The organism is Vreelandella sp. 21, from assembly GCF_050995515.1.
Lineage (GTDB): Bacteria > Pseudomonadota > Gammaproteobacteria > Pseudomonadales > Halomonadaceae > Vreelandella > Vreelandella alkaliphila.
This window is the reverse complement of record NZ_CP194673.1, coordinates 2,588,545-2,646,215: the sequence shown is the minus strand read 5'-3', so window position 1 is coordinate 2,646,215 and position 57,671 is coordinate 2,588,545. Positions and strand designations below refer to the sequence as shown.

Genomic DNA, 57,671 nt, shown 5'->3' with positions numbered 1-57,671 from the left:
AGAGGTCAGCAGTAGCGCCATTGGCTTGTTCGATATGCAGGGCGTCAGTGCCGATTTTAATGACTTGGAAAGTGGGATTAGTTCGGTTCTTTCGCTCGCTAATTTGCGCATTGAGCAGCTAACCGGAATTGATACGCCTGGGGAAGAGAGCGTGGAACATGCCGCGTTGAATGGCATGGATCTGTCCGGGGATGGTTGGCGCGTAGCGTTGGATAGCGCCTGGGTAGAAGGCAATTCCTATGTGGGTGATGCAGGCTTCGAAGGCGCATTTTTTGATATTGGAGGGCTGCTGCCTTTATTGCCACTTGAGCAACGACAAGAGTTCGAAACCTTTAACAAAATACTCACAGGGGGAAGTGGTCAGTTACAGGCTGACGGGCGCAGTCACTCCCGCTGGGCGGAAGAGGGGGAAACCGACCGCTTGATCGCTGATGGCTATGTGCGCTTGAGTAGTGCTGCGGGAATTGAATACAGCCTTGATTTGCCGATCAGTTTGCCAAAAAGCGTTTCCATTGAGCAGGCAATGCAAAACCCTGCGTTGTTTGAATCCGCCACGTTGCATGGTGGTGAGGTCGTTGTGGCTTATACCGATGAAGGGTTGCTGCCGCGATTAACTACCGAGATCGCCGCGCACGAGAATATTACCGAAGCGCAAGCAGTCTCTATGGCGCTGAGGCAGGCTCGTCAGCTTGAGCCCTTGTTAGGCTCGCAAATAACCAAATTAATGACCGGGATGGTCGACATTATGGCTGGCCATTCCCAAGCCTTAACGGTCAATGTCGCATTGCCCAATCCGTTTACTTTTAATCAATTCATGATGAACCCGATGGCGAGTACTGAGCGGTTTACGCTCACCTTTGAGCTAAAGTAGCGCGGTTGACCAGTTAGTCAGTTTTCGGATGACGACTGCAACATGAAATACGCTCATGCACGACCTGACGCGGATGCGATGAAAGTCGCGTCAGGCTGCGTTATGATAGCGCCCTAGTTTCCCCATGATGATCCTTTTGTAACGAGGTTCCCGCCGATGTTCAGCCGCGATATGACGATTGCCGGATTCGATGATGTGCTTTTTGACGCGATGCAAAAAGAAGTTGCACGCCAGGAAGCTCACATTGAATTGATTGCTTCTGAAAACTACGCCAGCCCCCGCGTACTGGAAGCGCAAGGCAGCCAGCTGACCAATAAATACGCCGAAGGCTATCCAGGTAAGCGCTACTATGGTGGCTGTGAATTTGTTGATATCGCTGAAAATCTTGCGATCGACTATGCCAAGCAGCTGTTCGGCGCGACCTACGTGAATGTTCAGCCTCACTCTGGTTCTCAGGCCAATAGCGCGGTTTTCCAAGCGCTGGTAAAGCCGGGTGACACCATCTTGGGGATGAGCCTGGATGCCGGTGGTCACTTAACCCATGGTGCCAAGCCTAACTTCTCTGGCAAGCACTATAATGCTATTCAGTATGGGCTGAACGAGCAGGGCTTGATTGATTATGATCAGGTGGCTGAGCTTGCTCGTGAGCACAAGCCCAAAATGATCATTGCTGGCTTCTCTGCTTACTCGCAAATTGTCGATTGGGCTAAGTTCCGTGAGATCGCTGATGAAGTAGGTGCCTACTTGCTGGTTGATATGGCGCACGTGTCTGGCTTGGTTGCTGCAGGCGTTTACCCGAGCCCGCTGCCCCATGCTCACGTCGTGACATCTACCACACACAAAACCCTGCGTGGCCCACGCAGCGGCGTTATTCTCTCCGCTGAAAACGATGCGGATATCGAGAAAAAGCTGCAGTCTGCTGTCTTCCCTGGTGGCCAGGGCGGCCCGTTGATGCATGTTATTGCCGCCAAGGCAGTCTGCTTCAAAGAAGCCATGGCGCCTGAATTCAAAGCTTACCAGCAGCAGGTGGTTAAAAACGCCCAGGCGATGGCCAAGGTGTTTATCGACCGCGGTTACGATATCGTGTCTGGTGGTACTGAAGATCACCTGTTCCTGCTGTCTTTGATCAAGCAGGGCGTGACCGGTAAAGATGCAGACGCCGCTCTGGGCCGCGCTCACATCACTGTGAACAAAAACGCGGTGCCTAACGATCCGCAAAGCCCATTCGTGACCTCTGGTTTGCGTATTGGTACGCCTGCCGTTACTACCCGTGGTTTCGGTGAAGATGAGTGCAGTCAACTGGCCGGTTGGATTTGTGACATCTTAGATGTACTTGCTAAAGGTGAGGACACCAGTTCAATCGAAGCCCAAGTGCTCGATAAAGTGGCCCAAGTATGTGGCCGCTTCCCTGTTTACAAGTAACATTGGCTCGCTTTGCCAGGCCGAACAGTAGTGGCATGGCAAAGCAAACAGGGATAAAGCAAAAACGATAAAAAAGCGCTAACCTATATGGTTAGCGCTTTTTTATTGGCATCAAGTCGATCTGAAGATCAAGGCTCTTCTTGGCGAATGATGCTGACTTTTTTCTGCTCTCTGGTCCATTTGCCCGCTTTTTTATCAATGTATTGGAAGTGCTCGTTCGTGAAATTACCTTGATTGCAGGCGTGGCGATACGACACCGTGGGTACGGTGCGTTGATCTAATAGCTGAATAAATACGCCAGGACCCGTGAGCTCAAACACATTGGTGAGCGTGTTCTCTTCAATGTTTTGCTGCACTTGATCAATCAGTCTGCGTAGGTTGGGGTTGCCTGGTTTGCTGGCGATGAAGTAATTGCTCAGCTCACCCTTGCGTGTCGTGACATAGAGTTCGTCAATGTCGGCAGGAATAACGCGGGAAAGCGGCCAGATGGCATGTGCGTCAATATCGAGGTAGACGCCGCCGTATTTGTAAAGCACCATGAGGCGCCAAAAATCAGCCTGCGCCGCACCAATTTGTAACTTTGAATAGCTGGTGAATAGGGTGTCGTCGAAATTTTCTTTAATGAAGTCACTCCGCGCCTCGGTAATCATGAAACGATATTCGAAACGAGGAGCCATGAGACGATTAAACAAGTAGTTCAGGTAAACCGGAAGGGTCACTCTATTAGTGAAGTTGGTCTGCCAAATAATCCGTGGAATAGTCGAATCATTTTTAGGTGCCAGCCAAGGCGCGGCATAGGCTGGCAGCGTGAAGCGCTTGTTCGGCAGCACGGCATGAAAAATATAGCTAAGCAGCTTGGTAATGTTTGCGCATAGCTTTATCAAGCGACTAGTGGCCACGATAAGTGGTTTGCTTGTGCGGGTGGGCATGTTCATCCTTTTCATTCGTGTCGCGGCAAGAGGTGAATCGATTACCAGCCGCCTTGGCCTTCCAATAAGCTTCGGGTGTTATTATCCAGCGGCAGCTTAAAGTCAGCGCTGCCAAGAACCATCGCATCACCAGCGCGAACTACCCGTGCACTCACATAGAGATAGTCCTGGCCTTGTGCATAAGTACCCATCAGTATCGAGCGTGCGTTGTGCTGGGCGCTAAGACGTTGGACTTGGCGGGATAAAATTAATTCGCCAACGGTTTCTTCAATAAACATACTGTCACGCATTTTGACTTCGCGTACCTGCATGCCTTGCCGTGCGAGGGCGGACGCCATAATTTCAGAGCTAATACGGCCAAACGTAGACGACTGGCTTAAGTTATCAATACTTACAAAGGTAGCCGCAATCATCGGGCTATGGCGTGTAAGGTCTGGGTTGCTGGCGACCATTTGCGCGGCGGCTTCATGGGCTAGTTCGGAAAGGTCTGGCTGAGGCTCGGCATTTCGCATGCTATTGTTATTGCCAAGTGCAGTGCAGCCAGCCAAAAACAGCATAAACAACGCAACGATAAGCAGACGTGCACCAACTGCTAAGCCGCGCAGTGGAGACAGAGAGTGGGAGAGTGAAAGCATGTAATTACCAAGTATCGGTGATAGAAACAGTTGGGGTTGCAGGCGCTTGAGGAACGCGATTTGGCGCATAGTGACGTCGGTCACCAGCATTTATGTAATAAATATTAGAAGAGGAGTAGAGAATGCGTTCACTATCAACGATCTGGGTAGTGATGATAACCTCCTCTTTGCCCTCATAAGTCCAACTGCCGCTGGTCGTATCTGCCACCATCGCAGCGGGAATTAATGCAAGCGCAGGCTCGCTCCAGTTTCCTAGTGCCATGCTAGCCACGGTCACGCCACCGGCAAGGGCGGTGTATGCACCAAACGGTGGGCGTATATAGCCGCGGTCACGATGCTCAACAACTTCTACGTCCACTTGAACGGTGGCACCGCCAGTGTTGGGTTGCGTCATCACGCTTCCCCCGCGTGACACCAGTTCGCTTGTTAATAGCGTGCGAAAGCCACGTTCAAATTCGCCACCGTAATAGGCGCTAACTGACGTATGCTCTTGTGCTGGGATATGGAGATCCCTAAAGCGAACCCGTTCATTGCGAAGAATGCCTGCTGCTTCGTGTTGGGCTAGCACTTCCCAGTGCTGGGCCGCTTGCATGCGCTGCTGCTCACTATAAGGATAGGTAGTCGCAATGGGAGCCTGCGATGTATTGGCATAAAAGCAGCCGCTTAGCATCAGGCTCGCCAGTCCAATGCCGACAGGGCGAAATAGTCGGCCAATGGACGATTGGGTCGATGATGGCTCAGTGCTTAATGAATGAGCTCTTGATGACATAGGTCGGGTGCGCACCTGATTGTTCCTTCTCGCTACGAAACGGCTTTTGATAGACTAGTTTGCCACGCTTACCCTAGATCGGCCACGAGGTTAAAAACTTGAATGAGTGAACCCCCCCATGCTTGAAGACCATCGCGCTGGTCCGCGTCATGATTCATTGCTAACCGCTTATCCAGAAGATGAAAGTAATAGCGGTTGGATGATTAGCTATATTGACATTATGACGCTACTGGTAGCCCTGTTCGTTATTATTATTGCTGCGGCTAATGTGACAAGCCCATCATTGTTTCAGCAAGAAACAGCCGATGAGTACGGCTATGAGTCGTCACCTGCTAGAGAAATACCCCTGCCGGATGCGCTTGCTGAAGCCCGTCAGCAGCGCACAGTACTCGGCGTATCACCTAGCAGTGATGCGCTCAGCCCGTTTGCGATTAGCGCTGCGTTGGGTGTGGCAGGGTTGCCTAAAGCTCGCACTGCTGTTGTGGAGGTGCCTCCTTTATTGGCGCGGATTGAAGAAGTATCGATAGATACCCAGCCATCGACTGCCAATAGTAGGCTTCCGCAGTTGCTACTGCCCACCGATGAGCGTCAGTCTGTTTCGCCGTTGGCCGATTACATGGTACTGCTCACCGACCGTCCACCTATCAATGTACAAAAAGTATCTGACGTGGCGATTAATAGCGCATTAGCACTTGATGAGAGATTGTCTGAGCGTGTGGAGGCTTCGACGTACCTACCTAACCTGGAAGGCGTTGAAGTTTCCCGAGTCGCTGAAGGTATCAGCCTGCGTGTACAAGATCGGTTGCTATTTCCCTCTGCCGATGCTCAGTTGACAGAAGGTGGCTCATCGTTAGTAGGATCATTGATGGATACCATCCAGCGCTTCGAGGGGGAAGTGTGGGTAGAGGGACACTCCGATAGCCAATCTATCAATACCCCAGAGTTTTCGTCCAACTGGGCGCTTTCAAGTGCGCGGGCGATTGCGATCGTTGAGGCACTTGAAGCCGCAGGGGTTGCTCCAGAGCGTTTGCGAGCCGTTGGACTAGCCGCAACTCAGCCGCTAGAAGATAACGATACTGTCGAAGGGCGAGCGAGAAATCGTCGCGTTGAGGTGGTTATTCATGTGGACTAGGGGGTAAGTCAAAAAAAACCCGCCGGGGGAGGCGGGTATGAAAGGGCTTGGCTCACTGCAGCCCACTGGCATCAGGTGAGGGGTGTACAAGGTTGCCAGTGGGTACAATTTCAGTATAGCTATTTATGAGCTTTTTCCAAGGGCTTGTCGAATTTTTTTCAATTTATTCGCGCACTATTTTGGTGCGCCGAAGTTGCGTTGTTTTGGGGCTCATAAGAAAGTGGCTGCTTTTTATGAGTTAAATTTTTGATTATTAAAAATAAAATTGTATTGGCATACAAACTGCTTTGTTGCTCATCTAAAAGTGGACGTGTGTAACGACTTTTAAGATTGCAAAAGGGTGGTGCTATGACCGAATACAAGCGTACTGCGTTGCCCAGTGATGCTCAGTCACCTAGTGACTTAGACCCAGCGCTTCAACCGCGTTTGGTAGTCACCGACTTGGACGGTTCATTACTAGATCACCACAGTTATGATTTCTCACCTGCCAAGCCCTGGCTTGCCCGCCTTAAACAGCTAGGGGTTCCGGTCATTCCGGTTACCAGTAAAACTCGCGCTGAACTCATTCCCCTACGAGAAGCCCTTGGGCTAACGGCGACCCCCTTTATTGCCGAGAATGGTGCTGTTATTGGTCTGCCGCCAGGTTGGTGTCATGCGCGTTTAGATCGCCCTGGTAATGGCCGAGATGGCGTCGTTATTAAACACACCGGAGTTGATAGTGGTTTCATTAAAGCGCGACTAAACGTTTGGCGTAAGCGCCTGGGGATTCGGTTTACTCGAATGGGCGACTTAAGCCTTCAACAGGTAATGGCGTTAACTGGGCTTGATGAAACCCGTGCGAAAGCAGCGCGGCAGCGGGAGGGGAGTGAGCCACTTATTTGGGAAGATAATGCAGCCGCACTTGAAACGTTCCGCATTGCGCTTGAAGGCGATGGCCTTGAGCTCACGCAAGGGGGCCGCTTTTGGCATGTGATTGGGCGCTTGTCTGATAAAGGGGGTGCCGTAGAGTGGCTAATTAAACGATTTACTGCATTACGAGGCAGTTCGCCACTTTCATTGGGCTTGGGCGATGGCCCAAACGATATCACTATGCTGGAAACTGTCGATCAAGCTGTAGTGATTCGAGGTTGCCACGCTCTTAACGTTGAGCCGCACAACAGCGCGTTATATCGAACAAATGCAACTGGGCCAACTGGCTGGGCTGAGGGGGTAGCCCACTGGTGGGGGCGAGATGACGGGCGTCTAGAAATGGCGCCAGTGAATGACGCCGCTGCATCAGATTACAAGCCACGGGAGGCTAGCGTATGAGTGATTTCCATCAAAATGGTGTGATTACCGACTTTCACAACTTAACGCGCCGGCCAGTTGAAGCCCTTGAACAAGAGCTTTGCCAGTTTGCCAAACGTCGCCCAATGGGACTAATTTTACCCTCGCTTTTTTCTGAACTGGAAGGGCCTGCGCTGTCGGCGATTGTTGATGAGCTGGTGAAAGTGCCTTACCTCAATGAAATTGTCGTTGGTTTGGACAGAGCAGACCGCGATCAATTTTTATATGCTCGGGAATTCTTTTCACGCTTGCCCCAGCACACTCGAATTCTATGGAATGACGGCCCGCGTTTACGTGCTATCGACCAAGAATTAGAAAGTCATGGTTTAGGGGCTTTAGAGCCAGGAAAAGGAAGAAACGTATGGTATTGCGCTGGCTATGTGCTTAGTTCAGGTCGCTCCACCACCGTTGGTCTTCACGATTGCGATATTCTTACCTACGACCGTGGCCTTCTAGCGCGCCTTATGTATCCTGTCGCGAATCCCCGTTTTAATTACAGTTTTTGTAAAGGCTATTACCCGCGTATCGCCGAAGGAAAGCTCAATGGGCGTGTTTCTCGGTTGATGGTGACTCCGCTGCTACGTGCCTTGAAAACTGTCTGTGGTCCGTTACCTTATTTGGATTATCTAGACAGCTTCCGTTACCCGTTATCTGGTGAATTTGCCATGCGCAGTGATGTGCTAGAGGGCATTCGAATTCCCGCTGATTGGGGGTTGGAAATCGGCGTGCTGTCCGAGTTGCAGCGCAATTACTCCCACCGTCAGCTATGTCAGGTCGATATTGCCGACGCCTATGACCATAAGCATCAGCCCGTTAGTGAAGAGGATGCGACCAGTGGCTTGAACCGAATGAGTCTGGATATCGCAAAAGCGCTTTATCGTAAGCTGGCTACCCAAGGGGTTAGCTTTAGCAGCGAAGATTTCCGGACGCTCAAAGCAACCTACTACCGTTTAGCCTTAGACCTCATTGAAGCCTATGATCACGACGCGACGATGAATGGACTAAGTTTAGATCGCCACTGTGAAGAACAGGCAGTTGAGCTATTTGCCAGCAATTTACTAGAAGCTGGCAATCTGTTTTTAGATAACCCTCGTGAACGCCCCTTTATTCCCAGTTGGAACCGTGTACAAGCGGCGATGCCTGATGTGCTAGCCCGTATGCATGAAGCGGTAGAGCTTGATAATCAGGGTAAGGTTTAACGCTCAATGCTTGTTTGTTTCTATAAATTTTAAGTTTATAAGTGCTTTGAGTTTATCGGGCCTTTAAGCGTATCAAGTCTCAAAGTGTATAAGGCTTTAAGTCGATAGACGCTGATGAATTTCGCTTAACCGACCATGTCATTCTCTTCACAGCACCTCGTTGGCAGCGAGGTGCTTTTTTGTTTCGCGGCTATTGGCCGACGAGCAATATTGATCATGCTCAAGAAATCGTTTTAAATTCCAAATAAGTATAAACATATAACATTTTATGGTCTATGATGGTTGCATAGCAACATCATTACTTGCCATTAGCGGGAGGCACAGAATGCAACACCCGATTGTCACTCACTTCTTTGATGAGCCCACTAACACCTTTAGCTATGTGGTGCAGGATCCAGATAGTAATGCCTGCGCTATTCTAGATTCGGTACTGGATTTTGATTATGCCGCGGGGCATACGGATGTACGTTCTGCTGACGAGATCATTGAATTCATTCGCGATAACCGCCTTGAAGTAACGTGGATTTTAGAAACCCATGTACATGCTGATCACCTCTCTGCGGCGCCTTATTTACACCAAATGCTAGGTGGAAAAACCGGGATTGGCGCGCACATTGTCGACGTACAGGAAATTTTTGGTAAAGCATTCAATGCAGGGACTGAGTTTGCTCGGGACGGTAGCCAATTTGATGCTCTGTTTAATGAAGGCGATACGTTCACCATTGGCAGTCTTCAAGCGCGCGTGCTTCATACGCCAGGCCATACGCCTGCCTGCCTTACTTATGTGATAGGCGACGCGGCCTTCGTTGGCGACACACTGTTTATGCCAGATTACGGCACCGCACGCTGTGACTTCCCCGGTGGCGATGCACGTACGCTGTACCGCTCTATCCAAAAGGTGTTGGCACTGCCGACGCAAACGCGGCTGTTTTTATGCCATGACTATAAAGCACCTGGCCGAGACGTTTATCAACATGAAACCAGTGTGGCAGAGCAGCGTGACGCGAACGTCCATGTACATGAAGGCATTTCAGAAGATGAGTTCGTGAAAATGCGCACGGAGCGTGATGCCACGCTAGGCATGCCTAAGCTCATTATTCCCTCTGTACAGGTCAACATGCGCGCGGGTGAGATGCCGCCTGCCGACGACAATGGCGTTGTCTATCTAAAAGTCCCTATCAACCGCTTTTAACTGATATTGATTATCGAGGAGCAGAAAATGAAAGCAAACGTCGGCGGTATCGACAAAGTGGCACGAATCGTAGTTGGTCTTATTCTGATCATACTGGCGCTGACCGGCACCATTGGCGCATGGGGATGGATTGGCGTCGTACCACTCGCCACTGGGCTGTTTAATTTTTGCCCATTGTATCCTCTGCTGGGCATCTCAACCTGTAAAAACAAGCATTAACACAGCAAGGAGACACCTGTGGACTGGATAGCAAGCCTGCAAGGGCTCGTTGGTGGTGTATTGATAGGCTTATCCGCTGTGTGGTTGATGGGAGCCTTGGGGCGCATCGCCGGTATTAGCGGCATTATTGGGAACTTAATAACCCAGCGACCTAAAGGCGATAGTGCTTGGCGCATAGCCTTTTTGTTCGGGCTGGTGAGTGGCCCGTTATTGGTCATGGCAATGGGAGGCGGGCTAGGCAACGTTGCCGATGCTCCCGGTGCGGTGATCGGTGCGCCAGCTGGCGGTGTGCCGCTAATGTTGATAGCCGGTCTGTTAGTCGGGTTAGGCACTGGGCTTGGCAGCGGCTGTACCAGCGGCCATGGCGTTTGCGGTTTGGCACGCTTATCCCCCCGCTCTATGGCCGCCACTGGGGTGTTTCTACTCACAGCGGTGGCCACGGTCTATGTGATGCGTCATATGATTGGAGGTGGTGTATGAGGCGCGTGATATGAATAGTGCAACAGTAAAAACCGCTGCTGGCTATATCGCTGGTTTGCTATTCGGGCTTGGGTTAGCTATCTCGGGTATGACTGATCCTGCCCGTGTACTTGGCTTCCTTGATGTAGCCGGCGCTTGGGATCCAACGCTGATGTTCGTGCTAGGCAGTGCGGTAGGCACAACGTTTGTGGGCTATCGGTTGGTATTTGCACGTGGCGAGCCGCTGTTTAGCGCTAATTTTCAGCTTCCAACTAAGCAAGCGTTAGACGGCAAGCTGCTGGGTGGTGCAGCGCTATTTGGCATTGGATGGGGGCTTTCTGGCTACTGTCCTGGCCCTGCCATCGCCTCCATCGGTGGGATCTCATTGCCGTTATTGGCGTTGTTGGCCGCGATGGTGGCAGGCTGGTTTATCGCAAAACGTATTAGCCAGTAGCGTTAATGTATAAACCACTGTTATCGCCCTTGTCTCTTTAGGCAAGGGCGTTTTTGTAAATGAGCTTTTGTAAATAAGCTTTGGTAAATGAGCTTTGGTAAATGAGTTTATGGCACAGCCCGCTAGCTTAATGTTGGGTTAATGTGCGTTTGCCATGCTGGTAGCAATAAAAGGAAAACCGTCATGCACGTCTTGCTCATTGAAGATGATCCATTGGTCGCATCAGGAATACGCTCCGGTTTAATGATGTACGACTTTGTCGTCGATCATGTGTCCACGATTCAAGCAGCGGGACAAATCATGCAGTCAGTGGTAAGTGACGTTGTGATACTTGATCGCGGTCTTCCTGATGGCGACGGCTTGCAACTGCTGCAATCGTGGCGTGACCAAGGTAACGCTACCCCAGTGTTAATGCTAACAGCGCGGGATGCGGTACGAGACCGTGTTGACGGCCTGCAGTGCGGAGCCGACGACTATCTGGTGAAACCCTTTGACCTTGACGAGTTAGTGGCCCGTCTTCATGCACTGCTTCGGCGAGTATCGGGCCGTAGCCAGGGTATGACGGTACATGGGGCGCTAACGCTGGATCCTCATGCGCGTGAAGTGAGAGTCTCCGGTCAGTTGGTAACGCTATCGCGCCGAGAACTGGTGCTTTTAGAGGCCTTTCTGCATTCGCCGCGCAGCGTGCTTTCTGCCGACCAGCTAAAAGATAGCCTCTATGGTTTGAGTGACGATGTAGAGAGCAATGCACTGAATGTGCATATCCACCATCTACGTCGAAAACTAGGCAGTGGCATCATTGAGACGGTTCGTGGGTTGGGATATCGGTTAGGCAAGCCTGAGGCTGTCCACATTCCAGGCACGCCTCATAAGGGGCAGCAATGAGTTTACGAGCCCGCCTATTGCTTACCCTGGGGGTGACATTGGCATTGCTATGGGGTGTTGCTGCGGCTTGGTTGCTCAATGATTTAGAAAAAAAATTCGTAGAAACACTCGATCAGCGCCTTGCTCAGTCGGCACGCATGGTCGCCGGGCTCGTGCTTCAACTGCCTGAAGATGTCTGGGAACAGAGCCAAGCTCGCGCTTTGTCTATCCCGCCCATCGAGGGGTTGGCCTGCCAGGTGCACTCCCCGCGTGGCGATATCATCGCCCGTACTCATGCCAACATGGAAACTATACTGGCACCGGGTGAGCGTGGTCATGCTTACCGGCAGGAAGGCGATACTACCTGGCGTGTCTTTACCTATGAACGTGGCAATCTGGTCATTACTACCGCCGACCGGATGGATGAGCGGGACATATTGCTTAGCGATGTGTTTCGCGTCGCTGTCGTGCCGTTTGTGGTGGCATTAACGGGCAGTTTAATTGCGCTCTGGGTGGTTGTTTGGCTTGGTTTTGCGCCGCTAACCAGGCTGCGCGCGTCGCTTGCCAGTCGTCATCCGGAAGCGCTGGCACCCGTATCTACCTATGGGGTGCCGAAAGAGATTAAACCGTTGATTGAGACGCTCAATGGGTTACTCGTAAGAATCCAACAAACCATTGTCCGTGAACAGCGTTTTACCAACGATGCCGCTCATGAGTTACGCACTCCCTTAACTGCGATTAAAACCCATCTTCAAGTAGCGCAGCGAGCCGACGGCGAAACGGCGAAAGAATCACTCAGATACGCAGAGGCGGGGGTGGTTCGACTAGCGCATACGCTAGACCAGTTACTGACGTTAGCAAGAGTTGAAGGGCGCATGCGCTTTGATGATGGCGAGCTAAGTCAGGTAGGTGAGATTGTTGATGTTGCGATCGCCGATAGCATGGCAACTGCAGGGCAGTGCCAGCTTCCCTCTCAATTACCCCAAGTGTGCGTTGCCATGCCTAGAGAGCTGGCAATAACCGCACTACGTAATTTACTGGATAACGCATTGCATCATGGGGCGAGTGAGCAGCCTGTCGCGCTAAGCGTGCAGTGTACCCCTGATCAGCGTCACGTAACGTTCACAGTGCATGACCAGGGTAGCGGCGTCGATGACGCTACACTAAAGCAGTTAACTCAGCGTTTCTGGCGCGTGAGCAAGCAGCAAGGTAGCGGTTTGGGCTTAGCGATTGTGGCGGCAATTGTTGAGCGTTTTGGGGGCTGGGTAAATTTTGAAAATGTCCAGGCCGGCGGGTTTAGCGCCCATTTAACCATTCCTACGGTAGGGGATGAGCAACGAGAAAGACCTGAGGCTATTCGATAGCTCTCGCTGCATCATCGCAGTAAATGGGCTACGACTAGTAAATAACGGGCAGGTAAGTAAATAACGAACAGCAGTCAGGGGGATATATGAATAAAAAACAATGGAGCAAGTTCAGCTTGTTGATGGGCGCCAGCCTTATAGGGGCCAGCACGCTCGCAGGCACGGCCTTTGCCGAAACAGGCGATGCCGAGCGTGGCCAGGCCGCCGCGGCAACCTGTACAGCGTGTCATCAAGCTAACGGCAGTGGGATGAACATACCTGGAGGCGAATCGTGGCCGCGTTTGGCTGGGCTTAATGCCGATTATATCGTTAAGCAGCTACACGATTTTAAAGAGGGACGTCGCCAAAACGCCACCATGATGCCCTTTGCTAATATGCTTAATGACCAGCAAATAGTGGACGTTGCCGCCTATTATAGCGAAATGCCTATCACCCCTGGCCAAGGTGGCGATGACGTGGACGAGGCGCTATTAGCCCGTGGCGAACAGTTGGCTGAGCGCGGAGATTGGGATGCCTACATTGTGTCATGCAAGAGCTGTCATGGCCCGGGCGGCACTGGCGTTGGGGAGACGTTCCCTGGTATTGCAAGCCAGCACGCAGGTTATATAAGCAACCAGTTGCATGCTTGGCAAAATGATCAGCGCAGTAATGATCCCCAAAATTTGATGGGGGCTATTGCTAAGCGTATGAGCGATGAGGATATCCAGGCGGTGTCAGCATGGTATGCCGGCCAGGACGTTAGCGCCCAAACCGGCAGTGAAGAAGAGGAGGCAGCGCAATGATTATGCATAAAAAACGTCTCGTGCTAGCACTAACAGGCTGTTCATTAGCTACCGGACTAGCCGTCAGCGCTTTTGCTGACAATGCTGCTGATCCCTCTAACGAAGCGCCCTATCAGCAGTTAGTGGAACTTGGTTTTCCTGCACCGCAAGAGGGCGAGCTAGTTCATGTTCCACCGACCATGGCAGACCTGGAAGACGCTGATATCCATCCAGAGCTAAAAAAGGTCATTCGGTATGGCTACGACCTATTTACCAACACGCAGCAGCTACGTGGTGAAAACGTTTTCAATGACATGAACTGCTCAAGCTGCCACTTAGGCGAAGGGCGTCAACCGTTTAGTGCACCGGTCTGGGCAGCGGCGGTCACGCTTCCTGACTTCAGGGGTAAAAATCAGCACGTTAACAATCTTGAAGAGCGCATTGCTGGCTGCTTTGCTTACTCGATGAATGGAACGCCGCCTGCCTATGGCAGTGATGAGATGCTCGCACTCAGCGCTTACCACCAATGGCTGGCTACCGGTGCGCCAATGTACCCCAGTCAGCCTATTTATGGCCGCGGTTTTCCTGCGCCAGACGAGCCAGATGAATCCCCCGATTACGCCCGTGGTGAAGCGGCGTACCAAGAAAACTGCGCTATTTGTCATCAAGACAACGGCGCTGGGCACTATGAGAACGGCGAGTATGTGTTTCCCGCCCCTTGGGGGGATGGCTCTAATAACTGGGGCGCAGGCATTGTCAGAGTCGATACCGCCGCAGGGTTTATTTACAACAATATGCCGCTAGGACAGCCGCGCTCGTTAAGTGACCAGGATGCCTGGGACATTGCCTATTACATGAGTAGCCAAGAGCGACCGCAAGACCCCCGTTACACGGGTGACGTTGCTGAGACACTAGAGCGCTTTGGCCCTACTTTCCATAAACGTTCGCTTTATGGACAGGTCCGTGAGCATGACGGCCATGTGCTTGGCGACCATGCGAACTTTGGCGAAAAAGGCGATATCGAACCATGGAACGTCGGCATGCCTCGTTTTGAAAATCTGACAGACGAGTAACTAGCTAAGGAGCAGCGATACAAGCATCGCAACCAACGTATCCGGAAAAAATAGTAGCCCGTGGTGGTATAACCCCACGGGCTACTGATTGGTTTGAGGATGCTGGATGGGCGCTTTAAAACTTGCTTATATTGTCTGCTTTAAGGCGCTTCACCGCCCATCATTTCAATTAAACGCTCCTCGCTCGGTAAGCCTTGAATCCTGTCGATACGTAAATTGCCACTGTCTGTCTCGCGCTGGAAGGCGCTGGTGGGCGTAGCGTACAGGCCTAGCTCCTCAAAAAGCTGATTGTTGGCATATACCTGCTCTTCAATATCTCGAGGCTGGGCGCTTGCTGAAAGCGAATCGCCGTTGCTGTGGTCATGTAGCGCGGCAGCAGGGTCGTCTGCTCCCAGCAGGGTGGCCGCCAGGGCGGGACTGTTCGGTGCCAAGATGCCCACCATAATATGGCGCAGCTGTACCTCTCCAGCCTCTACCCAAGGGCGACTTTGTTGCCACAGTTGGCGACAGTAGGGGCAGTTAGCATCGGTAAAGGTATAGATAACCCGCGGCGCGTTTTCATCGCCATCTTGAATCCAGTGGCTCTCTTCCAGTAACGCCCAGGTTTGCGCTTCAAGCGGAACCCGAACATGCTCCTCTATCTGTGCTTCGGTGAGGTCGTTGCCTTGATCATCCATTAGCGTGCCGATAATGGTGTGTTGGCCATCAGGAGTTAAATAAATCGCCAACTCTTGGCCCTGTACGCTAGCACCGTAACCACGCATGCCCCCTGGCGCCTCAAACTGACCGTGAATCGTTATCCCCTGGTTGGTGAGCGCTTGAACTGGTGCAGGCAGTTCTTCGGCATAGCTTGTGGAGATGTTGCCAATGCTCGTTAATAGTAACAAAGTGCTTAAACGAGACAGGGAAAAGTATTTCATAAGTAAATCCTTATATGTAAAAGATGAGCACTGTAATTCGTTGATGTTATGGGCAAAGGTAGGAGGCTGTCTCAGCGCAAACGTTCCAAGCCTTGTTGAAGAGTTGCTCGAGAAAGTTCGCCAAAATGCGTGTTCACGAGTTTTCCTTCTGCGTTATAAAAAAGGGTAGTGGGCATGGCGTGAGCACCCGTTGCGCTCCCTAATGCATTGTTTTGGTCAAGCCACACATTATCGAGTGAGAGGTCATGTTGATTCATAAATGTCTCAATGTGCTGGGCGCTTTCCCCCTGATTAACAAACACAAATGTGATGTCCTGCTCGGTATTTTGAGCTTCCTCAAAAACAGGCATTTCACGAATACAAGGGGGGCACCAGCTCGCCCAAAGATTAACAACAAGAGGCTGCTGCGTTTGCTTGGCAAGTTGTGGCAGGTTGGCAGAGTGGCCGTTCCGGTCTAATAAAGCAGTGTGTGGTAGTGGGCGCGATTGTTGTTCAATTAATAGAGTGCTACCAACTAGCATCCCCCATGTGAAAATTCCCGCAAGTAAAGCACCGCTTAAAGGCCAGCGTTGGCGAGAAGAGCGCCATAGAACCCAACTCGCGTAACCGAGTCCAGCAATAAGACCGGCCGCTAAATCAAAGCCACCGTCACGAATATCTAATCGGGAAATAATACCGTCATACGCTTCCCAGTAACGCACTACAAACACTACTCGCGCAGCCAGGAGAGCAATAAAAAATATCGTTATAAGCGTATCGTTGACCGCTACGCTATGTCGCCGCCCTAGTAACGCCCCCACCAAAAGCGCTATCAGAAATGTCACTATTAAAACTAGCTGATGGAGGCTGAAGCCCAAAGGGCCAATTGCAATGCTTTGTTGCAGCATAATTAACTATTATCTCAGTCAATGTTGAATGCTGCAGTATCTCAGCAGTCGATTATTTGACGATTATATTGCCTAATTGCTGAGACATTATGCCGCAATGCACCTTTCACGTGTCTGTCACCATCCATCTTATTGTATAGGGAGGAAGCGCGGTTTCCTCCAGGGCGTTTTGCAGATCTAAAGCACGCCAAGCATGTTGGCTAAGTGCCTGCTCAAGTGCTTCTCCTACATTATCTAATGGCAGTAGCGTATCGGTGACATTAAACAGGGCAAGCAGTCGGCGGCCGTCGCTTAGCGGGCCTCGCTCAATGGCTAACACGTCAGGCGGCGTGGTCAGTACGCGTTGTGTGGCGTTGGGGTGGAAGCAGGGCTCTGTGCGCCGAAGTTCCAGCAAGCGGCTAAGCGCATGAAACACATCGTGAGTCGGCGTTGAGGGGCTTTCGAGTAACAGTGCTAGCTCATCACGCTGCCAGCGGCGTCGATTAATTGAGCGCAATCGGCCGCTGCGCTCCACTCCTTCGACATCGTTAAGCGTGCCGGTCAATGTATGAATATAGAGGGCGGGAATGCCCTGGAGCGTCAGCATAATAGCTTGGCTGCACAGGAAGCGGGCAATTTGCCAGGGGTCTGGTCCTCTGCGCGTGCCGCGCATGGCCTCAAACCAAGTAATATTGATTTCGTAGGGCGAGTCACTGCCATCGGGATTGCTCCGCATGCTGACAAAGCCACCAAAGCGATGCATCAGTTCTAGCAGTGCATCTCGCTCATGATCGGGTAGCACCCCTTCTAAAGGGCGCACGCCAATACCATCATGGCTCGCGGTGAAGTTTAAATAGGTGCAGTGTCTGGGCAATATCGGCAGGCTGGAAAGCCATGTTTGAAGGGTAGTGGCTTCACCGCGGGTGAGTGTATGCAATAGCAGTGGTGGTAGGGCAAATTGATAGACCATATGGGCTTCGTCAGGCGCCCCATTGGCTAACCGTTCTAGGCCAAAGTAACTGATATTTTCTGCGTGAGGGACATTGGTCTCGGTAATTATCAGCGTGCCCGGCGCTATTTCATCCACAATGGCGCGCAGTAAACGGACCACCGTATGGGTTTCGGGAAGGTGGATGCATGGCGTTCCCAGACGCTTCCATAAAAATGCCACTGCATCCAGGCGAATGATACGCACGCCCTGTTGGAGGTAAAACAGCAGGATGCCAACAAACTCGAGCAATACGTCAGGATTTTCAAAGTTTAAATCGATCTGATCTTCTGAGAAGGTTGCCCATACATGGCGCGTGCCCCGGCGCGTGGAAATGGGCACTAGCAATGGGCTGCTACGTGGTCGAACCACGCCAGAAACATCGGTTTCTGGGTCTATTTCTATAAAGTAATCACGACCTGGCAAACTTCCGGTTAAATAATCCACAAACCACAGGGATTCGCGAGACACGTGGTTTAGCACTAAATCGCCCATCACGTCATAGTGGCTTGCCAGCTCACGGATATGCTGCCAATCACCTAGCTCTGGATTAACCTCGCGGTAATGAATGACTGAAAAGCCATCATCGCTACTCCAAGGAAAAAAAGGCAGCACATGCACGCCGCTAATACGCTCCCCCAAATAGCGTTGAAGAAACTCATTCAGCACAGCAAGAGGAGGCGTTTCCTCTGCCACAATGGAATCACCGTAGCTAATGACCCATTGATCTTTTTCGCTCCACGTTGGTGCATTATCGCCTTCAGCCGCGGTATTTTCTGTTATGGCTGGCGCCTGTGATGCACTGCGAAAGTGGTCAATGTGTTGTCCAAGACGGCGTTGTACCTCGCTGGCGCGGGGGCCGTAGAGGTGCGAAAGGAAATGGTGGACTGTCTGCTCAAATGGGGTCATAGGGGTTTCCTCTTAAACAACCTACGACAAACGCTGCAGCTTGTGTGCCAAATCGTTACAATGCTAGGTTAACGCCGCGTTTAAAGAAGCGACTATTTTTGCTTGCAAGCGCCCTTAAACTGCATGTCGTTGTAGCGCGTGGCTACTCCGCTGCTAATAAAAGTTCACAATATGCTTATATGTGCCGTTATCCGCACAAGCTGACACGCTGCACGTACTGACAACAGGTTGACTGCCATGCATTGCCCTTTTTGTGGTGCTAATGATACTCGAGTGACCGACTCGCGGCTGGTAGCCGACGGTGACCAGGTGCGCCGTCGTCGCCAATGCGCTAGCTGCCAAGAGCGCTTCACCACGTATGAAACCGCAGAACTGATTATGCCGAGGGTCGTAAAATCCGACGGCTCACGCGAAACCTTTAACGAGAGCAAGCTGCGTGCAGGCATGTTGCGAGCGCTGGAGAAGCGTCCGGTAAGTGCCGAGGCAATAGAAGCCGCCGTTGAGCGTATTCGCCAATCGCTTCGTGCCCGCGGGGACCGCGAAGTAAATGCGCGGGATATCGGTGAGGCCGTTATGAAGGCATTAAGCAACCTGGATCAGGTGGCGTATATTCGCTTTGCATCGGTATATCGTAAGTTTCAGGATTTAGACGAATTTCGCGCTGAGATAGACCGTCTTTCTCAAGATCCTGGCGATCACCCTGCATCAGCCCACAGCGATCCACATCGCGGAGAGGCTTGATGAACGAGTTGATGGAGAGAGGCTTTACCAGCGCTGATCATCAATTTATGGCGCGTGCTCTGCAATTGGCGGCGAAAGGGCTGTATACAACAGACCCCAACCCCCGGGTAGGCTGTGTTATTGTCCGCTACGATCAACACGCGGAAGGGCAAATGGTTGGCGAGGGCTTTCACCTCCGTGCTGGCGAACCTCATGCAGAAATCCACGCGCTTAACGCCGCTGGTGCAAAGGCACAAGGCGCAACGGCTTATGTCACGCTGGAACCTTGTTCCCATACAGGACGCACTGGCCCTTGTGCCGTTGCGTTAGCGGATGCCAACGTTGCCCGCGTGGTGGTCGCAATGGTTGACCCTAACCCTTGCGTTAGTGGGCGCGGTATCAAGCGGCTTCGGGAATCAGGAATTCAGGTAGATGTTGGGCTGTTGGAACAGGATGCCCGTGCGTTAAATCCTGGCTTTATTTCCCGTATGCAGCACAAACGTCCCTTTGTACGCTTAAAAATGGCCATGAGCCTGGATGGCCGCACTGCCATGGGCTCTGGAGAGTCGCAATGGATTACTGGCCCAGAAGCTCGCAGTCAAGTGCAGCGTCTGCGAGCTCGTTCAAGCGCTATTTTGAGCGGCGTTGAGTCCGTCATTATGGATGATTCACGGCTAACAGTGCGCGCAGACCAGTTGGGGCTCGATAACGCGGATACAATTAGTCAGCGGCAGCCACTACGCGTTATTTTGGATTCGCGTCTGCGGTTACCGTTAGCGGCCGCTTGTCTTCGTGAACCAGGCCGCACATTGATTATTACCACTGAACACCACAGTGAAGAAAAACGCCAAAAGCTGGAAGCTGCAGGCGCTGACATTAAGGTACTGCCCGCGGCTCAAGAAGGCCGAATCGACCTCGCAGAGATGCTGAGCTGGTTGGCTGAGCATGAGCTGGTAAATGAGCTGCTGGTTGAAACCGGCGCTACGCTGGCAGGCGCGCTGCTAGATGCAAATGCGGTGGATGAACTGCAGTTATTTGTTGCTCCCACGCTTTTGGGTGGCGAGGCTCGACCACTATTTGCGTTGCCCGGGATGACCCGCATGGCCGACCAAAAGCGTTTAACTATTAAAGAAATTCGAGCCGTTGGGAGTGACTGGCGCATCATCGCTAAACCGTGCACTGACTAGCGCGCCGGGCCAGAGCAAGGTACCCTGACGCGCGAAATCGCATGTGTTGCGACCACTTATTTTGGAGATTCCATGGCGCATTCCTCTTCAGAGGGTTTGTCCCCTATCGCTGAGCTGGTGGAAGATATCCGCCAGGGCAAAATGGTGATTCTCATGGATGATGAGGATCGCGAAAACGAAGGTGATATCATCATGGCGGCCGAAAAAGTTCAGGCCGAGCATATCAACTTCATGGCGCGTTATGCCTGTGGGCTTATTTGTATGCCCATGACTCGCGAGCGTTGCGAGCAGCTAAACCTACCGCTGATGGTGCGTGATAACGGCTCTGGGTTTGGCACTAAGTTTACGCTCTCCATTGAAGCGACCGAAGGTGTGACCACCGGCATCTCAGCAGCTGATCGTGCACGTACTGTTCAAGCAGCAGTGGCGGCGAATGCCAAGCCGACGGATATCGTACAGCCAGGGCATATATTTCCGCTAATGGCTGAACCTGGTGGTGTTCTACGTCGTGCTGGGCATACTGAAGCAGCCTGTGATTTAGCCTCTTTAGCGGGCTGCGACCCCAGCGGCGTCATCTGTGAAATCATGAATGATGATGGCAGTATGGCGCGTCGGCCTGAGCTTGAAGTGTTTGCTAAAAAGCATGGTATTAAAATTGGCACGATTGCCGACTTGATTCACTACCGTATCGTCAATGAACAAACGGTTGATGCGGTTGAAACGACCAGTGTGATGACGGCCCATGGGGAACTGGCGCTGCATGTGTTCCGGGACCGTATACAAGGTGCCCATCATTTGGCGTTAGTTAAGGGGCAACCGACGCCAGAGCAGGCGACAACGGTGCGTGTTCACTTGGCGGATACGCTGCGTGATATCGTAGGGTTAATGAAAGATGAGCAGTGCCGTTGGGATGCCCACCGTGCGCTGGAAGAGATCGCTAATGCGTCTGCAGGGGTCTTTGTGCTGATTGACGATGGTCGTCCTCACCAAGACTTGAAAGATCAACTCGATATTTTTCTGGATCGCGTGCGTCAACCGCGCACCAGCGATTCGGACGGTTCAGGTAACTACTTAACGATTGGTACTGGCTCGCAAATCCTACGCCATTTAGGGGTAGGCAAAATGCGGCTACTCAGCTCACCGTGGAAATTCTCGGCGCTCTCCGGTTTTGATCTCGAAGTTGTCGAGCGTCTAGGACCCAATGACACGGCGTATGAGCCAACTTCTCAGCAGGAATAAATTGATGCAATCCCTTTCGCAAGTTGAAGGCACTTTTGTGGATGTCGATGGCCGTTATGTCATCGTTGTAGGCCGTTTTAACCACCATGTGGTGGATAGCCTGGTGGAAGGCGCTATTGATAGCCTGACACGCCACGGCGTTGATGCGGACAATATTCATCTTGTCCACGTACCTGGTGCTTGGGAGCTACCGCTGGCAGTAAAGCGTGTACTTAACGTCATGAAGCCCGACGCTGTTATCGCTCTGGGCGCTGTTATTCGTGGTGGCACGCCGCATTTTGAATATGTAGCTGGCGGCTGCAACACAGCCATCAACCACCTCCAGCTTGAGTTCGATACGCCGGTAGCAAACGGCGTGTTGACCGTTGAGTCTATCGAACAGGCGATTGAGCGGGCGGGCACCAAAGCGGGTAATAAAGGTACGGAAGCCGCAATGGCCGCGATGGAGATGGTCTCGTTACTGCGAGCATTGCCGCTAGGAGACAACCAATGAGCGAACGTCGTGAGCGTAAGCCCTCTGCCGCGCAGCTAGGGCGCCACGCCGCGCGTGAGTTAGCGGTTCAGGGGATTTACCAGTGGCAAATGACAGGGAAATCGATCACCACTATCGAAGCTGAGTTTCGTAGCCAGGTGGCAGATGATGACCTGGAAGATTACGAAAACTGGGTGAAAGTAATGGAAATCGCTGATAAGGCGCTTTTCCATGAATTGCTGCATAACACGGTCCGGTTCAAAGCGGAGTTAGATCGTGAAATTGCGCCGCTGCTCGACCGACGCCTCGAAGATCTTGATGCTGTTGAGCTAGCCATCCTGCGCTTGGGTGCCTATGAGCTTTCTCGGCGGATGGAAGTACCCTACCGAGTAGTGATTAACGAAGGCGTTGAGCTGGCCAAATCATTTGGTGCCACCGACGGCCATAAATACGTGAACGGCATTCTCGATAAGTTAGCAAATCGCTTACGAAGTGCTGAGGTCAGCGCTCGCCGTCTGTAAGGTGAGCCTCCTGATAATGCGTTTAAGGGGCCTTTGTGCTTGGCGAATTTGAACTGATTCAGCGCTACTTCATGTCGCCGCAGGAGGCGCACGCGACAGCTGGCATAGCGCTTGAAAATGGCGACGATGCAGCGCTTTTGGTGCCCCGAGCAGGTCAGCAGCTTGTGGTCAGCGTTGATACGTCGGTGAGTAACGTGCATTTTCCTCACGATGCGCCAGCGCACGCGGTAGGACATCGCGCGCTGGCGGTGGCGCTCAGCGACTTAGCAGCCATGGGTGCGACGTCTCGTTGGTGCCTGATGGCAATGACGCTGGATAAGAGCGTCTTTAATGACCGCGAAGCTGCTGAACACTGGTTAGCAGGATACGCTGAAGGGTTTCACGCGCTTTGTCAGCAGCACTCCACCGCGCTGGTTGGTGGCGATGTCACCTCTGGGATGCTGACCATCGGTGTTACGGTGATGGGCGAAGTGCCAACTGGCCAAGCGCTAACCCGTTCAGGCGCGCAGGTCGGCGATGCTATCGCCGTGACCGGTGCATTGGGTGGTGGTGCCGGTGGCCTAGCACTTTGGCGCCAGGGCGAACGTGAGCTATCGCACCCACTGCTGACTCGTTATTTGTTGCCGCAACCTCGCTTAGCCGCGGGTGTTGCACTGCGCGGCATTGCAACGGCGGCACTGGACATTTCGGATGGCTTACTGGCAGATTTGTCGCACTTGCGTAAGGCATCTGGCGTAGGCTGTGCACTGGATATCGACGCGCTACCGTTGGCCGCAGGGTTGCAAGAAACGTTAGGCCACGATGACGCAATTAAAGCCGCGCTATCGGGTGGTGATGACTATGAGCTGCTGGTGACACTATCACCCAAAAGTCTCGCTATTGCCCAGCAGCGGCTCGCCGATCTCGGTCTCTCGCTGACGGTGATAGGTCACTGTACCGAAACGCTAGGTGTCACTGGCGTTGCCGCCAGTGACTACGAAGGGTGGCAGCATTTTAGCGGGGAAGCGCCATGAACCGAGCACCAGCGAGCGTTTGGCGTCGGCCAACCCATTTTTTTGCCTTTGGACTAGGCAGTGGTGCGGTGCCCTGGGCGCCTGGCACCTTCGGGACGCTAGCAGCAATCCCATTCTACTGGATGATGGCCGACCTCCCTTTGGCCTGGTATCTCAGCATTGTTTTTGTGGCGTTTGTGGTTGGGGTGTGGTTGTGTGACAAAACTTCCCATGACTTAGGCGTGCATGATCACTCCGGCATTGTTTGGGATGAGTTTGTTGGCTACTGGATAACCATGGCGGCAGTGCCCTTCTCGTGGGAGGCAGCTCTCTGGGGATTCATTGTTTTTCGTATTTTCGATGTCTTCAAACCGTGGCCTATCCGGTGGGCAGACCGGCGTGTTGCCGGTGGATTTGGCATTATGATTGATGACGTTATGGCGGGCATCTACGCGTGGAGTACGATGCATTTATGGTTTTGGCTACACTAATACCCTATCTGCACAAACCGGCAGGTGGGTCACCTATATAGTAAATGGACTTAGCTAATTACTGGGAACTGATCACGCAACGTCGTTGGCGAATGGCTCCAATCGTGGGGGTGTTCAAGGAGATCGCATGCGCAAGGAACGACTGATCGTGCCTATTCTCGCGGCCTTGGTGGTGGCGTGGGTGGTGGCACAACTGCTATCGAGCATCTTGTTTGAACGCAGCCTTCGTCAAGCACTAGAAGATTTGGAAGCGCGAGGGGAGTGGCGCGTTAGTCGGACGGAGAGCCGCCAAGGGTGGTTGACGTCTCAGGGAAAACTGCTTTTATCGCCCTTATTAGGGCGGCCATGGCGGTTAGAGCTTACTTACCGTGCTCGTCATGGTGCGTTAAGTACTGACGTTGAAGGAACGCTACTGCCCCGTTTAGATAGCGTTTTGCAAAAAGCCGTGGGAGAGGTCTCTGCCCCGTCTATACCGCGCTGGCAAGGACGCTACCATACGCTAAGTGGGCACAGTGAACTGCGTCTGGCACTTGCCCCTTTTGTGATCCAGCAAAATGGTCGTGAGCTATCGGTTCGTGGTGCCCGTATGCGCTTAGAAGGCGTATTTGGTGATTGGCGGTTGCGTGCGCTGCTCGACCAGCTCACGCTAACAGATGGCCCCGCTCAATTAACGATGGGGCCTTCGTCTCTTGAAAGCCGTTATACCTACATTGACGATGCCTATCATTTTGCTCAGCGTGACCATCTGCATGTTGAGTCGTTATCGCTTCACTATCCTGCCTATGATATTCGTGTGTCGCCGCTTGATGTTCACAGCCACATGGTACTCGACGAGCAAGAGCTTCGCTTGAATGGCGAACTGATCATTGGCGAGGTGAGCGTCCCAAGCGAAGCGCCCGATACACCTTTGTTAAGCGGTAGGATTGAGGCCGAGCTTTCACGCTTAAATGCGGATGCTGTTCGCGCAACAATCTTGCGTTTGCGGCAAGAAGCCTCATGGGGCGACGCTAGCCTACCAATGGCAGAAGGGCTGCTGGTGCGTTTAGCCCCTGATTTAAAAGGTGTGTTGAGTGACTCACCTCGTTTAGACGTGACAACGATCGCGATTGAAAGTCCGCTGCTAGGTATCAATGTTAATGCAGATGGTGCGCTCTTTTTTGATGCGCGTGGGCTTGATGAGCTTATGATGACGAGGCTGGATAAGCCAGAAGAGCGCGCTCGCTGGTTGGATCGAGTTGATGGTGATTTCACTTGGTACGATGCACCAACCGTGGCAGCGCTTTGGCTAGGCCTACCCCTGGGGACGCAAGAGTTAGAGTTTGATGTTGTTCGTGGCGAATTGCGTGTTAATGGACGTCCAATGCCTCAGCTTTGGCCATAAGCGTTTTGAGCATTACCGTTTTGAGTATCACTGTTTTGAGCATTACTGCTTTCTACTAAACAGCGATGAGCTTTGAAGCTGTTACCACTCTTCGAATACACTGCTACAAATGGTGCCAAGGGTTGAAGTTCACCCCCTGTGCCCACATTCCTTAGACATTGCTAAGCGGATCAATCCGCTAGTCACTGTTATGGGAGGGCGCATGAGCGACCAGGATTACGACCGCGATCACGAACACCTCGATTGGCAGACGGACGATGAGCCCGATGCACCGCAAGACGATACCTCGAACAGTGAAGAGCACCGTTCAGACGGTGAGAAAGTTAATTCGTTAGTGCCTGCTAGCGATATGCTCCCAGAGCGCATCTATTTATTGCCGATTCATAATCGGCCATTCTTTCCCGCTCAGGTACAGCCGCTGGTCATCAACCGCGAGCGCTGGGAAGAAACCATGCGTCGGGTAGGCAATACGCCACACCACACCATAGGCGTTGCCTTTGTTGGCGAACAAGGTGTTGAGTCGTTGGATTACAACGATTTTCCTGAGATTGGCACGGCGGTCAAAGTACATAAACTCCAGAGCGAAGATCAACAGATCCAGTTTATCGCTCAGGGGGTTAAGCGTTTTAAAATTCAGCGCTGGCTGTCTAAAGAGCCGCCTTATCTGGTGGAAGTAAGTTATCCCAAAGAACCAGTCGACGCTGAAAACGAAGAAACACGCGCTTATGCGATGGCCATTATTAACGGCATCAAAGAGTTGCTGCCGATTAACCCACTTTATGGCGAAGAGCTTAAACATTACCTCAATCGCTTTAGTCCTCATGAGCCCGGCCCGCTAACTGACTTTGCAGCCGCTATCACATCTGCCAAAGGCCCTGAACTGCAGGATGTACTCGCCACGCTGTCGGTGGCTGAGCGTATGCATAAAGTTCTTCCGCTGCTGCGTAAAGAAATCGATGTTGCTCAGTTGCAAAGTGAGATCAGTGAGCAGGTAAATGCCCAGATGCAGGAGCGGCAGCGAGAATTTTTCTTGCGTGAGCAGCTTAAGGTTATTCAGCGTGAACTGGGTATTTCCAAAGACGACCGTGAAAACGACGTCGATACGTTTAGGAACCGCCTAGAGTCACTGGTGGTGCCAGAACGCGTCCAAGCGCGTATTGACGATGAACTCAATAAGCTCAGCGTGCTAGAAACCGGCTCGCCAGAGTACGGCACTACTCGTAACTATCTTGATTGGCTCACCTCGTTGCCTTGGGGCGTTACCAGCCAGGACAAGCTTGACTTGGCTCATGCCAGGGAAGTTCTCAACCGCGATCACGACGGCTTACAAGATGTGAAAGAGCGGATTATTGAGTTTCTTGCCGAAGGTACTTTCAAAGGCGATGTAGGTGGCTCGATTGTGCTGCTGGTCGGCCCTCCCGGGGTCGGTAAAACTTCGATTGGGCGCTCTATTGCTGAAGCACTGGGCCGTGAGTTTTATCGTTTCTCTGTGGGCGGGATGCGCGATGAGGCTGAAATTAAAGGTCATCGTCGTACTTACGTTGGCGCAATGCCCGGCAAACTAGTCCAGGCCTTTAAAGAAGTCGAAGTCGAGAACCCTGTGATTATGCTCGATGAGATTGATAAGCTGGGCCAATCATTCCAGGGCGACCCCGCGTCAGCGCTGCTTGAAGTGTTAGACCCAGAGCAAAACGTCGATTTCCTGGATCACTATCTCGATGTGCGCATGGACCTATCCAAAGTGCTGTTCTTGTGCACCGCGAATACTCTGGACTCTATCCCAGGGCCGTTGCTTGACCGTATGGAGCAGATTCGCCTTTCTGGGTATATCGCGGAAGAGAAGCTACAGATCGCTAAGCACCACCTATGGCCGAAGCTGTTGAAACGCGACAACCTGCCTAAGAAGCGTATCAACTTAACGGATGCCGCGCTCAAGCAGGTTATTGACGGCTATGCCCGTGAGGCAGGTGTTCGTCAGCTTGAAAAACAGCTGCATCGTATTGTTCGCAAGGCAGCCGTAAAGCTACTGGAAGAGCAGCTGGAAACGGTAAAAATATCGGTTAAAAACCTGGAAGAGTTCCTGGGAGCACCGCTATTCCGCAAAGAGAAAGTGCTGAAAGGCGAAGGCGTTGTTACCGGGCTTGCCTGGACCTCCATGGGGGGCGCAACTCTGCCTATTGAGGCGGGCAAAGTTCATGCTCTGGATCGCGGTTTTAAACTCACCGGCAAGCTTGGCGATGTGATGAAGGAGTCTGCCAATATTGCTTACAGCTACACGCTGGGCCACTTGCAAGAGTATGGTGCCGATGCCGACTTCTTTGATTCAGCGTTTGTGCATCTGCACGTGCCTGAAGGGGCGACACCCAAAGACGGCCCGTCGGCAGGGGTCACAATGACTACGGCGTTGCTTTCGCTGGCCAAGCATCAGGCGATTAACCGCCCCTTGGCAATGACCGGCGAATTGACCTTAACCGGGCAAGTCTTACCGGTAGGGGGAATTCGAGAGAAAATTATTGCCGCACGCCGCAGCGATATTTTTGAGGTGATACTACCAGAAGCTAATAAGCGTGATTACGAAGAGCTTCCCGATTACTTGAAAGAGGGAATGACGGTGCATTTTGCAAACCGCTATCGTGATGTGGCCAATGTGGTCTTCACGTAGGCGCTTCAATCGATCGTTAAACAACCGTTTAGTTAAGCCGCCGCACCAAAGAGTGCGGCGTTTTTTTAGGGTTATTCAGAGGTTAAATTCCCTTGCAGCAAGTGATAATAGAGGCAAATCAAAATTAAAAGTCCCCTAGGGAGCCTCTGCATGCGCAACAACCAACCCGTCACTCAGCGTGAGTACACGCTTGACGATGAGACTGTGCTGATTTCACGTTCCGATTTGAAGGGCAATGTGACCTACGCTAACGCAGCGTTTGTCGAGGTCAGCGGCTATACCCGTGATGAATTGATGGGAAGCCCTCACAACCTAATTCGCCACCCGGATATGCCGGAAGCAGCTTATGCAGATTTCTGGAAGACGATTAAGTCAGGTGCGAGCTGGCAGGGTACGGTCAAAAATCGTCGTAAAAATGGTGATCATTATTGGGTCACTGCTAGCGTAGCACCGCTCAGGGATGGCGATCGCATCGTAGGGTATACCTCGTTGCGGCGCAAAGCCCCAGCTCAAAGTATTGCGCTGGCAGAAACCGTCTATAAAGAAATACGCGAAAAAGGTAAATCTCGCCGCTACACGCTGGCGCAAGGGGCGCTAAGGCGCCGTGGTGTGGGAGGCTTTTTTGCTCGCTTTCAGTTTAATAGCCTAAAAGCTAAGTTAACGGGTATGGTCGTAGCCTCCATTATTCTAATGGGATTGGCAGGCGGCCTAGGGATGTATGGCTTAATGGTTTCTGGTGAGCGTCTCGATACGTTAAATCGCTCAGGGCTAGAAGCCGTCGCCAATCTTCAGCGAATAGACCGCCAAATCGGACAGGTTGTAACTCAGTTGGAACCTGCTGTTCGTAACCCTCGGCGGGTTGATGTTGATGCAGTTGCCGCATCAATTAGCGAATATTCTCAATCAATACAAACGCTTTGGAACGAGTATCTTACTGACAGCAATGCCGATTCTGAGCGTCTGCAAGCCTTTAGTGCTGGATTAGCGACCTGGGGAAACAGTGTCGATACCACGTTGACGGCGATCAGTGACGCAAATGGCTTTGCTGCTTTCGAAGCTTTTAACGACGGCGTACAACCTACTACAGAGCAGCTAAGAGAGGGCAGTAGCCAGTTAGTAAGCGATGAGCGAGCAAGTGCGGAAGCGCTAGTGAGTCAGGCACAGCAGGGGCGTCAGCAAATGTTGATTGCTCAAGTGGTGTTGATGGTCATTGGTTTGCTGTTGATGGTAGGTCTCAGTACCGTGATTTTAAGGTCAGTGTTGCGCAGCGTAGAAGGGGCGCGACATATTACTTTTCAAATTGCAGCAGGTAATTTGGCTGCTCGCGAACGTCGTGAAACGAAAGACGAGCTGGGCGAGCTGCTCTATTCGTTGGATACCATGCGCTTTAGCTTGGCGAGTATTGTCGGTGATGTAGAACATCGAGTGTCGGTTGTCACGCCTGCTGTTCAGCAAATTGCCGCTGAAAATGAAGAGCTTGCTTCTCGCACCGAGCAGCAGGCGTCATCACTGCAGCAAACGGCCTCTAGTATGGAAGAAATGACGTCCACGGTGCAGCAAAATACTGAGAATGCTCGCCAAGCGACGGAGCTGGCGGTGCAGAATGCCTCAAGCACCCGCGATACCCGAGAGCAAATGCAGCAGTTGGTCGCAAGAATGCAGCGTATTGCCCAAAGTGCTGAAAAAATGGCGGAGATGATTGGCGTCATTGACGGAATCGCTTTCCAAACTAATATCCTGGCACTCAATGCATCGGTCGAAGCTGCACGTGCTGGAGAGCATGGTCGAGGCTTTGCGGTAGTAGCTAGTGAAGTGCGTAACTTGGCGAGCCGTAGTGCTGATGCGGCCCAAGAAATTCGCAAGATGATTGAAAGTACGACGCAAGAGGTCAGTGGCGGCCGTGGCGCGGTCGAGCAAGCTGAGCGAGCCATCGATAATGTGATGCAGCAGGTCAGCCGTGTCAGTGAGCTGATGGAGTCGATTAGCACCGCCTCAAGCGAGCAAAGCAGCGGTATTGGCCAAATTAATTCCGCGATTGCTGAAATGGATAATGTGACTCAGCAAAACGCCACCAAAGTACAAACCATCGCGGCCTCTGCGGATAATTTAGCGCTAGAGACGTTTGAGCTAGCGAATGTAGTGGATGCCTTCCGTCTGGAAGGCGCCCAGGAAGAAAATATTCACTCTGCCCGGGAAAAGCTACAGCAGGTTAATCAAGCGCAGCGTAAAGCATCACTGAAACTGCCTTCAGGCGCTGCGGCAAGAGAAGTGGCTAGTCAAGATCACTCTGCACAGTGGGAGACGTTTTAACTCTGACAAATTGGCAAGGGAGGTTGCTCTCACCATCTAGTCTCCACGGTGCGCTCATGCCACAATCTAAGGCCGCTGGATTCACTTGCCTGTCGCCAAGAATGCGGTAGGCCACGATAAAGATGTAGAAGAGGACACCATGCCCGAGTATCGCTCCCGTACGACCACCGCCGGCCGTAATATGGCCGGCGCCCGCGCCCTTTGGCGCGCTACAGGTATGAAAGACGACGACTTCCATAAGCCTATTATTGCGGTTGCGAACTCGTTTACCCAGTTTGTACCGGGCCATGTTCACTTAAAAGACATGGGCCAATTGGTCGCCCGTGAAATTGAAAAAGCCGGCGGTGTGGCTAAAGAGTTCAACACCATAGCGGTAGATGATGGCATCGCTATGGGGCACGACGGCATGCTCTATTCGCTGCCCAGCCGCGATATTATCGCTGATAGCGTTGAGTACATGTGTAATGCCCACTGTGCCGACGCGCTAGTGTGTATTTCCAACTGCGACAAAATTACCCCTGGGATGTTGATGGCTGCTATGCGCCTCAATATTCCGGTCATTTTTGTTTCGGGTGGGCCCATGGAAGCGGGCAAAACCAAGCTGCTAGATCACGGCCTAGATCTGGTCGACGCCATGGTTATGGCGGCTGACGATAGCGTTGATGATGAAACTCTGGCTGAAGTCGAGCGCAGTGCTTGCCCCACCTGCGGCAGTTGCTCGGGTATGTTTACCGCTAACTCGATGAACTGTCTAATGGAAGCATTAGGCTTAGCGCTACCTGGTAATGGTACCGTGCTGGCGACCCATTCAGACCGTCGGCGCCTGTTTGAAACCGCTGGCCATCGCATTGTAGAGCTGGCCAAGCGCTACTATGAAGGCGAAGAAGCCCACCTGCTGCCCCGTGCGATTGGTAACAAAGCAGCGTTCAAAAATGCCATGACGTTAGATATCGCCATGGGTGGATCTACGAATACAATTTTGCATTTGCTGGCGGCGGCCCAAGAAGCGGAAGTCGACTTCTCCATGGCGGATATTGATCGGCTCTCTCGGGAAGTGCCGCAGCTATGTAAGGTGGCACCCAATACCCAGAAATACCATATCGAAGATGTTCACCGTGCGGGTGGCATTATGGCTATTCTGGGCGAACTGGATCGTGCGGGAGTGCTGGACACGTCAGTGCCAACTGTTTACGGCGATAGCCTAAAAGCGGCGCTGGAAGAGTGGGATATTATGCGCTCGCCAAACGCTGAGGTGGTCGAGTTCTTTAAAGCAGGCCCTGGTGGTATTCCAACCCAAACCGCTTTCTCACAAAGCGCCCGCTGGCCAAGCCTAGATGGCGATCGTGCTACCGGTTGTATTCGCGACCTAGCGCATGCGTTCTCAACAGAAGGCGGTTTGGCTGTGCTTTACGGCAACATCGCCCTCGATGGTTGCGTGGTTAAAACGGCAGGCGTTGACGATTCGATTCTCGTGTTCGAAGGCAAAGCCCACGTCGTTGAGTCCCAAGATCAAGCAGTGGCCAATGTATTGGACGGTAAGGTCAAAGAGGGCGATGTAGTGGTCATTCGCTACGAAGGCCCTAAAGGCGGTCCTGGCATGCAGGAAATGCTCTATCCGACCTCGTACTTAAAATCCAAAGGGCTGGGTAAGGCCTGTGCATTGTTGACGGATGGCCGCTTCTCTGGCGGGACTTCTGGGCTTTCCATTGGCCATGTTTCCCCCGAAGCGGCGGCAGGTGGCGCGATTGGTTTGGTTGAGCAGGGCGATACCATTCTGATTGATATTCCCAACCGTACGATTAACGTGCAACTACCTGATTCAGTATTAGCGAAGCGTCGCGAGGCGATGGAAGCTAAAGGCAAAGACGCCTGGAAGCCCGTCGAGCAGCGGCCTCGTAAGGTAACTCCCGCACTGAAAGCCTACGCATTGCTGGCCACGTCAGCAGACAAAGGTGCGGTTCGCGACCTTTCCAAGCTCGACTAGGTGTAGGTACTATGTAAAACAGCCCGTGCAAAGCGGGCTGTTTTATGTGGATTGCTTTATGTGAGCTGCTTTATGCCCAATGCAAACCGTCAAAACGACTAAGGAATGTAATGAAGGCGATTATCAACGTTGGCCTCGTTGGCTATGGATTTGCGAGTAAAACGTTTCATGCGCCACTCATTCAGGCAACGGAAGGCTTGGATTTAGTCGCAGTATCCTCTAGCGATGCCGCCAAAGTGCATGCTGACTTGGATGTTGAGGTTGAGCGCCAAGCACTGGCGTTATGTCAGCGTAGCGATATTGATCTAATTGTTATCCCTACACCTAATGACACGCATTTTCCGCTCGCCAAAGCAGCGTTGATGGCGGGTAAACACGTAGTCGTCGATAAGCCGTTTACCGTCACACTTTCAGAAGCCAAGCAGCTAAAAGCGCTGGCGATTGATAAAGAGCGTTTGGTGTCGGTATTTCATAACCGCCGTTGGGATAGTGACTTCCTTACTATTAAAGCGCTGCTTGAAGCCGGCACGTTAGGCCGTGTCACTGGGCTTGAGTCGCGTTTTGATCGTTTTCGTCCTGAAGTTCGTGACCGCTGGCGCGAAAAAGCCACACCAGGTGGGGGAATTTGGTATGACCTAGGCCCTCACTTGCTTGACCAAGCCTGTGAGCTGTTTGGGATGCCAAATGCCATCATGCTAGATCTGGGTGTGCGCAGAGATGACGCTAAAGCCGATGATGACTTTTTAGCGCTGCTGGAGTACGACGGCTGTCGCGTTAGCCTCAGCGCTGGCACGCTGGTTGCCGAATCAACACCGCGCTTCCGCATTAATGGAACGAAAGGTAGCTACCTTAAATACGGTCTAGACCCTCAAGAGGATCGCTTAAAAGCGGGAGAGGTGCCAACGCCTGCCTGGGGTGCTGACTCCCCAGGTACGCTGACCCTTCGCGAGGGCGACGGAGAAGAGGCACCGCTAGTGCGTCACGAGCATGCTACCCAGGCGGGTGACTACCTGGCTTATTATCAAGGCGTGGCCGTCGCGATCCGCGATAAAACGCCACTGCCTGTTGATATTGACGATGCGCTACGGAGCATGACGCTCTTGGAAGCTGGCCTAGACAGCCACCGCCAACGCCGCTGGATACCGCTAAAACACCATTTGTAAGCAGTTGGGACGGCTGCCTCTGGGCGTCGTTCCGCTACCTTCCGCGGGTGCCTCATTCGCTCGTTCCTCGCGAGATTCGTTACCACGCGCTACATAACTTATTGAGTTGACGGGTTTTGTAGCGCGGCGTAAGCGTCAGCGCACCCGCGACCGCGCTAACGGAGTTGACCGTTAACGCTTTACAGTAAATCCATTGCGCTATTGCGCTTCTCTTCGCGTAGCTTATCCCTTGCGATATAGAGCGCGGCTATGGCGCGGGCTTCGTGGAAGTCGTCACGTAATAGCAGTGCCGGCAGTTCTTCAATGGCATGGGTTTCGACAATCAACGGCTCTGGCTCGTCGCCCGGCAGGCGCTTGGGATAAAGATCGGTGGCGATGAGTACCTGCATGCGGTGGCGCATATAGTTAGGCGCAAGCGATAACTCCACCAGCGGTTCAATGCGATGCGCGCCAAAGCCGCACTCTTCCATTAGCTCGCGGTTGGCTGCAGTGACAATATCTTCGCCGGGATCAACTAGCCCCTTTGGCAACGTCAGCACATAATCTTCAAAGCCCGCCGCATATTCACGAATAAGCAGTACATGCTCTGGATCGGGCATGGCAATAATCATTACCGCGCCTCGGTCTGCGCCGGTTAAACGTTCAAACTGGCGCTCTTCACCATTAGAAAAGCGCAAGTCAAGCGACTCAATCTGGAATAAACGGCTTTTGGCGACGTTGGTTCGCGCCAAGATTTGCGGCTTTTTCAGGTAGTCATGTGGGGTATTGCCTGTTGAAGCGTCGTGGAGTGACATCATGCCTCCGTGGCTGCAAAAAACGGGTTACGCTACAATAGCATGCTTACTCTTTCATACTGGAGCGGCAATGATTGATTGGCGCGAGATTGATACTGTCCTACTCGATATGGATGGCACGCTGCTGGATCTGCACTTCGATAGCCATTTCTGGCTAGAGCACCTGCCAAAACGCTATGTTGAGCTTCATCAGCTAGACGCAGCGAGCCAAGAAGCGCTGCGTGCGCGCATTATCGGTGAACAGGGCACGCTGAACTGGTACAGCCTTGCGTACTGGAGCCGCGAGCTCGGTGTGGATATCGTGGCGCTGAAACGCGAAGTACAACACTTGATAGGCCTGCGTAGTGACGCGTTAGACTTTTTAACCTGGCTTAAGCAAGCCCACCCCCGTGTCATTCTAGCGACCAACGCAGACCGTGCCAGCCTCGCGCTAAAATTACCGCTGACAGGGTTGGAAAACTACCTCGACGCCATCATCTCATCAGAAGATGTGGGGGCTGCTAAAGAGGAGCAGGCTTTCTGGTTTGCGCTTCAAGAGCGAGAACCGTTTGATTCAGCGCGTACGCTGTTTATCGATGATAACGCACGCGTACTCGAAAGTGCCCGTGAGTTTGGTATCAAACACTTACTGGGTATTAAGCAGCCAGATAGCCAGCGGCCTGAAAAAGAACTGCAGGAGTTTATTGCCCTAGACCGGTTTGCCCAACTGCTGCCAGATAACCTGCCAGGGCAGCGAGGAGAGCGTTAATGAGCGACAGCGTTCGCTTGGATAAGTGGCTATGGGCCGCACGGTTTTTCAAAACCCGTGCCCTGGCTAAAAAAGCGATAGAAGGCGGTAAAGTTCACTATGACGGTGGCCGCGTCAAAACCAGCAAAAATGTCGAGCTGGGGGCGCTTATTCGCGTTCCCCAAGGGTGGGATATTTTTGAGGTGGAAGTGATTTCGCTTTCCGACCAGCGTCGCGGCGCGCCAGAAGCGCGTAAGCTCTACGCTGAAACCGAGGAAAGCGTGCAACGTCGAGCCAAAGAAGCTGAAGCTCGTCGTCTCACCAATGAAGCCATGCAGCACCCACTCAAACGCCCTGATAAAAAACAGCGGCGTGATATCCAGCGCTTCCAGCGCCAACAGGGCGATTAAATACGCATTTATTCGTCATGGCGGTAAGCCTTCTCTCTACTTCTCCGGCGGTTTCCTTATGTCTGATCAAATCCAACGTTTTATGTTTGACCAAACCAACGTGCGTGGTGAAATCGTCACGCTCAGCACTGCCTATCATGAAGTGTTAGACCGTCACGCCTATCCACCAGCGGTTAATGAATTGCTGGGTGAGCTGCTGGCGGCGGTCGCGTTGCTAACGGACACGGTAAAACTAGACGGCACCTTAAGCATTGAAGTGCGTGGACGAGGCTCGCTTGCACTCTTAATGGCCGAGTCCAACCCCGGTGGTGAGCTGCGTGCGATCGCGCGAATCGCGGAAGACGCTGTGCTGCCCAGCGAACATGCCAGTTTCCGAGAACTGGTGGGTGAAGGCCAAATTGTGATTACCCTAGATCCAAGGGAAGGGCATCGGTATCAAGGTATTGTTGCGCTTGATCACGCTACCTTGGGGGGCTGCCTAGAAGCCTACTTTGGCCAATCAGAACAGTTGCCAACACGCCTTTGGCTCGCGGCTGACGGCGAGCGTGCAGGTGGGCTGCTGCTTCAGCGCCTGCCTGACGCCTCACAAAATCAAGATGTTGATGCTTGGGAGCGCAGCGTTCATCTCGCTGAAACCATTAAGGCTGAAGAGCTGCTGGGGCTGGAGCAGCGCGAAGTGCTGTATCGGCTCTATCACGAAGAGACGGTTAGAGTGTTCGAGCCGAAAGCACTACGCTTTGGTTGCACCTGCTCGCGGGAGCGAATGAGTCATGCGTTATACACGCTTGGCGAACAGGAACTGCGCGATATTTTGCGTGAAGAAGGCGCAATCGATACGCAATGCCACTTTTGCCACACGAAATATCACTACACAGCCGCAGATATTGAAATTTTATTAGAAAATCCGGACGCGCCACCCCCGGTGATTCATTGATTGTGTAGTCGCAGATGATGGCATGAGTATTGAAGTCGTATAGGTACCGCGCTAGTCATAGCAAAGCCTATAGGATGCCTGCCGAACGGTTGTTTGAAAATATACTGCGCTGCAACACAAAATGTAGTGTCATTGTAGTAGTTTAACTACAAGATATTTGATGAAAGCCCCCGTTTCCTGGGGGCTTTCTTTTTGCCATAATGCGCCGGACTTCAGCGCACTCAGCCCATGGTATTGGAAACAATAAGCGGCTGAGATGATTTCTCAAGGCGTCGTTGACGCCCGGTAAATTCGAGACCCAGGAATCGACATGACCACGACTCAAGCCGCTCCCCAAGCCCACGTTAATCTTAGCAGCGCCGAACTGATCGAGCGCGCCGTGGCCCGTGGTGAAGGCCGCCTGTCGGCTAACGGTGCGCTGGTGGTAAACACCGGTCTGCGCACAGGGCGTTCACCGAAAGATCGCTATATCGTCGACGAGCCCTCTACTCGCGATAGCATCGACTGGGGAAGCGTGAACCGCCCGTTTGATGCTGAGAAATTTTCAGCGCTGTGGGCACGTGTAGAAGACTATCTGGGTAGCGGTGAGCACTTCGTAGCCGAACTGCATGTCGGCAGTGATAACACACACTACTTACCCGTTCGTGTTACCACAGAAACGGCTTGGCAAAACCTGTTTGGCCGCACCATGTTTGTGCGCCCGCAGGCATACAACACAGCGGTTAAAGATGAGTGGACGATTCTAAACGCCGCGGGTTTTGAGTGTGACCCCAGCCGCGACGGCACCAACTCTGATGGCTGTGTCATTATTAACTTTGCCGAGCGCAAAGTGTTGATTGCTGGTATGCGCTATGCCGGTGAAATGAAGAAAGCAATGTTCTCGGTGCAGAACTACTTGTTGCCAGAAGCAGATGTTCTGCCGATGCACTGCTCTGCGAACGTCGGTGAAGACGGCGAAACCTGTTTGTTCTTCGGCCTTTCAGGCACGGGTAAAACCACGCTTTCCGCTGACCAAGCGCGCTACCTGATTGGCGATGATGAGCACGCGTGGGGCGACGGTATCGTCTTCAACATGGAAGGTGGCTGCTACGCTAAATGTATCGACCTTTCTGAGAAGAACGAGCCGGTTATCTGGAACGCGATTAAGTTTGGTACCGTGCTTGAGAACGTTGTTCTTGACGATCGTCGCGAGCCGGATTACGCCGACGACAGCCTGACTCAGAATTCTCGTGCCGCTTACCCGCTAGAGCACGTTGAAAAGCGTGTACCGGAGAACCTGGCTGGTGAGCCTAACGCTATCGTCTTCCTGACCTGCGATATGTCTGGCGTATTGCCGCCCGTATCGATTCTTTCCAAAGAAGCCGCCGCGTACCATTTCTTGTCAGGCTACACAGCGAAAGTGGGCTCTACCGAAATGGGTTCATCTGAAGGCTTGGCTGCCACATTCTCTACCTGCTTCGGTGCGCCGTTCTTCCCGCGTCCTGCGCGTGAATACGCCGACCTGCTGATCAAGCGGGTAGACAAAAAAGATGCTCAGGTTTATCTCGTCAACACCGGCTGGACAGGTGGTGCCTACGGTGAAGGTGGCTCACGTTTCTCTATCCCGACTACTCGCGCTATCATCAGTGCTATTCAGTCCGGCGTGCTGCGTGATGTTGAAACCCAGCACATCGACGGCCTTAACCTTCAAGTGCCTGTAGCCGTGCCGGGTGTCGACTCTAGCCTGCTCAATCCTCGCGAAACGTGGGCTGACCAAGATGCCTACGATCGTCATCTGCAAGACCTTGCCACCAAATTCGTTGATAACTTCAAGAAGTTTGAAGGCGTTAACGAAGCAATTATCAAGGCAGGTCCGCAGTTAACCTGATATGTACGATAGGGTAAAGGTTGTCAAACGTTTGAATAACTAATCGAACGTTTAGGCAGTCAAGTAGTCAAAACGGGACGGTGCTAAGGCGCCGTCCCGTTTTTGTGACTATGTCCTTGACGTGTTAAAGGGGTGCGCAAATGAAGCGTCGTCACTTTTTGGGTCTTGCGGGGCTAACGGGATTGGCAGGTGTTCTTCCTGGCGTCTCGTTTGGCTTTCCGCGATTAGACCTTAAAGCAGCTCCTGGCCTTGAAAAGCTTGAATTAAGCGAAGACGAATGGCGTGAACGCCTGACTGATGAAGCCTTCTACGTGCTCCGCGAAGAGGGAACTGAGCGCGCCTTTTCAAGCCCACTGGACGGAGAGGTTGGGGAAGGTGAGTACCGCTGTGCTGGGTGCGATCTTGTACTTTTCACCAGCGCAATGAAGTATGAATCTGGCACCGGTTGGCCCAGTTTTTTCGAACATGTTGAGGGCCACTTGTTAAGCAAGTTGGATTTCAAACTGGTGTGGCCACGCACAGAATATCACTGTGCGCGCTGCGGCGGTCATCAAGGCCATGTCTTTGGTGATGGCCCAGAGCCTACCGGCTTGCGTTGGTGCAACAACGGTGTAGCACTGCGGTTTGTGCCTGCGTAAAACACTATCCGCGGGTGCCTCGTTTGCTCGTCCCTCGCAAGACTCGTTACACCGCGCTACAGGGACGCAAACATTGAGCTCAGTGGGATTGTAGCGCGTGGTAAGCGAAGCGCACCCGCGAGGGTAGTGCGAAGCGGTGCTGGAGTTGATCATGTGCCCATGGAGTGTCGCGGGTGCCTCGTTTGCTCGTCCCTCGCAAGACTCGTTACACCGCGCTACAGGGATGCAACCATTGAACTCAGTGGTGTTGTAGCGCGTGGTAAGCGAAGCGCACCCGCGAGGGCAACTTCCCCATCGTGGCCAATTCATGCCAGCATCGTGCGATTGTGGTACCTTGTCGGCACCTCGAATGCTGCATGAGTTAGTTGCACGTTATGGATGTCAAACAACGCATTATTTCACGCTTAGCCACTGAGCTAAACGTACGGCCTGAACAGGTCTCCGCAACGGTAGAGCTTCTGGATGGTGGCGCTACCGTGCCGTTTATTGCTCGTTATCGTAAAGAGGTAACGGGTGCCCTCGATGATATTCAGCTGCGCCAACTGGATGAGCGCCTGCGCTATTTGCGCGAGCTGGAAGAGCGCCGTGAAGCCGTACTAGCGGCTATCGATGAGCAAGGCAAGCTGGATGCCACGCTAAAAGCAACGATTCAGGCAGCTGAGACGAAGCAGCGCCTAGAAGACTTATACCTACCGTTTAAGAAAAAGCGCCGCACGAAAGCTCAAATTGCCCGTGAAGCGGGCCTAGAGCCACTGGCTGATGCCCTGTTGGCCAATCCGCAGCTTAATCCCGAAAGCGAAGCAGCGCAGTACCTGCGCCCTGCAGAAGGCGATATTCCAGCCATTGAAGATGCCAAAGCCGCCCTTGATGGTGCTAAGCAAATTCTCATGGAACGCTTCGCCGAAGACCCTGAACTTATTGGCCGATTGCGTGAACGGTTATGGCAAGAGGGCGAACTAAGTGCCCGCGTGCTAGATGGCAAGCAGCAGGAGGGCGCAAAGTTTTCTGACTACTTCGAACATGACGAGAAACTTGCCAAGGTGCCATCTCACCGTGCGCTGGCTATGTTCCGTGGTCGCAACGAAGGCATTCTAAGTCTGGCGATTCGTCTGCCTGGCGAAGAGGACGCTCCAATTCATCCGGCCCAGGTCGCTATTGCCAAACAAGTGGGTATTAGCGATGAAGGCCGCCCCGCCGACAAATGGTTGAGCGAAGTAGTGCGTTGGACGTGGCGTGTGAAGCTTTATACCGCGCTTGAAACCGAGTTGTTGGGTCGCTTGCGCGAGCAGGCAGAGTTGACTGCTATCGAGGTGTTTGCCGCCAACCTGAAAGACCTTTTGCTGGCAGCACCTGCAGGGCAAAAAGTGACTCTCGCGATTGACCCGGGTCTAAGAACCGGCTGCAAGGTTGCGGTGGTGGATGCTACCGGTCAATTTATCGACCAAGCGACGATTTACCCCCATGCGCCGCAGAATCGCTGGGACGAATCGCTCAATGTGCTCGCTAAGCTGGTTAAACAGCACGGCGTTCAACTCGTTGCCGTTGGCAATGGCACCGCCAGTCGTGAAACTGACAAGCTGGCAGGTGATCTGCTGAAGGCGTTAGCACCCGAGCATCGTTTAAGTAAAGTCATGGTGTCTGAGGCCGGTGCGTCGGTTTACTCCGCGTCGGAATACGCTTCCCGCGAGCTGCCGGATCTTGATGTCACCGTGCGCGGCGCTGTCTCTATTGCTCGCCGCCTGCAAGACCCGCTTGCAGAACTGGTGAAAATCGAGCCGAAATCTATCGGTGTTGGTCAGTATCAGCACGATGTCTCCCAGGTGCAGCTGTCACGTAGTCTAGAAGTCGTGATAGAAGACTGCGTTAACGCCGTCGGTGTGGATCTCAATACGGCATCTAGCGCATTGCTTTCACGTGTTGCTGGGCTAAGTGCTGCCATTGCTGAAAATATTGTTGCCCAACGCAACGTTCAAGGTGCCTTCAAGAGCCGTAAAGAGCTGTTAGAAGTTAGCCGCCTTGGACCAAAGACGTTTGAGCAGTGTGCTGGTTTTTTACGCATTAGCAACGCCGAAAATCCGCTGGACGCCAGCGCTGTTCACCCAGAGGCTTATACGCTGGTAGAGCGTATTGCCAAGCAGAATAGTCGAGATATAAAAGGCCTGATTGGTGATAGTGCGACGCTAAAAGCACTGAAGCCCGCTGACTTCGCTGATGAGCGTTTTGGTGTTCCTACCGTCAGCGATATTCTCAAAGAGCTGGATAAGCCAGGACGCGACCCGCGCCCTGAGTTTAAGGCGGCTGAATTCCGTGAAGGCGTCGAAACACTCAAAGACCTGAAGCTGGGCATGGTGCTGGAAGGTACCGTCACCAACGTGACCCACTTCGGTGCCTTTGTAGATATTGGCGTTCATCAAGACGGGCTCGTGCATATTTCAGCGCTCTCTGACCGCTTTATCGATGATCCGCGCAGTGTAGTCAAAGCAGGCGATATCGTTACCGTTAAGGTTATGAGCGTGGATATCCCCCGCAAGCGGGTAGGGCTTTCAATGCGTTTGGATGATGAGCCAGAACAGGCGCAAGCAGCTGTAAACTCCACTAACGACGAGCCTCGTAAGCCTGCACGTAGCCAGCGGTCGGCTAGTTCTGGACAGAATGGTCGTGGTCAACGCCAGGGAGGAAAGTCCAGCGAAGCAGCGGCACCAATGGGCGCGCTCGGCGCAGCACTGCTTAAAGCAAAGCAGGGCAAATAGTCGCGCGTCTTGAATATTTAATGGTTGCCGCCATATCCTGCTGTCTATTCTCGGTAAAAAAACGTGATAAACCGCATGGCGATGCCAGCTGATTTCAACAAGGCCTGCTTTAAGCAGGCCTTACTAACAAGGAGTGTTCACCTTGTCTGAACCTCTCACTGTGCCATCCACACTGACCGCCCAGGTTGAGCGTTTGCTCCCTAGCGCGCGTTTAGGGCGCCTAGGTCGCCTGCGTCGCGGGGTGGAAAAAGAGGGCCTGCGCGTTGACGCCAACGGCCATATTGCTCAAACGCCGCACCCTTACGCGCTGGGTTCAAAGCTAACCCACCCGCATATCACCACTGACTACTCCGAAGCGCTATTGGAGTACATCACACCGGTGTATTCAGAGCCAAAAGAGGCGTTGGCATTTTTATCAGACCTGCACACGTTTACCTATCACCACTTGGAAAATGAGTGGATTTGGCCAGGCAGCATGCCGTCTCGGCTTTCCGGTAACGATAGCGTACCGATTGCTGACTATGGCAGCTCCAATGTGGGCACCATGAAGCATGTTTATCGTAAAGGGTTGGATGTGCGCTACGGGCGTATTATGCAGGCTATCGCCGGGGTGCATTACAACGTATCGCTACCCGATGATATGTGGCATGCCCTGCGTGAGCTTGAAAAAGCCACCAATATTCCTTTTAACGATTATCGCTCTACGCGTTATTTCGGCATGATTCGGCATTTTCGTCGTCATAGCTGGCTGCTGCTCTACCTATTTGGCGCATCACCCGCCATCGACAAAAGCTTCCTGCCAACTGGTACAGTGCCTGAAAAACTGCAGTCGCTGAGCGACGACACCTATTACGCCCCCTATGCGACCACGCTACGTATGTCGGATTTGGGCTATCAGAATAAAGTGCAGTCGCAGCTTAAAATCTGCTTTAACTCGTTGTCCAACTACGTCAACACGCTACGGCACGCTATTTCCACTCCGTGGCCAGACTACGAAAAGCTGGGCGTGAAGAACGGCGACGAGTGGCAGCAGTTAAACGCCAATATTTTGCAGATTGAAAACGAATACTACAGCGATATTCGCCCTAAACGAGTCGCCAAGCACAACGAAACGCCCAGTCAAGCCCTGGAAGCGCGTGGGGTGGAGTACATCGAAGTACGCTGTTTGGATCTTAATCCATTCGACCCGCTAGGTGTCACCGAAGCTCAGATGCGTTTTGTTGATACCTTCTTAATGTGGTGTCTATTAAGCGATAGCCCGTGGATTTCAGACGAAGAGTGCGACCGCTTAGACGACAATCGCCGTTTCGTCGTTGAGCGTGGGCGTGACCCAGCGCTGAAGCTGATCCATAACGGCAAAACGACGACTGTGAAGGAGTGGGGCGAGCAGATTTTTGCGGAAATGGCTGAAGTGGCACGCCTATTGGATGCTGTAGAAGAGAGTACTCCTCATGCGTCGGCACTCGCTGAGCTAGCGCCGCGGCTGAAAGATCCTTCTCTAACCCCCTCAGCGCAACTACTGGCGCGCCTGGAAGCTGGTAATGGCTCGCTCAGCGATACGCTGTTGCAATTGGCTCAAGAGCAAGCCGACAAGCTTAAATCCACGCCCATGCTACGTTCTCGTGAAGCACTGCTTGCTCAGTTGATCGAGACCTCGCACCAACAACAGCACGATATTGAAGAAGCCGATCAAGAGAGCTTTAGTGAGTTCCTAAGCACTTACTTTGCCAAAGCGCGTGAGTCCAGAGCGCTGTCTGCTATTTCACCAGAGGATGGTCAATGACATCATTAGCAGTTCGCCCTATCGCGTTAGCGGGCTTCGCCTTTTGTGTTCTGATGATGGCGGTAGCCTTGGGGCTTGAGCATATTATGGGATTGGAACCCTGCCCGTTGTGTATTTTTCAGCGGGTCGCGGTGATTGCCGCAGGGCTGGTGCTAGGTATCGCTGCACTTCATAACCCAAGTGGCAAAGTAGGCAAAGCTATCTACGGTTTGCTGAGCTTAGCCGCAGTAGGTACGGGTGCTTTTGTTGCTGGAAGGCATGTATGGCTTCAAGGCTTGCCCGCTGACGAAGTGCCAACCTGTGGCCCAGGCCTTGAGTACATGATGGATATCTTGCCGATGCAAGAAGTGGTTGCCATGGTGCTTACCGGCTCTGGTGAGTGTGCTGACATTGATTTCATGTTCTTAGGCCTGTCGTTGCCTGCATGGACCTTGATCGGCTTTTTATTGCTCGCGATTGCGCCTCTGCGTATTCTGTGGTCTTTAAAAACATAGTCTGTAAAAACATGGTCTGTAAAAAAGAGTTAAATAAGTGGTATGGTTTACGTTAATTGATTGGCCTCATTTAATTAAGTAAACCGTACCCGCTAGGATTGACAGGTGTCCACGGACGCGCGAGTCTAGCTCAGTTGAAGACGGCTATCTGTAAGGAGAAAGCCCCATGCTCGAAGATTGCAAAAATGCCCTGGAGCGCTGGGGGGGCGTGCACAGTTTGATTGATCGCTGGCTTGATCAGCGCCGCTCGCTGTTAGTCAGCTTCATTGAGCTGAAAGAAGCTTGTGACGCCGAGTTAGAGGCGATTAGCAAAGCGCGCATTGACACCTTTAGTGAGTTGTTGATGGACTACATCAGCGCTGGGCACTTCGAGATTTACCCCCAGCTTGCTGAGGAAGCGAAGGCATTCGACGATGAGAGTGCATTACAAATCGCGGCAAAGCTTCTTGAGCGCTTAGAATTATCAACGGCCATGGTGCTGGAATTCGATGAAGACTTCGCCTCACCGGTGCGCTGTCAGCAGAATCTAGTGCGTTTGCCCGCCTGGATTGACCGCTTAGCGAAAGGGTTGGCAGAGCGCTTCGCCCTTGAAGACCAGCTAATCGCCCGCCTGCACGCCGCCCACAGCCCACAGCAGATAAAGTCACCAGCGTAGCGCTTTTCGCTGCCCCGCGGGTGCGCTTCGCTTACCACGCGCTACAACTCCTGTGCATTCAGTATTTTGTAGCGCGGTGTAACGAATCTTGCGAGGCACGAGCAAATGAGGCACCCGCGAACGGTGCCCCAGTCGCCCCTGCTATGCAGTCTCACACCTCACCTATTACTTCTCACGCCTCACCTTGCCGCCTATTACTAGCATGCAGGGGGTTAATAAGAGTGTCAGGGCTGTGGCGAACGTGAGGCCGCCGGCAATCGCGCTGGACATTTGTGTCCACCATTGGGCGGAAGGGGCGTTAAACCCTAGCGCGGGTGCAAAAAGATTAACGTTGATTCCCAGCACCATCGGCATTAACCCCAGCACGGTGGTAATAGCGGTGAGAAGCACTGGGCGTAAGCGCAGGGTGCCTGCTTCTAGTGCCGCTTCGGTTGGGGGCATGCCTTGGCCGCGCAACTCGTTGTAAGTGTCGATCAAGACGATATTGTTGTTAACGACAATACCTGCCAGGGCTATAATGCCCATGCCCACCATGACAATACCAAACGCTTGGCCAGTAATGAGCAGCCCCATCAAAACGCCCGCAGTGGAGAACACAATGGCCGATAGCACTAGCGCTGCTTGATAGTAGCTATTGAACTGTGTCACTAGAATCAGCGCCATTAGCCCAATCGCGATCAAGAAAGCGCTGATCAAGAACTGCATGGATTCCTGCTGATCTTCTTGTTCACCCGCCACATTAACCATCAAACTATCGTCAAGTTGGCTTTGGCCTGCATCTAGTAGCGCTCGCAACCGCTCGTCCGCTAAATAGCCTGGTGCTAAATCTGCCTCAACGGTAATCGCACGGCGTCCATCAATACGATTCAGGGTGCCAACTTTGGGGGCGGGCGTAATGTCTACAAAGTGAGCAATAGGCACTTGGCCTCGTGGGGTGTTGATCGTCAGTCGTTCAAGTTGGTTGAGCGTGCGCCAGTGTTCCGGTAAGCGCACGCGAATATCCACCTCATCAGTAACGGTGGGGGGACGGTAGTTGGCCACTTGAAGGCCAGTGGTGAGTAGCTGTACAGCACTACCAATGGTGGTGATATCGGTGCCCATGCGGGCAGCGGCTTCACGGTTAACCTTTACCTGCCATTCGACCCCGGGCAGGCTGCGGTTATCCTGGATGTCGGTAAAGCCGCCTAGCTCCTGCATTAGTGCCGTAATCTGGTCAACGCCGGCGTTTGCGATATCTGGATCAGTGGCGCTGACTTCGAGCACAATAGGTTTGCCGCCACCAGGCCCCATCTCCTGCTCGCGAAACTCTAGCGTTATCCCCGGTAGATCTTGAGTGCGCTCGGCCATGTCAGCCAAAATCGTGCGGGCAGGGCGGCGCTGGTACCAGTCGACAAACTGAAACTGCAACATCCCGATCACATCATTGCCCATTTGCTGGTTAGGCACTGCAAAAGAGCGTGCATAAAGGGCTTCGACTTCCCCCATGCTGCCCAGCCGGCTTTCCACCCGCTTCAGGATGGTGTCGGTTTCTTCAGCGGAAAAATCGCCTCGGGCACGTACCAGCACTTGTGCGCTGTCCGGCTCTACGCTGGGGAAGAAATCAACGCCATGATTAAAACGAGCATAGCCGGTATAAATCAACCCAATTAACAGCACCGCAAATACGAGCACCCAGGCGGGATGCTGCAGTAAACGTCCGAGTACGCGGCGATAGGCACGCCCAAGCGACGTGCTTTCGTCGACCGGGCCAGCACCCGCAGTTGCTGTATGGGATGTGCGGGTAAACAATCGCCCCAGGGTTGGCAAAAACACCAGAGCCATGGCTAGCGACGCAAGAAGGCACAAGATGACGGTGGCAGGCAGGTACTTCATAAACTGACCTACCACGCCTGGCCAAAATAGCAGCGGTATAAATACCGCAAGCGTTGTCGCGGTAGAGGCAATAACCGGCCAGCTCATGCGTGTTGCGGCATTCAGCCAAGCCTGGTGGGGAGACTGCCCCTCATGCAGGTGTCGGTCAGCGAGCTCGCTGACTACAATCGCACCATCCACTAGCATGCCAGCCACTAAGATCAGCGCAAATAACACCACAATGTTGAGCGTAAAACCAAATGCCCAAACCAGAAGAATGCCGGTTAAAAACGCGCCGGGTATGGTCAGGCCTACCAGCAGCGCCATGCGCCAGCCCATCACGGCTACGACAACAATTAATACCAGCACCACTGCGGTGAGCACGTTATTTAACAGCTCAGAGAGCATATTTTGAACGGTAACCGACTCGTCCAAAATCGTGGTAATACGCAGCTGTTCCGGCAGCAGGTCGCCTGCCTGGGCAAAGCGCTCTCTTACTGCGTCAATGGTGGCGATGATATTTGCCCCCGCGCGCTTGGAAATTTCCAGCACTACCGCAGGTTGGCCGTCGATGCGGGCAAATCCTTCGGGATCTTTGTAGGTCGGTAAAATCCACGCAACATCACCAAACGTAACCACCTGGTCGCCGTCAACTTTCACCGGCATGTCCATGACATCGTTTAACGATTCGATAATGCCCGGTACTTTTAGTGCTAGCCGTCCGGCGCCGGTATCCAAGCTGCCCGCAGCAACCAGGCGATTATTGCGTGAGATTTGATTAAACAGCGTATCAAAATCAACGCCGTAACTTTCCAGCACCAGTGGATCAACGACAATTTCGAGTAAGTCCTCGCGGTCGCCAGCAATATCGACCTCTAGAACGTCGGCAATGCCCTCTATTTCCTCTTTTAAGCGACGCGCAATGGTTACCCGTTCTCGAGTATCCAACTCGCCGGAAAGGCCGATGCTCAACACCGGAAACTCAGAGACGTTAACCTCCATGACCCGAGGCTCGTCCGCTTCATCCGGTAAGCTACTGCGGGCGATATCCACGCGTTCGCGTACATCAGAAAGCGCTGTATCCGGATCAAAGCCAGGATCAAACTCCAGCGTCACCGACCCATGACCTTCGCTAGACTGGGCGGTAAATTTGCGCAGCCCTTCGATTCCACGCAGTTCCTGCTCCATTGGGCGAACTAACAGGCGCTCACCATCTTCCGGGCTAACGCCTTCCAGCGAAAGCGAGACGTATATAATCGGGATAGTGACGTCTGGATTGGCTTCCTTGGGAATCATCTGCCAGGCGGTTGTACCCGCCAGCAGCAAGCCAACCAGGAGCAGCAGGGTGGTTCGCGTGTGGGTTAGCGCCGCATTAATCAACTGACGCATGACCACCTTCCTGGGTAGACACTGGTGTTACTGTGTCGCCTGGGTTGACCAAACCTGCGCCGAGGGTGATTAACTGAACAGGATTTGGCAAGCCAGTAACGTAGGCACGTTCGGTATCAGCACTGACCAATTCAATCGCCGTTTGGGCAACGCGGTTATTCTCAACAACGTGCTTGATGGCTAGTTGTCCCTGCTCATTCAGATTAAAGAGAGCAGGCGATAGAGTATGCACCTGTCGAGGTGGCAGCGTTATGGTGAATTCAGCGCTGCTCCCTGCTAGGCGTTGCCTGTCTGGATTGTCGAGCGTTACTTCGATATAGAACGTGCGAGTGGCTTCTTCTGCACGACTACTAATATAAGACACTTCGCCGGAAAGCGACTGGCCATTGAGCAGTCGCGCGGTGACAGGTAAGCCAACGCTTAACTCGCCGATTTGCTGTTGAGCCACCCAAGCGGTGCCGGTTAAACGCCGGTCGTCGATCAGTCGTGCCCACTCTTCGCCTGGTTGCAGCAAGTCGCCAAGCTCAACCTGGACGCGGTCCAACACGCCTTTAAAGGGTGCGGTAGGGCGAGTATCGCTTAACTGCTTTTCCAACTGAGCTACCTGGGCTGCGCTGGCGCTTAAGGCACTTTGCAGGCGCAGCAATTCTGGCTGAGAAATCAGCTCGCGGCGGCGTAGGCTTTGAGCACCCGCGTACTCCGCTTCAGCAAGCGCTAACTCATCACGTGCCTGCTGTAGGCGTTGAGGGAGCGCGTCGTTGTCTAGTACCAGCAGTGTCTCGCCTCGGCTGACGGTTTCTCCTTGGGCCACCGGTTTTTCTGCGACATAGCCAGTTACATTGGCGCGCAGCAGTGTTTCTTTTTCAGCAGTTAGCTGGCCTTGCAGCACGTGCTTAGGAATATAGGGCGCGCTCTGCTGGGTCATCACCTCTACACGAGGTGTTGCGTCGCGTTCAGTGGCATCTACATCAGGTGGACTACTTTGGAAACGTTGAAAATCGCCAACCGCTAGCCATATCACAAGCGCCAGAACTAGCAGGCTAGCAAGCGCGTAAGAGTAGGGGATTCGTCGCATGGGGTAGTTATATCCGTATTAACCCAAAAAAATCACACAAGGCAAGTCATGCTGAAGGGTAGGCCGTACTAAAAGTTAAGGCTTACTGACCGACACACCATAGCGCAACTGGCGTCTGGCAGCGAGTACCAAGCCGCTGAGAGAATGGGTAGTAGTCTCATGTATGATTGAGTTTTTGCACATCTGGGCATACCATCTTTGCGTCTTGAGTTCTGTCGTCCCACTCTCAGGCGAGAACCCACCCTAGGCGAACCATCAAGGAGCAATGATGAAAGATCCAGTACGTATTGCGATTACCGGCGGTGCCGGCCAGATCAGCTACTCTCTTATTTTCCGCATCGCCGCTGGCGATATGCTGGGGCCGGATCAGCCAGTCATTCTCCAGCTTCTCGAAATTCCCCAAGCCATGGACGCACTGAATGGCGTTGTCATGGAAGTTAACGACTGTGCTTTCCCGCTGGTACAAGACATCGTTGCCACTGATGATCCGAACGTTGCCTTCAAAGATGCCGATTTCGCCTTGCTGGTAGGTGCGCGTCCGCGTGGCCCGGGTATGGAGCGTAAAGACCTGCTGGAAGCCAACGCCGCGATCTTCTCTGTACAAGGTAAAGCGCTGAACGATCACGCTAGCCGTGACGTGCGTGTACTCGTTGTCGGTAACCCGGCTAACACCAATGCATTGATTGCTTCTTGCAATGCGCCGGACCTCGATGCAGGCCAGTTCACTGCGATGACGCGTTTGGATCACAACCGTGCGCTGACACAGCTGGCTCAGAAAACCGGCAAGCACGTTACTGACGTTGACAGCATGATTATCTGGGGCAACCACAGTGCTACCCAGTATCCGGATCTGGCGCAGTGCAAAGTAGACGGCAAAGCCGCCTTCGATCTGGTCGAGCGTGACTGGTACGAAAACGACTTTATCCCGACAGTACAGCAGCGCGGTGCGGCGATTATCAAAGCACGCGGCGCATCTTCTGCAGCGTCTGCGGCGTCTTCAGCCATTGATCACATGCGTGATTGGGCGCTGGGTTGCGATGGTATCGTCAGCATGGCGATCCCGTCTGACGGCAGCTACGGCATTGAAGAAGGCATCATCTACTCCTACCCAGTTCGTTGTCAGGGTGGCAAGTATGAAATCGTTCAAGGCTTTGAGTTGGACGCGTTCAGCAAAGAGAAGATGCAGGCTACCGAGAAAGAACTGCGTGAAGAGCGCGCGGCTGTTGAGCACCTGCTCGGCTAAGCACGTTTACTAGCGTTCTTTGAGCTGTTCTAAAAACTGTTCTTAGAGCAATGCTCAGTAATACCAAACCCCGCAAGCTAAGTGCTTGCGGGGTTTTTTTATTGGGCGGCTGTGCCGTTCGCGGGTGCCTCATTTGCTCGTTCCTCGCAAGATGCGTTACCACGCGCTACGTTTGCAACGTATTGAATTGACGGGTTTGTAGCGCGGCGTAAGCGTCAGCGCACCCGCGGGGAAGTGCCATAGTCGCTCGCGGGTGCCTCATTTGCTCGTTCCTCGCAAGATGCGTTACCACGCGCTACGTTTGCAACGTACTGAATTAATGGGTTTGTAGCGCGGCGTAAGCGTCAGCGCACCCGCGGGGAAGTGCCATAATCGTTTGCGGGTGCCTCATTTGCTCGTTCCTCGCAAGATGCGTTACCACGCGCTACGGTTAACGTACTGAATTAATGGGTTTGTAGCGCGGCGTAAGCGTCAGCGCACCCGCGGGGTAGTGCCACAAGACGGCTCCGCCGTTCGCGGGTGCCTCATTTGCTCGTTCCTCGCAAGATGCGTTACCACGCGCTACGTTTAACGTACTGAATTAATGGGTTTGTAGCGCGGCGTAAGCGTCAGCGCACCCGCGGGGCAGTGCCATAATCGTTCGCGGGTGCCCCCATTTGCTCGTTCCTCGCAAGATGCGTTACCACGCGCTACGTTTGCAACGTACTGAATTAATGGGTTTGTAGCTCGGCGTAAGCGTCAGCGCACCCGCGGGGCAGTGCCATAATCGTTCGCGGGTGCCTCATTTGCTCGTTCCTCGCAAGATGCGTTACCACGCGCTACGGTTAACGTACTGAATTAACGGGTTTGTAGCGCGGCGTAAGCGTCAGCGCACCCGCGGGGACGTGCCATAATCGTTCGCGGGTGCCTCATTTGCTCGTTCCTCGCAAGATGCGTTACCACGCGCTACGTTTGCAACGTATTGAATTAACGGGTTTGTAGCGCGGTGTAAGCGTCAGCGCACCCGCGGGGAAGTGCCATAGTCGCTCGCGGGTGCCTCATTTGCTCGTTCCTCGCAAGATGCGTTACCACGCGCTACGGTTAACGTATTGAATTAACGGGTTTGTAGCGCGGCGTAAGCGTCAGCGCACCCGCGGGGAAGTGCCATAATCGTTTGCGGGTGCCTCATTTGCTCGTTCCTCGCAAGATGCGTTACCACGCGCTACGGTTAACGTATTGAATTAACGGGTTTGTAGCGCGGCGTAAGCGTCAGCGCACCCGCGGGGCAGTGCCATAATCGTTTGCGGGTGCCTCATTTGCTCGTTCCTCGCAAGATGCGTTACCACGCGCTACGGTTAACGTACTGAATTAATGGGTTTGTAGCGCGGCGTAAGCGTCAGCGCACCCGCGGGGAAGTGCCATAATCGTTCGCGGGTGCCTCATTTGCTCGTTCCTCGCAAGATGCGTTACCACGCGCTACGTTTGCAACGTACTGAATTAACGGGTTTGTAGCGCGGCGTAAGCGTCAGCGCACCCGCGGGGACGTGCCATAATCGTTCGCGGGTGCCTCATTTGCTCGTTCCTCGCAAGATGCGTTACCACGCGCTACGGTTAACGTATTGAATTAACGGGTTTGTAGCGCGGTGTAAGCGTCAGCGCACCCGCGGGGCAGCTGGCTCAATCTCGCAGGCTCATAATGCGCCATTGGCGTTCTTCGGCCACCTTGCGCAGCGTGTCATCGGGGTCGACGGCAACCGGATGCTCTACTTGTTCAAGCAAGGGAAGGTCGTTGTGAGAGTCGCTGTAAAACCATGCGCCATCCATGGTGAACTCTTGGCCCTCAAGCCATTGCTTTAAGCGAGTCACTTTGCCTTCGCGGTAGCTGGGTGTGCCCGCTACTCGGCCGGTATAGCGGCCGTCTACTATTTCTGGGTCAACTGCAATCAAGTCGTCCACGCCCAAGCGATTAGCGATGGGGGCAGTAATAAAGCGATTAGTGGCGGTGATGATCAGTAACGTATCGCCTTTTGTGCGGTGCCGAGCCAGCAGCTCTTCTGCTTTAGGCAAGATATTCGGCTCGATTTTGCTGACCATAAACTGCTGATGCCAAGCGGCTAACTGTTCCGGCGTATTTTCAGCCAGTGGCTTCAATGCCATTTCCAAAAAAGCCGCCATGTCTAACGTGCCCGCATTGTAATCCGCCATAAAGCGCTCATTGGCCTCGCGGTAGGCAACTGGGTCAACTGCCCCCTGTTCGAGCAAAAACTCGCCCCAGGCATGATCGCTGTCGATGGATATCAGCGTATTATCCAGATCGAAAATGGCCAGACTCACGGCGCTCCCCTTATGGTGTTGGTTAATTGTGCTGCTCGTTAGCTCAGTAATGAACGTCAGTAACGGTTTGCAAAGCGGCGGATTATCGCAGAGTCACCATGGTTTAACCACTTAGGGTGATATTGTATTGATACGCTTGTCTCCCTTGTGGAAAAATGGGGACAACTGAAAATTTATAAGGTGATGTCCGTGATCGACGCTGACGGCTTTCGCCCCAATGTTGGCATCATTATTGCCAACAGCCAGGGGCAGCTGCTTTGGGCGCGTCGTGTAGGGCAAAACGCGTGGCAGTTTCCCCAGGGAGGCATCAAGGCAAACGAAACACCACATCAAGCGCTTTTTCGTGAGCTTTTTGAGGAGATCGGTTTAACCGCCGATGATGTCGATATTGTCGCCTGTACCCGGGGATGGCTGCGCTACCGTCTGCCACGACGCATGATTCGCACCCACTCGCGGCCGGTTTGTATCGGCCAGAAGCAGAAGTGGTTTTTACTCAAGATTCGCTGCCAAGAAAATCGAATCTGTATGACGGCAACGCCTAAACCCGAGTTCGATGGTTGGCGGTGGGTAAGTTACTGGTATCCACTGGGGCAAGTGGTGCCGTTCAAACGAGAGGTATATCGGCGCGCGCTACGGGAGCTCTCTCCTCGCGTTCAGCGCTTGGCGCAACAAGATCACGATGGATAACGTGCGCTCCACTGTTCTAGGAAGCTGTTCTAGGTAAACTGTTCAAAAGAAACAGTTCAAAGGCGACGCTTCGAAGGACATAGTGACAGTTGGCCGAAAATCCCTCAGCGAGGCAAATAATAGTGAATAGGAAAACGTCCATGCTTGAGGTGCTGCGACGCGTTATTCAAGAAGTGAATGGCGCACGAAACCTCGACGCCGCGCTGTCAACGATGGTACGCCGCATACGAAAGGCCATGCAGACGGATGTGTGCTCCTTCTATTTATACGATAAGGAGCTCGAGTCGCTTGTATTGATGGAGACGATTGGCCTTCGCACGCAAGCGGTAGGCCGCGTTGTGCTACCGCTAGGCGAAGGTTTGGTAGGTCTAGTGGCTAAGCGCAGCGAACCGCTTAATTTAGAAGATGCGCAAAGCCACCCTCACTTTCGTTATTTTGAAGCAACTGGCGAAGAGCGTTACTCAAGCTTCTTAGGGGTGCCGATTATCCATCAGCGCCTCATGCTGGGCGTTTTGGTCGTACAGCAAGCTGAAAAACGTCAGTACGACGACGAAGATGAAGCTTTTCTGGTCACTATGGCTGCTCAGTTGGCAGGTGTGCTGGCTCACGCACTCGCTACCGGTAACCTTGCTCGCCCTGCGCTGCCGGGTGGCCAAGCTATGTTTAAAGGCGTGGCGGCTTCTCCAGGAATGGCGATGGGGGAGGCGGTAGTGATTACGCCGCCCGCTGACCTAAATAGCGTGCCTGACCTTATTCCCAGCGATCAAGACTATGAAGTCGCACGGCTAAAAGAAGCCATTGGCAAAACACGTGATGAAATCCGCGCAGCGGCAGAGCGCTTGGTTAACCGTATTTCTTCCCAAGAGCTGGCGCTATTCGACGTTTACCAGCAAATGCTTGGCGAAGCGGCGCTCTCTGAAGAAGTGGAAAAGCGTATTCGTGAAGGGCAGTGGGCACCTGGTGCGTTAGCCGATGTCGTGCGCCGCCATGTGCAATACCTTGAACGCGTAGACGACGATTATTTACGTGAGCGTGCGGCGGATATTCGCGATCTTGGTCGTCGTGTGTTGTCTCATCTGCAAGAAGACACGCCTTCGACCCCAGAAACCTACCCAGAAAACGCCATTTTAGTAGGTGATGAAATCAGCGTTGCCATGTTGGGAGAGGTGCCAAGGGACAAGCTAAAGGGCTTGGTATCCGTACGTGGTTCGAGTACCTCGCATGTTGCTATTGTTGCCCGGGCTATGGGGATTCCGACGGTGCTAGGGATGATGGATCTCCCGCTGCCGCGCTTAAATGGCGCCCCGGTAGTGATTGATGGCCACCGAGGGCGATTGTTTGTGCGGCCAGCGCCAGAGCTAAGAACTCGCTACGAAAGCTTGATTGCTGAAGAAGCAGCACTGAGTGAGTTGCTGGAGTACGAACAAGACCTGCCCAGCGAAACACCGGATGGCTATGCCATGCCGCTGATGGTAAATACCGGGCTGGCGGTTGATGCCTCAGCGTTGCTGAAAAGCCGAATCGGCGGCGTAGGCCTATACCGCACCGAAGTGCCATTTATGATTACTGAGCGCTTCCCCGGTGAGAAAGAACAAATGCGTATGTACCGCGAGCAGTTAGAGGGCTTTGCGCCACTACCGGTAGTCATGCGAACGCTGGATATCGGTGGCGATAAAGACCTTCCCTATTTTCCCATTGAGGAAGCTAATCCATTCTTGGGTTGGCGGGGAATGCGGGTAACCCTCGATCACCCAGAAGTATTGATGGTACAGCTGCGTGCCATGCTGAAAGCATCGCATGACTTGAATAATCTCTACGTGCTCTTCCCGATGATTACCAATGTGGAAGAGGTGGACGAAGCGATTCGTCTACTGGATCGTGCCATTCTAGAGCTAGGTGAAGAGGGCATTGATGTCGAGCGGCCTAAAGTAGGCGTGATGATTGAAGTACCTGCGACTATTTACCAAATGGATGCACTGGCAAAGCGAGTCGATTTCTTCTCGGTGGGTAGTAACGACCTTACGCAGTATTTGCTCGCGGTGGATCGCAATAATCCTCGCGTATCTAGTCTGTACGATGCGTTGCACCCAGCGCTGCTGGGTGCGCTGCAAGAACTCGCTCAGGATGCCACTCGTCTAGAAAAGCCTATATCGCTTTGCGGCGAATTAGCGGGTGACCCTGCTGGTGCGTTGCTATTAATGGCCATGGGATTTACCAGCCTGTCTATGAATGCCCCTAGTTTGCCCAGGGTACGGGCTGCTATTCGCCGAGTGCCAATGCAAGATGCGCAAATGCTGCTTAAAGAAATCATGGATCTGGATACCCCAGCATTGGTGCATGAACATCTCAATCAGCGTATGGATGAGTGGCAGCTATCACACTTAATGCCGCCGCGAGATTAATGCTGGGGCTGATTGGGTATCAGTGGGGAGGGTGTCGTCAACGTGGTTTCTCCCTCAAAACGACCGAGTGGCCCAAACCGCTGCTCGGTAATCGTCACTTGCCCTCGGTGGTTTAGCGTTAACCATGTGGTTGCCCGGGTGCCGTAGTGTTCACCAACAATAAACGCGGCAGAGAGTTGGCGCTCCAGCGTTAAGCCTACACCAGTATCTGGCAACTGCTCATCAGGTGCAGTTTGTGGGTTATGCAGTGCAAATTGCGTCGCGGCCTGCCACTGTTCGTCATTACTATTTAACAAGGCGTCGCGAACCAGGCTTAATTTTGGCCAGGCGGTATTCAGGGTTGCATTTGACAAGCCATGCACCCCTGGGGACACGCTATTAAGTGCTACCCCATGGCGGCCACGGTGCAGGTGCCACATGCGGTGTTGTGTCGCAACCAAGAGATTAAATCCGGCATAGCGATGCGCGGTCGTGCGCTCTTTCGCTTTAAGCCATGCTTCGACATCGTCGCTTTGTAACACGCTAGCAACGAGTTCGCCTCGGCTGGGTGCGTTGACGGGTGTGGCCAGTGCTGGATCACGCACATTGGTCAACGCTGCAACAACGCCTTGGGAGTTAGCGGCTAACCACGTACCACCGGCTTCCAAGTCGCGTCCACCCAGTACGGCGGTGTGTTCTTGCCAATGAGCAAGAGGGGCAGTGGGCCGCTGGTGGAATTCATCTCGGTTGCCTGCCAAGCGTAATGGTATAGAAGAGCCAGGGGACCAAGAAAAGGTGATTAAGCACATAAGTAAGGCTCGCGAATAGTAACAGGAACCCAATTAGCCAGTGTGGCATGACAGTATTGAGGCGTAGACATACACTTAACATTAATATAAATATGCTTAGCCACGCTATGGCTGCCAGCATGTTGAGGCGCAATATTTTAGAAGCCACCTAGGAAGGCGCATACTATGCAACGCTATCAGCGAGAGCACTTCTGGAATGCGATTGTCTGGCCTACTTTGTGGCCTCTTTTACTCATTCAGGCGGCCTTGGTACTGCTTTGTGTGCTGGTAGGGCTGGTGGTTTGGGGGCTTTCCCCTAGTCAAACGTCATGGAGCACCACCCTGTGGTTGACCCTTGCGTTGCTACTGGGTAGTTGTTTAAACGTTGGCGTGTTCTTGATGCTGGTTAAAAGTCGCGCAAAGCAAGAAGACGCCAGTTGCATGCAAGAGTTGGCCGAGTTAGAGCGCCAAGCAGCCCAATTGGTTAATCGACAAGCGGAGCAGGCTGATTCACAGGCGGAAGACGTCAGTGAAGGGCTGCCACTTAATCGCTTAGCGATGGTCAATCAGTTGTTGGCGGATGTCATTCGCGCAGGTGAGGATGTCCAGCATCCGGCTTCTTTAAGCGAGCCGTTCCGACCCGATCAAACCTTGCTTGATGACCTTCATCACCAGCAAAAACAGTTGAAGCATCTCATTGCTGGGCGCGACCGCGCGCGGGAAGAGTCACGCTTGAAGTCTGGTTATCTAACGTTACTTCAGCGTGAAGCCGACAGTCTGTTTGATCATTTGGGCGATATGTTGCAGATGGATAATTCAGAAACATGTCACAAGAATATTACTCACGTGCGAGAGCGGCTGGCGGATATACGCGCACTGCTTACTAATTTTGTTCAGCAAAGTGCTAACGAAACAGATGCTTATGAGCAGCCGCTTCCAGCTTCTGAGCGCAAACTACGTATCTTGGTGGTAGACGATGGCCCCGTTAATTTAATGCTGGCACGCCAAATGCTGGAAACCCAGGGGCTGCAGGTAGACGGCGTCAGCAGTGGGGAGCAGGCTTTGGACTGCCAGCAAACGGTTTTTTATGATCTCGTGTTTATGGATATTTTTATGCCGACCTTAGATGGGCTAGAAACAGCACGTCGCTGGCGGACCTTTGAGCGTCTTGGTGGCGGTCAGCGACGCAGTGTCTTGATTGCTCTCACCGCGAACGTTGATAGTGCTGGTAATGGCGCTTATAACGCTGCCGGTATGGATGACGTGCTAGCTAAGCCCTACAAGCCTGAAACACTACTCAGCATGATTACTAAGTGGGTACCCAGCGCGAATAACCAGGTGCAGGATAAATGACAGTATTGAGTATTTTAGCAGGGTATTTGTTGCTAGGCGCAGTGGCAGGCACCATGGCTGGTTTG

General features: G+C 53.0%; 50 protein-coding genes (2 of these 50 only partly in view). 39 read left to right on the top strand and 11 right to left on the bottom strand.

Annotation, left to right across the window (positions count from 1 at the left end; genetic code table 11):
• Together ACN06F_RS12315 and glyA are read left to right on the top strand one after the other, a co-directional pair.
• Positions 1–871, top strand: partial view of a hypothetical protein gene (locus ACN06F_RS12315; RefSeq protein WP_433924007.1) — the 3' portion only. 521 nt of this gene lie to the left of the window's left edge; only the last 871 of its 1,392 coding nucleotides appear in the window; its start codon lies off the left edge, out of view; its stop codon occupies positions 869–871.
• Between the two features lie 156 nt (positions 872–1,027).
• The gene (gene glyA, locus ACN06F_RS12310; protein ID WP_095604539.1) at positions 1,028–2,293 is read left to right on the top strand and encodes a serine hydroxymethyltransferase; all 1,266 of its coding nucleotides are present in this window, start codon (positions 1,028–1,030) and stop codon (positions 2,291–2,293) included.
• A gap of 128 nt (positions 2,294–2,421) precedes the next feature.
• Here glyA and ACN06F_RS12305 read toward each other — a convergent pair whose 3' ends face one another.
• From ACN06F_RS12305 to ACN06F_RS12295, 3 genes are read right to left on the bottom strand one after another with little or no spacing between them, the layout of a single operon-like run.
• Entirely contained in the window at positions 2,422–3,222 is an 801-nt protein-coding gene (locus ACN06F_RS12305) for a glycosyltransferase family 32 protein (protein ID WP_433924006.1), read from the bottom strand.
• A gap of 41 nt (positions 3,223–3,263) precedes the next feature.
• The gene (locus tag ACN06F_RS12300; protein WP_038486114.1) at positions 3,264–3,857 is read right to left on the bottom strand and encodes a FlgO family outer membrane protein; all 594 of its coding nucleotides are present in this window, start codon (positions 3,855–3,857) and stop codon (positions 3,264–3,266) included.
• 4 nt (positions 3,858–3,861) lie between these two features.
• Positions 3,862–4,527: a hypothetical protein gene (locus tag ACN06F_RS12295; RefSeq protein WP_232482962.1), complete on the bottom strand. Its 666-nt coding sequence runs from the start codon at positions 4,525–4,527 to the stop codon at positions 3,862–3,864.
• 217 nt (positions 4,528–4,744) lie between these two features.
• Between ACN06F_RS12295 and ACN06F_RS12290 the strand changes: the two genes are divergently transcribed.
• From ACN06F_RS12290 to ACN06F_RS12240, 11 genes are all read left to right on the top strand, one after another.
• Entirely contained in the window at positions 4,745–5,758 is a 1,014-nt protein-coding gene (locus tag ACN06F_RS12290) for an OmpA family protein (RefSeq protein ID WP_433924005.1), read from the top strand.
• A gap of 348 nt (positions 5,759–6,106) precedes the next feature.
• Positions 6,107–7,066, top strand: a complete 960-nt coding sequence (locus tag ACN06F_RS12285) for an HAD-IIB family hydrolase (protein ID WP_433924004.1) — start codon at positions 6,107–6,109, stop codon at positions 7,064–7,066.
• Positions 7,063–8,283: a glycosyl transferase gene (locus ACN06F_RS12280; RefSeq protein WP_038486105.1), complete on the top strand. Its 1,221-nt coding sequence runs from the start codon at positions 7,063–7,065 to the stop codon at positions 8,281–8,283. The genes ACN06F_RS12285 and ACN06F_RS12280 overlap by 4 nt, the downstream gene beginning before the upstream one ends.
• A 325-nt stretch (positions 8,284–8,608) precedes the next feature.
• On the top strand, positions 8,609–9,475 hold the full coding sequence (locus tag ACN06F_RS12275; protein ID WP_038486102.1) for an MBL fold metallo-hydrolase: 867 nt from the start codon (positions 8,609–8,611) through the stop codon (positions 9,473–9,475).
• Positions 9,476–9,502: 27 nt separating this feature from the next.
• Positions 9,503–9,694, top strand: a complete 192-nt coding sequence (locus ACN06F_RS12270; RefSeq protein ID WP_038486099.1) for a YgaP family membrane protein — start codon at positions 9,503–9,505, stop codon at positions 9,692–9,694.
• An 18-nt stretch (positions 9,695–9,712) separates the two neighbouring features.
• Entirely contained in the window at positions 9,713–10,174 is a 462-nt protein-coding gene (locus ACN06F_RS12265; protein WP_038486097.1) for a YeeE/YedE family protein, read from the top strand.
• A gap of 10 nt (positions 10,175–10,184) precedes the next feature.
• Positions 10,185–10,607 carry a DUF6691 family protein gene (locus ACN06F_RS12260; protein WP_038486986.1) on the top strand — a complete coding sequence of 141 codons (423 nt, stop codon included), beginning with the start codon at positions 10,185–10,187 and terminating at the stop codon, positions 10,605–10,607.
• Between the two features lie 183 nt (positions 10,608–10,790).
• Positions 10,791–11,492, top strand: coding sequence for a response regulator (locus ACN06F_RS12255; RefSeq protein ID WP_038486094.1), 702 nt, complete (start codon positions 10,791–10,793; stop codon positions 11,490–11,492).
• The gene (locus tag ACN06F_RS12250; protein WP_038486091.1) at positions 11,489–12,835 is read left to right on the top strand and encodes an ATP-binding protein; all 1,347 of its coding nucleotides are present in this window, start codon (positions 11,489–11,491) and stop codon (positions 12,833–12,835) included. Before ACN06F_RS12255 ends, ACN06F_RS12250 begins: the two co-directional genes overlap by 4 nt.
• A gap of 86 nt (positions 12,836–12,921) precedes the next feature.
• Positions 12,922–13,617 carry a c-type cytochrome gene (locus ACN06F_RS12245; RefSeq protein WP_038486088.1) on the top strand — a complete coding sequence of 232 codons (696 nt, stop codon included), beginning with the start codon at positions 12,922–12,924 and terminating at the stop codon, positions 13,615–13,617.
• On the top strand, positions 13,614–14,669 hold the full coding sequence (locus tag ACN06F_RS12240) for a c-type cytochrome (RefSeq protein WP_176472129.1): 1,056 nt from the start codon (positions 13,614–13,616) through the stop codon (positions 14,667–14,669). The genes ACN06F_RS12245 and ACN06F_RS12240 overlap by 4 nt, the downstream gene beginning before the upstream one ends.
• Before the next feature lie 140 nt (positions 14,670–14,809).
• On the opposite strand, the gene dsbG is transcribed toward ACN06F_RS12240, so the two are convergent.
• The 3 genes from dsbG to ACN06F_RS12225 all read right to left on the bottom strand — a co-directional run bounded on the left by dsbG (position 14,810) and on the right by ACN06F_RS12225 (position 18,352).
• Positions 14,810–15,589: a thiol:disulfide interchange protein DsbG gene (gene dsbG, locus ACN06F_RS12235; protein ID WP_433924003.1), complete on the bottom strand. Its 780-nt coding sequence runs from the start codon at positions 15,587–15,589 to the stop codon at positions 14,810–14,812.
• A 71-nt stretch (positions 15,590–15,660) separates the two neighbouring features.
• Positions 15,661–16,413: a TlpA family protein disulfide reductase gene (locus tag ACN06F_RS12230; protein ID WP_433924002.1), complete on the bottom strand. Its 753-nt coding sequence runs from the start codon at positions 16,411–16,413 to the stop codon at positions 15,661–15,663.
• A 169-nt stretch (positions 16,414–16,582) separates the two neighbouring features.
• A complete protein-coding gene (locus tag ACN06F_RS12225) occupies positions 16,583–18,352 on the bottom strand; it encodes a sugar phosphorylase (protein WP_433924001.1) in 1,770 nt (589 codons plus the stop codon).
• 237 nt (positions 18,353–18,589) lie between these two features.
• Between ACN06F_RS12225 and nrdR the strand changes: the two genes are divergently transcribed.
• The 12 genes from nrdR to ACN06F_RS12165 all read left to right on the top strand — a co-directional run bounded on the left by nrdR (position 18,590) and on the right by ACN06F_RS12165 (position 33,474).
• Positions 18,590–19,093: a transcriptional regulator NrdR gene (gene nrdR, locus ACN06F_RS12220; RefSeq protein ID WP_038486078.1), complete on the top strand. Its 504-nt coding sequence runs from the start codon at positions 18,590–18,592 to the stop codon at positions 19,091–19,093.
• Positions 19,093–20,259, top strand: coding sequence for a bifunctional diaminohydroxyphosphoribosylaminopyrimidine deaminase/5-amino-6-(5-phosphoribosylamino)uracil reductase RibD (gene ribD, locus ACN06F_RS12215; protein ID WP_433924000.1), 1,167 nt, complete (start codon positions 19,093–19,095; stop codon positions 20,257–20,259). The genes nrdR and ribD overlap by 1 nt, the downstream gene beginning before the upstream one ends.
• Before the next feature lie 72 nt (positions 20,260–20,331).
• Positions 20,332–21,498, top strand: coding sequence for a bifunctional 3,4-dihydroxy-2-butanone-4-phosphate synthase/GTP cyclohydrolase II (ribBA, locus tag ACN06F_RS12210; RefSeq protein ID WP_125749972.1), 1,167 nt, complete (start codon positions 20,332–20,334; stop codon positions 21,496–21,498).
• A gap of 4 nt (positions 21,499–21,502) precedes the next feature.
• Positions 21,503–21,991, top strand: coding sequence for a 6,7-dimethyl-8-ribityllumazine synthase (gene ribH, locus ACN06F_RS12205; protein ID WP_009721753.1), 489 nt, complete (start codon positions 21,503–21,505; stop codon positions 21,989–21,991).
• On the top strand, positions 21,988–22,491 hold the full coding sequence (gene nusB, locus ACN06F_RS12200) for a transcription antitermination factor NusB (RefSeq protein ID WP_009721754.1): 504 nt from the start codon (positions 21,988–21,990) through the stop codon (positions 22,489–22,491). The genes ribH and nusB overlap by 4 nt, the downstream gene beginning before the upstream one ends.
• A gap of 35 nt (positions 22,492–22,526) precedes the next feature.
• Positions 22,527–23,504, top strand: coding sequence for a thiamine-phosphate kinase (gene thiL / locus ACN06F_RS12195; protein WP_433923999.1), 978 nt, complete (start codon positions 22,527–22,529; stop codon positions 23,502–23,504).
• On the top strand, positions 23,501–23,974 hold the full coding sequence (locus ACN06F_RS12190; protein WP_083006254.1) for a phosphatidylglycerophosphatase A family protein: 474 nt from the start codon (positions 23,501–23,503) through the stop codon (positions 23,972–23,974). Before thiL ends, ACN06F_RS12190 begins: the two co-directional genes overlap by 4 nt.
• Positions 23,975–24,101: 127 nt before the next feature.
• Positions 24,102–25,355 (top strand): DUF945 family protein, encoded by a 1,254-nt coding sequence (locus ACN06F_RS12185; protein ID WP_433923998.1) that lies wholly within the window; start codon positions 24,102–24,104, stop codon positions 25,353–25,355.
• 202 nt (positions 25,356–25,557) lie between these two features.
• Entirely contained in the window at positions 25,558–28,017 is a 2,460-nt protein-coding gene (lon, locus tag ACN06F_RS12180; protein WP_433923997.1) for an endopeptidase La, read from the top strand.
• A gap of 150 nt (positions 28,018–28,167) precedes the next feature.
• Positions 28,168–30,327 (top strand): methyl-accepting chemotaxis protein, encoded by a 2,160-nt coding sequence (locus ACN06F_RS12175; RefSeq protein ID WP_433923996.1) that lies wholly within the window; start codon positions 28,168–28,170, stop codon positions 30,325–30,327.
• 139 nt (positions 30,328–30,466) lie between these two features.
• Positions 30,467–32,311, top strand: a complete 1,845-nt coding sequence (ilvD, locus tag ACN06F_RS12170) for a dihydroxy-acid dehydratase (RefSeq protein WP_038486064.1) — start codon at positions 30,467–30,469, stop codon at positions 32,309–32,311.
• Positions 32,312–32,421: 110 nt separating this feature from the next.
• Complete coding sequence (locus ACN06F_RS12165; protein ID WP_433923995.1) at positions 32,422–33,474, top strand: oxidoreductase; 1,053 nt, start codon at positions 32,422–32,424, stop codon at positions 33,472–33,474.
• A gap of 179 nt (positions 33,475–33,653) precedes the next feature.
• Here ACN06F_RS12165 and nudE read toward each other — a convergent pair whose 3' ends face one another.
• Entirely contained in the window at positions 33,654–34,268 is a 615-nt protein-coding gene (gene nudE, locus ACN06F_RS12160) for an ADP compounds hydrolase NudE (protein WP_038486060.1), read from the bottom strand.
• A 70-nt stretch (positions 34,269–34,338) separates the two neighbouring features.
• On the opposite strand from nudE, the gene yrfG reads away from it, so the two are divergent.
• The 9 genes from yrfG to rsd all read left to right on the top strand — a co-directional run bounded on the left by yrfG (position 34,339) and on the right by rsd (position 44,526).
• Positions 34,339–35,016 (top strand): GMP/IMP nucleotidase, encoded by a 678-nt coding sequence (yrfG, locus tag ACN06F_RS12155; protein ID WP_089037425.1) that lies wholly within the window; start codon positions 34,339–34,341, stop codon positions 35,014–35,016.
• Positions 35,016–35,405 (top strand): ribosome-associated heat shock protein Hsp15, encoded by a 390-nt coding sequence (gene hslR, locus ACN06F_RS12150; RefSeq protein ID WP_038486056.1) that lies wholly within the window; start codon positions 35,016–35,018, stop codon positions 35,403–35,405. The genes yrfG and hslR overlap by 1 nt, the downstream gene beginning before the upstream one ends.
• Positions 35,406–35,463: 58 nt before the next feature.
• A complete protein-coding gene (hslO, locus tag ACN06F_RS12145) occupies positions 35,464–36,339 on the top strand; it encodes an Hsp33 family molecular chaperone HslO (protein ID WP_038486054.1) in 876 nt (291 codons plus the stop codon).
• 310 nt (positions 36,340–36,649) lie between these two features.
• Positions 36,650–38,206, top strand: coding sequence for a phosphoenolpyruvate carboxykinase (locus tag ACN06F_RS12140; RefSeq protein ID WP_038486052.1), 1,557 nt, complete (start codon positions 36,650–36,652; stop codon positions 38,204–38,206).
• Positions 38,207–38,346: 140 nt separating this feature from the next.
• Positions 38,347–38,844 carry a peptide-methionine (R)-S-oxide reductase MsrB gene (gene msrB, locus ACN06F_RS12135; protein ID WP_433923994.1) on the top strand — a complete coding sequence of 166 codons (498 nt, stop codon included), beginning with the start codon at positions 38,347–38,349 and terminating at the stop codon, positions 38,842–38,844.
• A 374-nt stretch (positions 38,845–39,218) separates the two neighbouring features.
• The gene (locus tag ACN06F_RS12130; RefSeq protein ID WP_433923993.1) at positions 39,219–41,594 is read left to right on the top strand and encodes a Tex family protein; all 2,376 of its coding nucleotides are present in this window, start codon (positions 39,219–39,221) and stop codon (positions 41,592–41,594) included.
• A gap of 142 nt (positions 41,595–41,736) precedes the next feature.
• Positions 41,737–43,377 (top strand): glutamate--cysteine ligase, encoded by a 1,641-nt coding sequence (gene gshA, locus ACN06F_RS12125; RefSeq protein ID WP_193060832.1) that lies wholly within the window; start codon positions 41,737–41,739, stop codon positions 43,375–43,377.
• Complete coding sequence (locus tag ACN06F_RS12120) at positions 43,374–43,871, top strand: disulfide bond formation protein B (RefSeq protein ID WP_038486044.1); 498 nt, start codon at positions 43,374–43,376, stop codon at positions 43,869–43,871. The genes gshA and ACN06F_RS12120 overlap by 4 nt, the downstream gene beginning before the upstream one ends.
• A 166-nt stretch (positions 43,872–44,037) precedes the next feature.
• Positions 44,038–44,526: a sigma D regulator gene (gene rsd, locus ACN06F_RS12115; RefSeq protein ID WP_095604561.1), complete on the top strand. Its 489-nt coding sequence runs from the start codon at positions 44,038–44,040 to the stop codon at positions 44,524–44,526.
• A 165-nt stretch (positions 44,527–44,691) separates the two neighbouring features.
• On the opposite strand, the gene ACN06F_RS12110 is transcribed toward rsd, so the two are convergent.
• Together ACN06F_RS12110 and ACN06F_RS12105 are read right to left on the bottom strand one after the other, a co-directional pair.
• The gene (locus tag ACN06F_RS12110; RefSeq protein WP_433923992.1) at positions 44,692–47,766 is read right to left on the bottom strand and encodes an efflux RND transporter permease subunit; all 3,075 of its coding nucleotides are present in this window, start codon (positions 47,764–47,766) and stop codon (positions 44,692–44,694) included.
• Positions 47,750–48,841, bottom strand: a complete 1,092-nt coding sequence (locus ACN06F_RS12105) for an efflux RND transporter periplasmic adaptor subunit (RefSeq protein WP_433923991.1) — start codon at positions 48,839–48,841, stop codon at positions 47,750–47,752. The genes ACN06F_RS12110 and ACN06F_RS12105 overlap by 17 nt, the downstream gene beginning before the upstream one ends.
• Positions 48,842–49,109: 268 nt before the next feature.
• Between ACN06F_RS12105 and ACN06F_RS12100 the strand changes: the two genes are divergently transcribed.
• Positions 49,110–50,084 carry a malate dehydrogenase gene (locus ACN06F_RS12100; RefSeq protein ID WP_038486035.1) on the top strand — a complete coding sequence of 325 codons (975 nt, stop codon included), beginning with the start codon at positions 49,110–49,112 and terminating at the stop codon, positions 50,082–50,084.
• A gap of 1,656 nt (positions 50,085–51,740) precedes the next feature.
• On the opposite strand, the gene ACN06F_RS12095 is transcribed toward ACN06F_RS12100, so the two are convergent.
• A complete protein-coding gene (locus ACN06F_RS12095) occupies positions 51,741–52,397 on the bottom strand; it encodes an HAD family hydrolase (RefSeq protein WP_038486032.1) in 657 nt (218 codons plus the stop codon).
• Between the two features lie 189 nt (positions 52,398–52,586).
• Here ACN06F_RS12095 and ACN06F_RS12090 point away from each other — a divergent pair, with 189 nt between their 5' ends.
• Both ACN06F_RS12090 and ptsP read left to right on the top strand, forming a co-directional pair.
• The gene (locus ACN06F_RS12090) at positions 52,587–53,084 is read left to right on the top strand and encodes an RNA pyrophosphohydrolase (protein WP_038486029.1); all 498 of its coding nucleotides are present in this window, start codon (positions 52,587–52,589) and stop codon (positions 53,082–53,084) included.
• 140 nt (positions 53,085–53,224) lie between these two features.
• Positions 53,225–55,486 carry a phosphoenolpyruvate--protein phosphotransferase gene (gene ptsP, locus ACN06F_RS12085; protein WP_433923990.1) on the top strand — a complete coding sequence of 754 codons (2,262 nt, stop codon included), beginning with the start codon at positions 53,225–53,227 and terminating at the stop codon, positions 55,484–55,486.
• On the opposite strand, the gene ACN06F_RS12080 is transcribed toward ptsP, so the two are convergent.
• Complete coding sequence (locus ACN06F_RS12080) at positions 55,483–56,274, bottom strand: NRDE family protein (RefSeq protein WP_433923989.1); 792 nt, start codon at positions 56,272–56,274, stop codon at positions 55,483–55,485. The two genes, ptsP and ACN06F_RS12080, sit on opposite strands and share 4 nt — an antisense overlap.
• Before the next feature lie 165 nt (positions 56,275–56,439).
• Between ACN06F_RS12080 and ACN06F_RS12075 the strand changes: the two genes are divergently transcribed.
• Together ACN06F_RS12075 and ACN06F_RS12070 are read left to right on the top strand one after the other, a co-directional pair.
• On the top strand, positions 56,440–57,606 hold the full coding sequence (locus ACN06F_RS12075) for a response regulator (RefSeq protein WP_038486020.1): 1,167 nt from the start codon (positions 56,440–56,442) through the stop codon (positions 57,604–57,606).
• Positions 57,603–57,671: the beginning of a sulfite exporter TauE/SafE family protein gene (locus ACN06F_RS12070; protein WP_038486017.1), read on the top strand. The gene runs 729 nt beyond the window's last position; 69 of the gene's 798 nt are visible here — the first part of the coding sequence; the start codon lies at positions 57,603–57,605; the stop codon falls past the right edge of the window. Before ACN06F_RS12075 ends, ACN06F_RS12070 begins: the two co-directional genes overlap by 4 nt.

Bases quoted from the DNA above. Each gene is read 5' to 3' on its own strand.
- glyA (WP_095604539.1), top strand. From the start codon at position 1,028: ATGTTCAGCCGCGATATGACGATTGCCGGATTCGATGATGTGCTTTTT.
- ACN06F_RS12305 (WP_433924006.1), bottom strand. From the start codon at position 3,222: ATGCCCACCCGCACAAGCAAACCACTTATCGTGGCCACTAGTCGCTTG.
- ACN06F_RS12300 (WP_038486114.1), bottom strand. From the start codon at position 3,857: ATGCTTTCACTCTCCCACTCTCTGTCTCCACTGCGCGGCTTAGCAGTT.
- ACN06F_RS12295 (WP_232482962.1), bottom strand. From the start codon at position 4,527: ATGCTAAGCGGCTGCTTTTATGCCAATACATCGCAGGCTCCCATTGCG.
- ACN06F_RS12290 (WP_433924005.1), top strand. From the start codon at position 4,745: ATGCTTGAAGACCATCGCGCTGGTCCGCGTCATGATTCATTGCTAACC.
- ACN06F_RS12285 (WP_433924004.1), top strand. From the start codon at position 6,107: ATGACCGAATACAAGCGTACTGCGTTGCCCAGTGATGCTCAGTCACCT.
- ACN06F_RS12280 (WP_038486105.1), top strand. From the start codon at position 7,063: ATGAGTGATTTCCATCAAAATGGTGTGATTACCGACTTTCACAACTTA.
- ACN06F_RS12275 (WP_038486102.1), top strand. From the start codon at position 8,609: ATGCAACACCCGATTGTCACTCACTTCTTTGATGAGCCCACTAACACC.
- ACN06F_RS12270 (WP_038486099.1), top strand. From the start codon at position 9,503: ATGAAAGCAAACGTCGGCGGTATCGACAAAGTGGCACGAATCGTAGTT.
- ACN06F_RS12260 (WP_038486986.1), top strand. From the start codon at position 10,185: ATGAATAGTGCAACAGTAAAAACCGCTGCTGGCTATATCGCTGGTTTG.
- ACN06F_RS12255 (WP_038486094.1), top strand. From the start codon at position 10,791: ATGCACGTCTTGCTCATTGAAGATGATCCATTGGTCGCATCAGGAATA.
- ACN06F_RS12250 (WP_038486091.1), top strand. From the start codon at position 11,489: ATGAGTTTACGAGCCCGCCTATTGCTTACCCTGGGGGTGACATTGGCA.
- ACN06F_RS12245 (WP_038486088.1), top strand. From the start codon at position 12,922: ATGAATAAAAAACAATGGAGCAAGTTCAGCTTGTTGATGGGCGCCAGC.
- ACN06F_RS12240 (WP_176472129.1), top strand. From the start codon at position 13,614: ATGATTATGCATAAAAAACGTCTCGTGCTAGCACTAACAGGCTGTTCA.
- dsbG (WP_433924003.1), bottom strand. From the start codon at position 15,589: ATGAAATACTTTTCCCTGTCTCGTTTAAGCACTTTGTTACTATTAACG.
- ACN06F_RS12225 (WP_433924001.1), bottom strand. From the start codon at position 18,352: ATGACCCCATTTGAGCAGACAGTCCACCATTTCCTTTCGCACCTCTAC.
- nrdR (WP_038486078.1), top strand. From the start codon at position 18,590: ATGCATTGCCCTTTTTGTGGTGCTAATGATACTCGAGTGACCGACTCG.
- ribD (WP_433924000.1), top strand. From the start codon at position 19,093: ATGAACGAGTTGATGGAGAGAGGCTTTACCAGCGCTGATCATCAATTT.
- ribBA (WP_125749972.1), top strand. From the start codon at position 20,332: ATGGCGCATTCCTCTTCAGAGGGTTTGTCCCCTATCGCTGAGCTGGTG.
- ribH (WP_009721753.1), top strand. From the start codon at position 21,503: ATGCAATCCCTTTCGCAAGTTGAAGGCACTTTTGTGGATGTCGATGGC.
- nusB (WP_009721754.1), top strand. From the start codon at position 21,988: ATGAGCGAACGTCGTGAGCGTAAGCCCTCTGCCGCGCAGCTAGGGCGC.
- ACN06F_RS12190 (WP_083006254.1), top strand. From the start codon at position 23,501: ATGAACCGAGCACCAGCGAGCGTTTGGCGTCGGCCAACCCATTTTTTT.
- ACN06F_RS12185 (WP_433923998.1), top strand. From the start codon at position 24,102: ATGCGCAAGGAACGACTGATCGTGCCTATTCTCGCGGCCTTGGTGGTG.
- lon (WP_433923997.1), top strand. From the start codon at position 25,558: ATGAGCGACCAGGATTACGACCGCGATCACGAACACCTCGATTGGCAG.
- ACN06F_RS12175 (WP_433923996.1), top strand. From the start codon at position 28,168: ATGCGCAACAACCAACCCGTCACTCAGCGTGAGTACACGCTTGACGAT.
- ilvD (WP_038486064.1), top strand. From the start codon at position 30,467: ATGCCCGAGTATCGCTCCCGTACGACCACCGCCGGCCGTAATATGGCC.
- ACN06F_RS12165 (WP_433923995.1), top strand. From the start codon at position 32,422: ATGAAGGCGATTATCAACGTTGGCCTCGTTGGCTATGGATTTGCGAGT.
- nudE (WP_038486060.1), bottom strand. From the start codon at position 34,268: ATGTCACTCCACGACGCTTCAACAGGCAATACCCCACATGACTACCTG.
- yrfG (WP_089037425.1), top strand. From the start codon at position 34,339: ATGATTGATTGGCGCGAGATTGATACTGTCCTACTCGATATGGATGGC.
- hslR (WP_038486056.1), top strand. From the start codon at position 35,016: ATGAGCGACAGCGTTCGCTTGGATAAGTGGCTATGGGCCGCACGGTTT.
- hslO (WP_038486054.1), top strand. From the start codon at position 35,464: ATGTCTGATCAAATCCAACGTTTTATGTTTGACCAAACCAACGTGCGT.
- ACN06F_RS12140 (WP_038486052.1), top strand. From the start codon at position 36,650: ATGACCACGACTCAAGCCGCTCCCCAAGCCCACGTTAATCTTAGCAGC.
- msrB (WP_433923994.1), top strand. From the start codon at position 38,347: ATGAAGCGTCGTCACTTTTTGGGTCTTGCGGGGCTAACGGGATTGGCA.
- ACN06F_RS12130 (WP_433923993.1), top strand. From the start codon at position 39,219: ATGGATGTCAAACAACGCATTATTTCACGCTTAGCCACTGAGCTAAAC.
- ACN06F_RS12120 (WP_038486044.1), top strand. From the start codon at position 43,374: ATGACATCATTAGCAGTTCGCCCTATCGCGTTAGCGGGCTTCGCCTTT.
- rsd (WP_095604561.1), top strand. From the start codon at position 44,038: ATGCTCGAAGATTGCAAAAATGCCCTGGAGCGCTGGGGGGGCGTGCAC.
- ACN06F_RS12110 (WP_433923992.1), bottom strand. From the start codon at position 47,766: ATGCGTCAGTTGATTAATGCGGCGCTAACCCACACGCGAACCACCCTG.
- ACN06F_RS12105 (WP_433923991.1), bottom strand. From the start codon at position 48,841: ATGCGACGAATCCCCTACTCTTACGCGCTTGCTAGCCTGCTAGTTCTG.
- ACN06F_RS12100 (WP_038486035.1), top strand. From the start codon at position 49,110: ATGAAAGATCCAGTACGTATTGCGATTACCGGCGGTGCCGGCCAGATC.
- ptsP (WP_433923990.1), top strand. From the start codon at position 53,225: ATGCTTGAGGTGCTGCGACGCGTTATTCAAGAAGTGAATGGCGCACGA.
- ACN06F_RS12080 (WP_433923989.1), bottom strand. From the start codon at position 56,274: ATGTGCTTAATCACCTTTTCTTGGTCCCCTGGCTCTTCTATACCATTA.
- ACN06F_RS12075 (WP_038486020.1), top strand. From the start codon at position 56,440: ATGCAACGCTATCAGCGAGAGCACTTCTGGAATGCGATTGTCTGGCCT.